The sequence below is a fragment of the Collinsella aerofaciens genome, assembly GCF_027679495.1.
Lineage (GTDB): Bacteria > Actinomycetota > Coriobacteriia > Coriobacteriales > Coriobacteriaceae > Collinsella > Collinsella aerofaciens_AK.
Window position 1 is genome coordinate 1 of record NZ_JAQEKC010000001.1, and the last position, 55705, is coordinate 55705.

Below are 55705 nucleotides of genomic sequence, written 5' to 3' on the forward strand. Positions count from 1 at the left end.
GCGGTCACGAGCGGGGGCTCCTGTCGTTTCCGTGCCCCTGGATTGGGTCATAGTGTCTGTCACGTCCAAAACATCGAGGTTAAGTGGCCTCCTGTTCGTGCGGAACTCGCGACAAACTTAATGCCCGGCCCGTCGGGGCCACACGGCACGTTGTAGAAGGCGGCTCGCTTTTCGGAATTGGGCTGATATTTCAAGATGTAAGACGCTCTTGGTCCTAATGGGCTTGGGGCGCCTTCGCGTTTCCTCAGCTCCGCACCCTTGCGGGTTCGAATCCCTCCGCTTGCCCACAAGAAAGCGCCCTGGGCCGTTATGGGCTCAGGGCGCTCAATTTTAATGGCTGGGCTGCGGAGACTTACGGCGAACACCTCCATGTACGCCCTGCCCTGCGGCTTCGCCGTCGTGGGGGAGTCACCGCGCCTCGCGCGCTAGGCCTTGTACAGCCCGCGCCTGATCGCCTCGGCCACCGCCACGTTCGTGTTAGTGCCGTGGTAGCCGTCGGCCCCGTCCGGGCCGCACGAGATGCCGTTGGCGATCAGCCAGCGCTGGTGCTGCACGATGGTGCCGGAGTTCATCTGGCGCGCCTGCACGCCGCAGAACTCGGGGTAGACCTTGCAGCCCACCTTCTTCTGCAGCGCCAGCACCATGTCCGAGCCGACGCCCTTGCCGGTCTTCGCCCACTCGATACCGCCGTCGGTCGCCCAGAAGTGGGTCTTGTTGGCGAGCCACTGGCCGGAGACCACGCCGTCCACGGTCGTGCCGAGCTGCTTCTGGATGGCGCGGGTGAACTTCGGGCCCCAGTATCTGGTGTCCCCCAGGTCGGTGTCGGTATTGTCGGCCACCTCCGTGTTCGAGCCGGATAGCGTCTTGCCGTCGTTCAGCCAGTACAGCGTGCCGTCCCACGGGTAGCTGTAGTACGGCTTGATGTTGCTCTCGCGCCCCGTCTGGTCGCCCTTGGTGCCGCTGATCGTGCCCTTCTCGCTGATGCTGAACTGCGCCAGCAGGTCGCCGCGGGCGGAGCCGTAGGGCGAGACGCACACGGCTGTGTGGCAGCGCTTGTTGACGTAGATGTCTCCGCGCTGCGCGGACTTGACGCCCATCTTGCGCCAGCCAAATAGTCCTGTTTTCAGAAGCTGCTCGACCATGTTGCCGGTGTAGCTGGCGCCGTACGTGTTGACGCCGACCGCGCGCAGGGCGGTGATCACCGCCGAGCTGCAGTCGCGGTCGCCGCCTGCGACGGTCACGGTGGTGCCGTCGGACAGCGTGACGGTCTCCGTGGTGCCGTCTCCCATGCGGGTGTACTGCGAGTATCCATGGCCGCTGCCGCCGTCATGGGTGACGAGGTGCTCCATGACCTGCGCGAACGCCTCACGCTGCGTGATGGCCATGGCTAGTCCCCCTTGACCTCGCCGAGCGCCAGGAGGGCGTCCAGCCACTTATCGGTCACGCCGACGGCCTTGAAGGAGGCGTAGGCCACCTGCACGCCTCCCACGCACGCGAAGATTGACGTAACCCACGCCGACGCGTCGGTCGGCATGCCGCCGGCCATGGCGGTGAGTGCGCCGCACAGCGCCGAGACGGCGATGGCGAGCCAGCGCGCCGTGTTGCCGCCCATGGCCTTGGATTTAATAGCCTGCACGATATAGGGCACGACCAGCACCGTGCACACCGTCAGGCCCGCCTGAATCTCTGTCATTCGATTGCTCCTATCTGTCTGATTCCTTGTCGTACAGCAGGTCGACGCGATCGCAGATGTGGTCCACCTTGGCGGCCATTCCCTGGCTGCGCGCCTGGCTGTGCGCGAGGTCCGAGTGCAGCACCTCGTTCGAGGCCACCACGGACTCCATCAGCGTCTTCATGGCCTCCATGAGGCTGTTGGACCTCTCCATCTGCGCCGCGATGCGGCCCTCCATTTGGGACCGTTCGCGGTCGCGCTGCGCCCGCTCGGCCACCTCCTCCTGCTTGCGCTCCTCGCGCTTCAGATCCAGGGCGCCCTTGCGCTCGTTCTGCTTCTTGTACTCGTCCAGAAACTGGCGGCCGAAGTAGAACGCTATGAGGCCGAGCAGGACGCCGCCGAGCCATTCCGGGCCGAACGGCGCGAACAGGCTCAGTACCTCCACGGCCTACTCCTCCTTGGACGCGATGATGGCGTCGCGCTCTCGCTTGGTGATCTTGCCGGCAGCCAGCAGCTGCTCCAGGCTCTCGTCGTTGTAGAAGCCCTTCAGGTACCACTTCTGCACGCGCTGCGCGAACTTGCTCAGCTTCATGGCCATCTACTCCACCTCCCCGGGTGCGGTCTCGTCCTCGTCGTCGATCGGCAGCTCCACGTCGGCGCAGGCGGCCACCAGCTCGGTCAGCGCCTCCTGGCGCTCGATGCGGCTGGCCAGGTTCTCCTGCTCGCGCGCGGCGGCCAGGTCGTCCGGGGCCTTCTTGATGTTCAGCATCGGCTACTCCTTCCATAGTCCCTTGTACCAGGCGTCGGAGCGCCTGATCAGCCCGAAGCTGTCACCCTTGGAAGCGTGGTCGCGCCAGCCCTGGTAGCTCCCGTCCACCTCGGAGCGGTACATCTTGCCCGTCTGCGCCAGCCGAGCCATGCGACGGATGCGGCGGCGCATGTCCTTGACGTTCGACGGCTTGACGAACATGAGGGCCTTCCCCGTGTCGGTCAGGTGGAAGTCGAAGCCCAGGAACTCGATGCCGTCGCGCAGCGGGTACACGCGCGACTTCTTGGGGTTCAGCTCGAAGCCTAGGGTATGCAGCGTGTCGCCGAAGGCCGCCATGGCGCGCTCGGCCTCCTCGCGGGTGGGCAGGATGGCCACGGCGTCGTCCATGTACCTGATGTAGTTCCTGATGCCCATGAGGTCCTTGGCCATGTGGTCCAGCGGGTCCAGCACGCTGATGCCGGCGATCTGTATCATCTGGCTGCCCGGGTTGTACCCGACCTCTCCCGGGTACTGGTTGCGCATGACGGCCCGGGCCATGGCCATGATCTCGGGCGGCAGCTTGCGTGAGAACGCGTCCTCGGCCACCTCGTGGCGCATGTTCGGGTAGTAGCCGGCCACGTCCATCTGGCACACCCAGCCGTTCGGACCGTGCCTGCGGTAGTGGCGCCGCATGAACCCCTTCAGCCTCTCGCGTGCGTAGTCGGTGCCCTTGTCCTCCTGGCAGGCGCAGTTGTCCTTGACGAAGCCGCGCACCATGCGGGGGTAGATGCTGTTGTCGTTGAGGCTGCGTTGGAACACGCGGTCGGCGAAGCCCACGCTCACGATGGTGCGGCGCTTCGGCCTCGTTATGTCGAACTCGCGCGTCTTGCCGCAGCGGAACGTGCCGTCCTGCAGCTTGCGGCTCATGGCCAGCGTGCGCTCGGACAGGTTGAGCATGTGGCTCGCCACGCTGTCCTTCCAGATCACCCCGCGCCGACACTTCCTGGCGCTCTCCCTCAAAGCGAGGAACCCGACGACGCCGTTAAGCTCGCCGGGTTCCAGTTGTGGTTGGGGTCCGGGGCGCACTGCAGCCGACCGCGTTCCAGCCGCGTCGGCGTCGCCCCGGCGTTGTTCGGCCCTCTCGGGCTCGGGGTCGCGGCTCCCCGCGCCGGTTTCGCCCCGCTCCGCGGCTGTGCCGCAGGCTTCGGTGGGGCTTGCGCCGGTTCGGTCGGGAGCGCAGCGATTACCGTTCTGTGCGTTGTTGTTGTTGACGTTGCCGGACGAGTTCACGATGAACGTGTTATTGCCGTTGTTGCGATTAGCGGAACGCGTCCAGACGTTCTGTTCAGCCGCGGCCCCAGCTATCACAGACGCCCGTATCTCTTGGCGTCGGATGCCCTCCATGCGTCGATCTCCTCGCGGAGGTCGACCGCCATGCCCGTCCAGTAGACGGCCCGGCGCTCTGTCAGGTGCATTACGTCCCATGCGAGGTCGATAAGGAACAGCAGCTCGCGGCAGCACGTCATGGCCATGTCCTGCAGGCGACGGCGCTCGGCGTACAGCTGCGCGTCCTGGCGCACCCGGATGTTGTTGGCGCACCAGATGAAGCGCGCTATGTCTATCGCCGCGGCCTTTATCTTGTCCGTGACTGCCGACTGCCCCGGCTTGAACACCTTCTCGTTGGCCGTGATCTTCAGCACGTACTCGACGAGGTCGCAGGCGTCCACGAACACCTTCAGCTTGCTCTTCTTCCTCAGTCTCCTGGGTACAGACAAGGCGGTCTCCTATCGGTAGCGGGGCGGGCGGTGGCCCGCCCCGGATTGTGGTTGATGATTAGATGGCGCGGGCGGGAGCGCAGCGATTACCGTTCTGTGCGTAGCCGCCGCTGACGCCGCCGGACGAGTACACGAAGAACGCGTTACTGCCGTCGTAGCGATAAGCGGAACGCGTCCAGACGCTCTGTGGGCTGGTCTTGCCGTTGATGGCGTAGGTGATCAGCTGCGGCCACGTCTGCCAAAGCGCCAGCGGCGTCGGGGACTGCGCGATGCGCGCCCAGTACTCCCAGGCCTCGCCCTCCTTGCCCTTCATGCCGGACTCGTTGAGCGCCAGGAAGTGCTCCTCCAGGCTCGGCAGGAACACGAGGTCGTAGGTGGTGTCCAGCACCGGCTCGTTGGCGGTACCCTCCTCGCAGTAGGGCACGCCGGTGACGACCTTCACGCGGCGCATGACGGCCAGCTCCTCGGCGGGGATGCCGTCCAGGAAGCCGTGCTTGCCGACGTACTCGGGCGGGCGGTCCCACTTGTTCTGGGGCTTCCACCAGTTCGTGCCCTTGCCGTTGAGGTACTGGCGCAGCGCGGACTGGCTCCAGCGGTTGTAGCCGTAGGCGCAGCGGTAGATGCTGTTCATGTTGCCGTCCGGCTTGGTGCCGATGGTTCCCAGGCTCGTGCCCTGCGCGCCCTCGCTCATGCCCACCGTCTCGATGGGGTCGGCGTCGGCGACGGTCTTGTAGGACTTGACCTGCCGCGTGCCCGGGTCGCGGTCCGGCGCGTACTCCATGCCGGCCAGCACGCCGCCCTTCGGCACGTCCTTGGCGAGCGTGAACTGGTAGGTCTTGCCCTTGACCACGTTGGTGCCCCACGAGGTGCCCATGGTCAGGTTGTAGGTGCCGGCCGCCAGCGCCTGCTCGCAGTACCAGAAGGCCTCCTTCTGGTCGAACTGCGTGCCGAACGGCAGCGTGTGGTGCCATTCGATGATGGTGCCGGGCAGCTTCTCGCCGTCCTGCAGCTCCAGCACCTCCGGGAAGTGGCACACGTCGTTAGGCACGTCGTAGGCGGTGCCGCCGTCCGGGTCGGTCCAACGGGAGGTGATCTGGTCGCCGATGCCGAGCACGTATGGCGCCAGGCCGTCGCGGCTCATGCGCGCCAGGCCGTCCCAGTCCGTCTTCAGCGCCGCCACCTTGTCGTGCGCCATCGCCTGCAGCGCGCCCGCGATGGCGCGGCCCGTGTCGTCGGTGATGACCGGGTACTCGACGATGCTGTCGTTCTCTGCCATGTCTAGCCCTTCTTCTTTACTCTCACGGCCACGCAAAGCTGGCCCTTGCTGTTGACGCACAGGCCGTTGGTGAGCGCCAGCACGTCGCGCTCCCACTCGGCCATCTTCTGGCTGTAGTTGCTGGCGCGCTCGGCCTCGGCCGTCACGCGCTCCGCCTCCTTCGCCACGCGCGCCTGCTCCTGCGCCGTCGCGGTCTCCGTGATGGCCGTGCAGGCGTTGATGGCGGCGGTGGCCTGGCGGGTGATCTCGTCGGCGTTGGCGGCCATCTCGGTCGACTGCTCGATGATGCGGTCCAGCATCGGCACGTAGGCGCCGGTGACGGCGTCGGTCAGGTCCACGTTGTCCAGCACCTCGATGCGCAGGCTGTTGGTGGAGCCCGTGAAGTCGCGGCCGACGATGCGGAAGTAGGCCATGGTCACGGAGCCGCGCACGGCCGCCACGGCGTCGGGGAAGCGGTAGGTGAACTGGCCGCCCTGCCCCTTGTCGACCACCTCCTCCATGATGGGGAAGCCGCCGGCGTTCTCAGCCATGAACGAGACGGTGCAGTCCGTGAGGTCCAGCGCCACGCCGTCGTCCATGATCTGGAACGTGCGCTGGAGGCTCCGCGAGTCGCCGCGGCGCGCCCTCAGCGCGATGACTGGCATGAACTGGGTGCTGGACTTCTGCAGGTCCAGCGTCAGAATCTCGCGCATGCCGTTCCTTTCTCTCTCTATCCGATAATCCCGAGCACGACGCAGCCCGCGGGCATGACCAGGACGAGCGCCGTGTCGCCGGCCTTCGGCGAGCACGACGCCAGCTTGCTGCACGGCGTCGGCTCGGTCGAGCCGCGCAGCCTCACGTTCACCGTGGGGCCGTCGACGGACAGCACCGGCGCGCGCGTGTGGTAGTCGGCGGCGGTCCTCTCGGGCCACAGCGCCGCGGCCAGCCGGTCCGCCAGCTCTCCGCTAGGCGTCATTCCTCCACACCACCTCTCCAGCAGTCGTCACCTTGAAGTCCGGGCGCAGCAGGCGCCGCATGGTGTGCGTGGTCTCGCCGCCCAGCCCGAACTCGACGTCCTTGGCGGTGATGCCGCCCAGCCGATCGACGCCGGCCTCGCGGTAGTCGAGCAGCCCGCACTCGCCGACGCGCGACGGGATGAACAGGCCGTGCACCTCCACGTAGTCGATGCGGGTGGAGTTGTCCAGCAGCCTCTTGCGCGCGGCGGCCTTCAGCGCCTCCAGCATCTTCTCGGGCGTGTCGCCGGACAGCTCGGTCACCTCGTCGTCCAGCTGGCGCTCGCGGCGGCGCGTGACGGTCGAGGCCGCGCTGCGCGGGTCGTCGTTGCGCGCCTCGGCGTACAGCCCCACGTTGTCGTCCTCGTACCACAGGCGCACCACGTTGGGCGTGTCGGCGCGGTTGTCCCTCACCGTTACGGAGGGGAAGAACACGCTGGTCTCGTCGTCTCGGAACGTCCACGACGGCGTGCGCTCCGTGGGCTCGACGTAGGGCTGCATCTGGACGGCGCCCCACGCGTCGGTGGTCGCGCTGCCGAAGTCGGCGGCGGACAGCAGCCAGTTGGCGATGCCCAGCCACTTCTCGTCGCGCTCGAACGTGTGCGCGCCGCTCAGCCTGTGGGACGACGGCGCGGCGTTGACGACGAGGCCGAGCGCGCGCAGGAAGCCGGCGGCGGTGTCCACGGTGGGCGTGCCGGCGGGCAGCGTGAGCGGGTAGCCGGGGCCGGTGGAGGCCGCCACGGTGAGCATGCCGGACAGGTCGGCGCTGCCGCTCACCAGCGAGCCGTCCAGGTCGGTCTCGCCCAGCTCCAAAAAGCCGGTCACCACGGGCCCCTCCCAGCTCTCGCCGGCGTCGTCGGTGAAGCCGTAGTACACGCGCACGGCGTCGTCCTCGTCGGGCACCGTGGAGCCCTTGTAGTCGATGGAGCCGGTGGCCTTCAGCTCCTTGAACTGGCTCTCGGAGGACTTGCCGCCGGTGATCTGGCCGTAGTCCTCCGCCTCCTCCATCCCCGGCCACTTGACGCGCCGGAACGTCCAGTGCTCGTGGTAGCGGTTGCCGTGCCACCTCATAGGTCCTCACCGTCCAGCCTCGTTACCTCCAGGCTCACGCTCCACTCGCGCTCCGCGTTGCCCAGCGACGGCGCCAGCTTGGCCGTGGCCATGAACGGGAAGACGAAGCCGTACAGCGTCTTCATCACCAGCCGCTCGCCGCTGCACACGGCGCGGTAGAACGCCAGCGCCTCCTCGCGGCTGTGCATCGTCACGGACGGCGTGTGCTTCTCGGTCACGCGGTCGGAGGACACGCCCACCGGGTAGCGCCTGCCGGCCAGGAGGAACGTGGCGAACTCCGGCTCGACGCTGATCTCGTCGGCGGGGTTGTACCTGCCGCGGGCGATGCCGCCGGACCAGTAGACGAACACGTGGCCCGAGTCGACGCGCCCCGGGAACCTCGTCTCGCGCACTGCGCCGGACGCGGCTATGCTGGCGGTCTCGTAGGCGTAGTCCGTGTTGAGCGGCGCGTACTCGTCCGTGAGCTCCGCGCCGTCGTGCAGGCCGTCGGCCAGCAGCGTGCGCACGCCGCCGACGTTGCGCCAGACGCTCGCCGACTCCATGGGCGCGGCGCCGTCCTCGACGCCCGCGTGCACCGTGATGGCCACGCGGCCGGTCGCCGGGTCCGGCACTGCGTCGACGATGGCGGGCGCCGGCAGGCTGTAGCGCACCGATACGGAGCGCTCGGCCGAGCCCTGCAGCGTCGAGGACGAGCGGGCGGTGGCCGCCAGGCGGTACGAGGCGCCGTCGGCCGGCAGCCACTCGGACGCCGGTATGTCGAACTCCAGCCCGGCGGCGAGGTCGCGGCTGTAGACGGAGGTGCCCGCAGCGTCGTAGACGTTGAGCGTGCCGGCGGCCATGGTGCCGCTCGGGTCGCTGTAGCGCACGCGGACGTGCACCGGCACGGTCTCGACCGTGAAGCCGTCGGCCGGCTCCTCGATTGACAGCGTCGGCACCTGGCGCACGTAGGTGGCCACGGCCGGCGACCACGGGCCGTAGTCGGCATGGGCGCCCCTGGTGCGCACCTGCACGGACAGGCGGGTGTTGACCGCGAACGAGTTGGCCAGCGTCGCGCTCGACGCCGCCCCTTCGACGTTGACGGTCGTCCAGGTCCTGCCGTCGGTGCTCCAGCGCCACTGGGCAGCCGTCTGCGCGGAGCCGTCGATGGGGTTGTGGCGCCACGTGACGGCGATGGAGGCCTGCGTCTTGGGGATGACCTGCGAGGAGGACGGCGAGGTGACGGTGGGCGCCGCCGGCGCGCAGATGGTCACGATGCCGCTACTGGCCGTCCAGGCGCTCCTCAGCCCGCCGCGGGCGTTGCGGACGCGGTAGTACCACGTGCCGCCGCCGGGGTCGTCCTCGAACGACGTCACGTGGCCCTCGACGGTGCGCACCGCCGTCCACCGCTCCATGTCCTGGCTGCGCTCTATCTCGGCGGACGTGGCCGTGTTCGCCGGGTTGTCGAACGTGCCGCGCACGCGGGTGTTCGAGACGCGCGCCATGCTGATCTTGCCGGGCGCGGCGGGCGTGTTGTAGACGGTCTCCGTGTACACCCAGTCGGACGCGCCGGCCGAGTTTCGGCTGCGGACGCGGTAGCGCCACGAGTGGTTGGCGCTCGTCGAGCGGTCGGGGCACCGCGTGCCGGCGGGCTCGACCGCGGCGAAGTCGGACCACGCGCCGCCGTCCATCTGGCGCTGCACGTCGTGGGCGAGGTACAGGTCGTCGTTGCCCGAGCCGTGCCTGAACGTGACGGCGTTCTCGGTATCGCTCAAGCGGGCCGCCTTGACGTCCGTGGGCGGTGCCGGCAGCGTGCAGACCTTGCCCGTGTAGGTGTGCGAGCCGGCGTTGCCCGCCGCGTTGTGCGGCAGCACGCGGAACTCGTACACGCGGTTCGGCTCGCACGCGTACTCGCACTCCGTGTCCCCGCCGCCGACGTCCTTGTGGAGGGTGAAGTCCCCGCCGTCCACCGAGACGTCGACGTAGATGCCGGCGTAGGGGCGCGTGGTGGTGTTGTTGTTCCTCCACTTGACCTTGATCTTGCCGCCGTCCAGCACGGCGCTGCACTGGCTCACCGCGTTGGGCGCCCACGTGGGGACGTCCGGGCTGTACCGGGCGGTCACGGACGAGTTGTAGTGGACGCCGGACCAGCTCAGGTAGGAGATGGTGGCCGTGATGACGGCCTGCTCCCCGTAGTTGACCCAGCCGTAGTCGACCCAGCCGGAATCGCCGTACCAGTTGGGGCCGTACAGCTGCACCTGGCCGCCCCAGTTGCGGTCGACGATGGTGCCGCCGAAGTTGCCGTCGTCCACGCGGATGCTGCGCTTGTACTGGACGTAGGCGCGCCCCTCCTCCTGCGCCGCGGTCCTGCACTCCACGTACGCCCGCATGTGCGCGCCGGGGCCGGCCTTGTCTCCGAAGTATCCCTTCGCCATGCTCTATCCTCTCGCTCTCGTCGGGTTCGCGCGCTTGGCGTCCAGCACGAGGTCCACGAAGTCCTCCAGCGTCGCCAGGTCGCGCAGCTGCTCCATGTTCAGCGTGACGTCGCCTATGTTGTAGACGGTCGTGCCGCCGGCCCCGGCATCCGCCCCGCGTGCCGCCAGGCGGCGGGCCACGGCGTCCGCGTACGGGTCCATCTCGCGGCCGGACAGCGGCACGACGGCCTCGGGGCCGGCCTCGCCGATGCCGACGACGCTGGCGCCCATGGCGATGGCGCCGGTGCGGTACCAGCTCACCGAGATGGACGGCACGCTCGGCGGCACGAGGCTGAAGTCTCCGCTGATGGAGAAGTGCGGCAGGTTGATGTGCGGGAACTGCAGGTGGAGCCCTGCGAAGAAGCCGCTGATGGCGCTGAGCGCGCCGGACACGGTGCTCTTCGCGCCGTTCATCGTGCTGTCGATAACGGACTTGATGCCGTTGAACGCGCCGCTGATGGCGCCGGAGACGGCGTTGCACACGCCGATGAACACGGCCTTCACGGCGTTCCAGGCGCCGGAGACGATGGACAGGATGCCCTGCATGACCCCGTTTATCGCAACCATCGTGCCCTGCATAATCGAGGTCACGCCCTGCTGCAGCATCGTGAAGTCGCCGGTGGTCACGGCGAGGATCACGCCCAGCGCGGTCTGGAAGATGCCGGAGATTATCTGCCATGCGCCCTGTATGACGGTGCTCACGGCGGCCATGACGTTGGTCACGGTGGCCAGTATCGTGGCCAGCACCTGCGCCACGGTGTCCATGATGGAGGTCAGGATGGGCACGACGGTCGAGACGATGACGGTCAGCACGGCGCCGATGACCGGGCCCAGCGTGTCCATGGCCACCTGCACGGTCGAGACGATCTGGTCGAGGAACGCCTGCACGTACGGCGCGAGGAACGCGCATATCTCCTGCACCTTGGAGCTGATGGCGTCCACGCCGGCCATCACGGCGGCGCGGAACGTCTCGGACGTGGTCCACGCGGCGTAGATGGCAGCGGCTATGGCGGCTATTGCGGCCACCACGGCGGCGGCCGGCGCCAGCGGGATGGCCAGCGCGCCGCCCAGCACGGCGAAGCCCTCGGAAATGGCGGGCAGCGCCGCCACGACGGAGCCGATCACCATCAGCAGCGGTCCCAGCGCGGCCACGAGCGCGAGCACCACGGCGATGCCGGTCTGCACGCCCGCGGGCAGCGAGGCGAACGCCTCGGCGACGTTGCCTATCACGCCGGCCACGGCGGTGATGGCGGGGGCCAGCGCGGTGCCGAACGCGATGGACGCGGACTCGATGGCGCCGCCCATGTTCTCCAACGCCCAGGACAGCTCGCCCTTCTGGGCGTTGGCCATGGTCTCGGCGGCGGTGGCGTCGTTGGTGGCGGCGATGTACTTGGCCAGCCCCTCGCTGCCGGACTGCATCAGGATGGCGGCGGCGCGCGAGGCGTCGGAGCCGAAGATGGTCTGCAGCGCGGCGTCTCGCTCGGCGTCGCTCAGGCCGCCCAGCTTGCCGGTCAGCTCGTCGGCGATGCCGGATATGTCCTTCATCTTGCCGTTGGAGTCCCGGATGTTCAGGCCGTAGGCGGCGATGGCCTCGGCGGCCTGGTCAGTGGGCGCGGCGAGGCGCTGCAGCATGGTCTTCAGGCTGGTGCCGGCGTCGGAGCCCTTCACGCCGTGGTCGGCGAACAGGGCGAGCGCCGCGGCCGTGTCCTCCAGGCTCCATCCAGCCAGCGACGCCTGGGCGCTGCACTGGCTCATGGCCTGCGTGAGGTCCGAGACGTCGGCGGAGGAGGCGTTGGCGGCACCGGCGAGCGCGTTGGCGATGCGGGTGGCGTCCCCGGCGCCCAGGCCGAAGCTGCCCATCATCTGCACCGTGGTGGCCGCGGCGTCGGCGAGGTTGAGCTGGCCGGCGGCGGCGAGGTCCATGGACGCCGCGAGCGCGCCGCCCTTGATCTGAGCCTCGGTCAGGCCGCCCTTGGCCAGCTCCACCATGGCCTGCGCGGACTCGGTGGCGCTGAACACGGTGTCGGCGCCCAGCTGCAGCGCGAGGTTGCGCAGGCCGTCCATGTCGGCGGATGCGCCGCCCAGCGCGCCCTGCACCTGGCTCATGGCGTCGTCGAAGCTGGCCGCCACGGAGGTGGCCGCGCCGCCTGCCGCCACGATGGGCACGGTGAGCCCCAGCGTCATGGAGCGCCCCAGATCGGTGATGCCCTCGCCGAGCGCCTTGGTTGCGGAGCCGCCCTTCTTCAGGCCCTCCCAGTTGAGCTTGCCGTCCTTGCCCTTGATCTCCTCCATGGAGACCTTGATCTTCTTCAGGCCGGAGACCACGCCCTGGTCGTCCAGGCGCGCGAGGACGGAGACGGCGTTGGATGCGCTACCCATCGGCCCTCACCGCCCGCTCCGCTGCGGCGAACTCGGCGGCGAAGGCGGACGCCATGGCGCCGTTGGCCGCGTCCATGCGGCCGGCCTCGGTGCGGTCGGCGTGCAGCGCGAAGTGCGCCGCGCGTGCGCGGAACGCCTCCACGTATTCCCTGTTGTTCTTGTTCTCCCTGGGGCACTTGGCCGTGCGGTAGTAGATCGCCTGCTGCAGCGGCGTCTCGCCGGACTCCATCAGGCCGGCCACGAGGTCGAGGAACGCGCCGTAGCTCATGCTGCCGGCCACGGCGTCCCAGTCGAGACCGTACGCCTGCAGCAGCGAGGCGCGGATGCGCCCGGCGTCCTCGTCCCAGTCGAACACGGGCTCCTCACGGCCGGCGGCGCCCCTCGTGCCGTACAGGTCCACGCCCATGGCGTCCCACAGCACGGCGTCCACCATGTCCCAGAAGCCCTCGCGCCCGGCCGTCTCGATGGCGGCGGGCAGGTCGGCGAACAGCATGGCGGGGAGCAGCTGCTGCTTGTCCTCCTCGCTCAGCTCGGTGTCGGCGAACAGCTCGTTCACCAGCATGGCGTTGAGGGCGGAGTCGCACACGTCGTACTCCGCCCCCTCGTATTCGTAAGTTGTGCAGAACCGTCCGTTAACGGTCCCGCTTCTCGTCGTCAGGCTTCTGCGCATCTGCCACCACGTCCTGTAGGTAGTGCGCTGCCTTGCTCTGCTTCACGTCGTTCAGGCGGTCGAAGATCGCCTGGCACACGGTGGCGAATACCTGGACCATGACGAGGTTGCACTGCGCCGGCTTCAGCTTCACGCCGTCGCCGCACGCCGTGAGGATGGCGTCGTAGGACTCCTCGCCGATGCTCTCGACGATGATGGGGCCGATGATGGCGGCCATGTCCTCGGACAGCTTGTTCAGCTTCTTGCGGTCGAACGTCTTCTCCTTCAGCGTGTCGAGCGCGAGCGCCTGCTGGCGCGCCTTGATGCACTTGGCCGCCAAAGCGTTGACGGTGCCATCAGTGCAGTCGATGGTGCACTCCACCGTCTCGTCGCCGACCTCGACCTCGAAGCGCTCGAACGACTTCCTTACCTTCAGTGTCTTCATGGTTGCGCTGCCTTCCCATCGTGCGCTGCGTTCAAAGAGAAAGGAGGCCGGGGCTGCAGCGCGTAGCCCCGGCCTCCTCGGCAGATGTTCCCCCGGCTGTCGCCCCGCGCTACGCGGTGACGGTCACCTCCACGACGGTGGAGACGGACGGCTTGGCCGCGCACTTGACGGCCAGGCGGGTCTTGCCGGCCTTGATGCCGGTCACGGTGCCGTCGGCGGCCACGCGGGCGATGCCGGTGTCCTCGATGGCGAACAGGCAGCGCGTGGACGCGCCCTCGGGCAGCACGGACGGCTTCACGGCGGTCGCGGACTTGTTGACGGCCACGGTCACCTCCTGCGCCACGTTGACGGACTCGGGCAGCAGGGTGCCGGCGGCGGGGGTCACGACGGTGGCCACGCCGGAGCGGGACAGCGAGCACTTGAAGCTCGTCTTCTCGTTGGCGGCGCCGTTGGGGCCGTTGGCCGCGATATCGAGGACGGTGCAGGGCGCCTCGATGCACTTGCCGGTCGGGTCGGTGACGCGGTAGGTCGTCTCGCGCTCGGCGCCGATGCCGTCCTCGATGGAGGCCACGTAGTCCTGGAACGGGTCGCCGATCAGGCGGTGGCCCTCGACGCTGTACTTGGCGCTCACGCCGGTGACGTCGGTCTTGGTGTTGCCGCCGCCGTTGTAGTAGGCGTCCTCGCTCGTGCTCTCGCTGTTGTCCTTGCCGATGTTGGAGATGCCGGGTCCGACCCATGCCCAGTGGCGCTTGTCGCCGTCCGGGGTGGTGTCGACCTCGACCACGTGCTGGTAGTTCAGCGCGAAACCGATATCCATCTTCTAAAACTCCTTGATCTCGATGTGCGCGGTGGCCTCGACCACCCACACGTTGCGGCCGCTCTCGTCCCACTGGACCGGGCGCGGCTTCACTGTCTCGATGCGTATCATGCGGTAGCTGCCGTTGGCGCTGTCGAGCGGCACGGTCCGCAGCGTGCGCTCCGCCAGGAGCGCGTCCGCCATGGCGTCCAGCTCGACGCGGCGCGCGAAGAACAGGCTCAGGCGCACGGCCGTGTCGAAGGCGAGGTCGAAGTACCCGTCCTCGCTGCCGGGCACGCCGGTGCGGATGGCGCAGAACTCGGCGTGGCGCCGGGTGTCGGGCAGGTAGGTGAACACGTCGCGGACGCCGGCCGCCTCCAGGCGGCCCTTCACCACGTCCACGAGGTCCAGCGTGCCGTTCTCTTCCATGTGCGTGCCTCCTAGTAGTCCATGTACAGGCGCCGCGCGAACTCGCGCAGGTCGTCGCCGTCCTCGCGCTGGCACTTCTCGTCCCAGTGGTCGGTCGTCGCCGGGTCGGTGTGGTTCATCGGCTCGTAGTACTGCCGCGCCGCGTAGGGCGTGTTCCACGTGAGGATGCCCGCGCCGTAGTCGGAGTTGACCGGCTCGCTGGAGCGCAGCGGGGTCTCCAGCACCGGCACGTACTTGCGCATGGTGAACGCGCAGCGGCGCGCGTACAGCACCTGGCGCCTCTTGCACTCCGCCGGCGCGGTCGCCAGGTCGATGCCGGCGGTGATGACGTCCACGGCGATGCTCACTTCAGCTCGACCTCCCAGTGGTGCACGTGGCCGCGCTCGTCGACGTAGCGGGTGCACGACGCGACGCAGCACTCGGTGGCGCCGTCGACGGAGACGAGGCTGCCGGCCGGCAGCTCCATGGCCCCCGCCGTGTTCACGGCGTCGATGAACAGCAGGCCGGTCGTGGCGTCCTGCAGCTGGTAGTCCGTGGCGCGCACGGACGCCCTCTGCTCGTAGCGAACGCCCAGCAGGAGCCTCTTGTCGGAGAAGCCCTGGCGGCCGTCCACCTCCTCGGGCACGCGCACCTCGGCGCGGCTGGGCAGCAGGCGCTTGGGTATGGGCACCATGCAGATCACCCCAGACCCTGGTACAGGAGGCCGGAGCCGGACAGCGCGCGGCGCACCGCCCGGTCCATCGCGGCGTCGTAGCCGCCGCCCTGCCCCTGCTCGATGGTGAGCGAGCCCAGGCGGACGGAGCCGGACGCCTCGATGCCGCCGGAGAAGCCGTACGCCGCGTCGACGTCCAGCGCCGCGCAGACGGCGGCCTTGTACGCCTCCACCTGCACCTCGCCCTCCGGCTCGTTGAAGCCGATCACCTCGCGCACGGCGGCCACGGCGGCGCCCAGGTGCGGGCGCACGTCGTCCCACGTGTTCGCGCCGTGGTAGTTGGCGCTCTCGACCTCCGGCAGCATGGCTACTCCGCCTCCGCTGCCTTGGCCGCGGCCCTCTTGCGCGGCTTGCGGGCCGGCTTCTCGGCCGGCTCCTCGGGCTCCGCCGCCGGCTCGGGCTCCGGCTCGGGTACCTGCTCCTGGCTGGCCTCCGCCGGCTTCTCGGCCGGCTCCTCGGGGAAGGTCAGCCCCACGATGGTGGCCATTAGGCGGTCACCGCGACGTGGGCGTAGATAAGGCCCTTCTTCTTCAGGTACACGATCAGGTCGTGGTACAGGCGGTACTGCCACTTGTGGGCGTCGTCGTCCTGGTTCACGTCGGGGGAGAAGTAGCGCAGCTTCTCGTGCTTGGAGATGGCGGCGGCGGCCTCGGGGGCCATGACGATGAAGTTCAGCGCCTTGCCGTCCTCGGCCTTCTCGTAGCCGCCCTTCTCCTCGCCGGAGGTGGTGCCGTCCAGCAGCTTGATGGCGGAGTAGAAGCGGTCGCCGGCCACGCCGATCATCTTCATCTCGTCGTAGGTGCCGAAGTTGCTGTTCGGGGACTCGCCGGCGGACAGCTGGTACTTGTTGGACAGGCGCAGCAGCTTCTTGGTGGCGGCGGAGTGGTAGAACAGGCACTGGGACAGCTTTACGCCGTGGTCCTCCATGCACTGCTCGGCCTCCAGCACGGCGGCCACGGTCTCGTCGGCGCCGGACAGGTCCTTCTTGACGGTGGTGCCGGCGTTCTGGGTGAGCTTGGCGAAGCGGATGGCGTCCACCTCGGGCACCACCTTGGTGCGGGCGAACTCGCCCATGGCGTTGGCGGAGACGATCTTGGCGCGCTCGTCGTCGTCGAGCACGTCGATGTTGAACTCGCGGTCGCGCTCGTACTGCAGCTGGTAGGGCTGCCAGGTGACGGAGATGCCGCCCTTGGTGAAGCCCTGGCCGCGCTTGTGGGTGGCCAGGCCGTCCATGTCGAGGCTGGCGATCTCGATCTTGCCGTTGCCGCTCATCTCGCCCAGCAGGTCCTGGTTCATGTTCAGGTCGCCGGTGACGGTCTCCTGCGCGATGACCTTGTCCAGTCGGGTGGTGAACTTGTCGATGCAGTTGGCTAGGTTGTTGGTTGCAGCCATGTGCTGCTCCTCTCTACTTCTTCAGGCCGAAGGCGCGGTCGAGCGCCGCGTCGTCGTCCTTGGCCGCGCCCACGGGCTTCAGCCCCGTGGAGCCGGTCTTCTTTGCTTCCTCGAACAGGTACGGGCAGGCTTCCTTCAGCTTGTCCACGTCGCCCTCGTAGTCGTCCAGCAGCGCCTTGGCCGCCTTGACGTTCTTGCACCCGGCGATCTCCAGGCGGTAGGCCGCCTTCTCGCTCGCCATGGACGCCTTCATCTCGTCGAGCTTCTTCTGCAGCTCCTCGCGCCCCTCCTTGGTCTTGGCCGCCTCGTCGAGCTGTGCGCGCAGCTTCTCGATCTCGTCGTCCTTGGCCTTCAGGTCGCGCTCGTACTTGTGGCGGTTGACGGTCGCGCCGCCATCGCCGCCCTGCGGCTCCGTGGTGCCGCCTGCCGGCTCGTTCGCCGGCGCCTGGGGCTGCTGTGCCTGGGTGCCGTCGCCGGCACCCCCTGCGGGCTGCTGGCCCTCCTGCGGGTCGGTCTGCTGCCCCTGCGGTTGCTGTGCTCCCATGTCCGTACCAGTCCTTTCCGGTGTTTGGTTGCCGCGCTTCTCTGCGCGCTTCGGTACTTGCAGCTGTTGCCGCCGCTGCCGCGCCGCACCCCGTTGCCGCCGGGTGCCCGCGCAGCTTGGATGGTCGGGCACGTGTCGCCCGCCAAAAGGAAGGGCCGCCCCTGCGGACGGCCCTCGCCTCGTTCTGTTCGGTTGTGTGTGTTTGGCTATGCCAGCGCGACCTCGCGCGCCTGCTCCATCTCGGCCTCGGCCGCCGTCGGCGCCTGCCCGGTCAGGATGGACGGTATCGACGGCATGGGGTAGCTTGCCGCGCCGCTCGCCTTGTCGATGGCGATGGGCGAGCAGCCGGGAACGACGTCGGCCACGGAGTCTCCAACGGAGAAGAACCAGTGCACGCCGCCGTCGAACGCGGCGGTGAGCCGCTGGCCGTCCGAAATGGCGGCCTGCGCCAGCTTCTTGGCTTCCTTCAGCTCCATATCGTCACCCCTTCCTGCTCGTGCAGCACAGCTCTATCGTGTCGGACGGGTCGAGCCCGTCGATTCTCGATGCCATTGTACCGCCCGGCTTCGCCAGTTTGAAGTACCCAGATACGTCGGCCCTGCCGCTCTGCGGGTCCATGTACCTGATCTCGCCGCCGATGTTCTCGGCAGCGAACACGTGCGCGCCGCCGCCGCGCTTCTTCGGCCATATCACGTATACCTCGGCACGGGCTCCGTCGCCCCAGCTCTTCAGCAGCTTGTCGCATCCGCTCTTGCCGCCGCAGCGCTTCCACTCCTGCCCGTCGAACACCTTGGACCACTTCCCGTTCATGGGGTCGGTGTCCTTCGGCATGCCGTTCTCGTCGACGATTCGGGGCTTGGCCACTACGTCGAAGCCGCGGCGGCGCATCTCGTACGACGGGACGCACCGCTGGCAGTTCAGCGTCCACTTCGGGTCCCTCGATGTGAAACCCGGGTTCACCGCCGCCAGGTCGGCCTCGCGGCCGTGCTCCCCTGCGATCTTGAGGAATTGCCTGCGACCGTCCTTCACGGGCGTGACGCCCGGCATGGCGGCGTTGAACATACGGCGCTGCTCGCCGGCCGTGAGCGTCGAGAAGTCGGACGCCTTCATGCCCTGCAGCTTCATCTCCTCGGCCACGGCCCTGGCCACGGCGGTACGGCTGGCGCCGGCCCTCGCCATCGCCTCCCGGGCCGCCTTCCCGTCCATCAGCTGCGCCAGCGTGCGGCCGCTCGACTTGACCCATGCGCCGCCGGGCATGTCCCCGGCCCACTCGCGCGCCGGGTGGCGGTGCAGCACCGGGTGCCCGGTCAGGCTCTTGGCGTTGGACTCCTTCACCAGCCGGCGCATGGCCTCCTGCCTGCGTGTCAGCAGGTCCTGTGCCCTCACGACCTCGACGCGCGCGGCGTTGGTGGGGGAGACGTCGTAGCACTTGCGCGCGCCTGCCAGCTCGCGCTTGGCCTCCCGGATGGCGCGCTCCCCGGCGCGCTGCCTCTGCTCCAGTTTGTAGACCTCCTCGCCCGGCAGGCCGCTGGCGTGCTTGGGGTCGCGCTCGTAGGCGCGCGGCGCGCCCGGCAGGTACGGGCCGAACGAGTGGCGGCAGTTGGCGCCCAGTAGGCCGTCCACCGAGCCGTAGCCCGTGGCGGCCTCCAGCCCCTCGTACGAGCGGCCGTCGATGCTCACGGCGCCGCGCCAGCCGTACACCTGCCCCTGCCACGCGGCGTGGCTCGGGCGCGCGTTGGGGTGGCTCGAAACCTCGACCAGCTGCACGCCGTACTCGTCCATGGCCCTCGCGGTCATGCGGGCGCCGTCCTGGGCGATCTGGGTGCGCACGTGGCGGCGCACGGCCACGTCCACGCGGTTGCGCACGGTGAGGTTGCCGGCGGCGTCGCGGTACTGCACCACGCTCACGCCGTCGCGCTCCAGCCTGCGCACGGCGCGGTGCAACGCCTGCTCGGCCGTTGAGGCGCCGGAGTTCACCCGGGCGATGGCCTCGGTGGAGGCGGACAGGAACGCGTCCAGGGCGCCCTGCTCCATGTGCAGGTTGTCGCGCTGCAGGATGGCGGCGAGCCCTCGCACGGTGGCGTCCATCTGGCGCGGCCACGCCCTCTCCGTGCCGGGCCTGCCCAGGCGCTCCATGTCGTCGGCGTCGGACGCCCTCATGAACTTCTCGACGGTGGCGCGCAGCTCGGCGTCCACCTCGCCGGCGTGGCGCTCGATGATGCGGCGCAACTCGTCGGCGTGGGTCTGGCCCAGCAGCGCCGCGGCCGTCACGCTCCTGGAGGTCACGCCGGCGCCGGACAGCATGAGGTCCACCAGGTAGTTCAGCATGTCGGCCTCTATGCCGCGGTACACGCGCGCCAGCGCCTCGCCGGCCTCCTCCAGCGCCTCCGGGGACAGCATCAGAAGCCCTCGTCGAGCAGCTGGGCGGAGGGCACGGCCGCGGCCGCCTCCTCCTTGCTGAAGCCGTGCCAGTCGATCAGGTAGCGCTGCTTCAGCTCCGGGACGCCCAGCGCGGCTATCTCGGCCAGCGCCATGTTCTTCTCGGTCTGGGTGTCGGCGATCACGGAGTCGTCGAACTGGACCTTGACGGCGCCGAAGTCCTCCTCGACGGCCGCGCCGCAGTGGATGCGGGCGCAGTTGAGCAGGCTGGTCACCACGCGCTGGACGGCGCCGCGCAGCACGTTCTCGTGCTTGCGCACGTTGCGCATGAGCGCGGAGTTGTCGGCCGCCACCTCGGTGGCCGTCTTCAGGCCGCCGGACTTGTCCAGCGCGAAGTACTGCTGGCCGAAGCCGCACAGGTCGCCCAGCTCCGCGAGCGCCATGTCGAAGGCGGAGCGCAGCGGCTCCACGCGTATCTCGGGGCTGTAGATGCTGATCAGGTTCTTGGTCGGGTCCTGGCCGGCGAGGCGCCGGAACAGGCGGCCCTCGATGCGCGGCGAGGGTATGACCTTGCCGTTCTCGCTGCGCACGTCGACCATGCTCTCGTCCACGAACACCTTGGCGGCGGTCAGCTCGACCTCCTGGAACATGGAGTCGTAGGCGAGGTCCACGGCCTTGATGGCGTCGAGCGCGTCGGCGAACACGGACTGGCCGAACGGTGACAGGTCCACCACGGTGTTCTCCAGCGCGGGGCGGATGATGCCGAACGTGGGGCAGTCTTGCAGCGTGTCGAAGTCGGCGATGACGCCGGCGGCCTCCGCGTCCTGCTCCTCGCCCTCGCTGAACAGGTAGGTGCTGATGTGGTAGGTGCCGGTCACCGGGTCCGGCGCGTGCACCTGCAGCTGGTCGACGCGCTTGCCGGCGACGGCGGCGCGGGTGACGAACGCGCACGCGCTCACGCCCTCCTCGTCCCATGACAGCGGGCGCACCATGCGGGCGTCGTAGCGGCGTACCTTCAGCTCGGCGCCCTCGTCGCGCACGTCCAGCCACAGCGCCCACGCGGCGGTGCCCAGCGCGAACGCCTTCTCCACGACCATCTGGCCGGTGGGCCAGAAGTTGGCGCGGTCCAGCCAGTCCTGCAGCCATTTGTTCGCCCCGTCGGCCTCCACGCTCACCTGCGTGTCGTCGGTGATCAGCAGGCTGGCCCACTCGAACGCCACGCGCTTGGCGGGACGGATGCTCATGCGGTTGCGGGTGCGGCGGCGCCCCTGCAGGTCGGTGTAGCCGTCCCGGTACCAGTCGTCCTTGCCGCTGTACCAGTCGAACCACGACTGGATGTAGGTGTCCATCGAGGTGTCGACGGCGTACCCCAGCTCCTTCAGCTTCTTGGTCACGTGCGCCGGCACGCTGAACTCGTCCACTGCCATGCCCTATGCCACCTTCCTGTATCCGCGCGCCCTGCGCGCCTCGTCCATCGTTGCGTAGCGGGTAGCGTCCACCCAGTGGTCGTTCCCGTCGGGTATCTCGTTGAGCACCTCGCCGTCCGGCGTCTGCGCGTACTCCAGCGCGCGCACCTCCGCGGCCAGCCTCGGGCAGCGCTCCGGGTCGATGACCCATTCGGACAGCGACTGCAGGAAGCGGTACGAGGCCATGCGGCCCGGCTTGCCCTTGCCCGCCGCCCTGGCGTTGACGCCGTGGTCGCGCTGCACGGCGATGGCCGTGGGGTCGGCGTCGTCGGACAGCACCGGCAGGTGGTGGTAGGCCGGGCGCCCGTCGCCGCCGTCCCACGTGAGCAGCGCCTTGACGCGCTCGGCCTGCCCGTCGGGCGGCAGCTTGTTGGCGCCGTCCTCGCAGAAGGTGAGCAGCGCGCGGCCGCCGGGGCGCCACTCGCTGCCCGTGACGGCCCACGGGTCGGGGTACCAGCCGAAGTCCTGGCCGAAGCGCAGGCGCTCGAACTGCGCCACCTCGTCGTCCGTGATTGCGCGGAACACCACGTTGTCGAACACCTCGGTGCCGATGCCCACCGGCTCGCCCAGGTACTCGTGGCGGTACGCGCGCTCGTCGGCCGCCTTCAGGCTCTCGGCGTCCTCGATGAACTGCCCGCCCAGCCACTCCGGCGGCACGTCCAGGTAGGTCGAGCGGAACACCGGCAGGCCCGCGGCCTCGCGGCGCTCCATCTCGGCGTTGACCCAGCAGCGCGCCGAGCGCGGCGGGTTGAACGAGTACAGGCGCACGCAGCCCTCGCCGCCGCGCGTGAGGGACTGCGTCACCTTGCGTATCTCGGCCATGCCGGCGAACTGGTCGGCCTCCTCGAACCACGCGCAGCCCACGTAGCCGAACGGCACCTTTATCGACTTGATCTTGTTGGCGTTGTCGCAGCCGCGGAAGATGATCTTCTGCCCGGTCGAGCGCCTGGTGATGCGCAGCGTGGACTCGGGCATGTCGTACCCGTCCTCCAGCCCCAGCGCGCGGATGGCCCACACCACCTGGGCGTAGGCCGCGTCGCGCAGGTCCGCCTTGCGCTTCATGAGCACGACGGCGTGCTGGTCGGGGTGTGACTCGATGTAGCTCACGACCTCCAGCGAGCAGAACGAGGACTTGGTGGAGCCTCGGCCGCCGGCCAGCCATATATCGCCGCGGTGGCCGCCGGCGATCATGCGGTGCGGCTCCAGGAACGGCGGGGCCAGCAGCAGCGCGAAGTCGCGGCAGAACGCCGCGCCCTCCTCGGGCGCCTCGTCGGGCAGCCACTCCATGAGGCGGTCGGAGGCGTCGGCCAGCGCCTTGACGGCGGGCGCCATCTCCTTGTCCGCCAGCGAGTGCCGCTCCACGGCCTCGCGGCCCTTGCGCAGCAGCAGCCCCTGGGCGTCGATGATCTCGGCGCGCGTGACGGTGGCGGCGCGGGCGGCGGCCTCCTGCAGGGCCCTGAGCCTTGCCGATACCTTGCCGGTGGCCTCCAGGCGGCACGCCGCGCTGTCCACGGCGCTGTCCTTCCACTTCGCGGAGCCGGGGTATGCGGCGCGGTAGGCCGCGCGCTGCGTGGCCCCCTTCGCCCTCTCGCGGGCGTACGCCTCCTGCGCGGGCGTGAGTATGTCGGTCCTGTTGCTTCCCATGGGCGGCAGTGTCGGGCACGTGTCGCCAAAAGCGAAGGGGCCGCCCCGAAGGACGGCCCCGTGGAGGAGACCCGCCGGGCCCAGCCCGCCCGGCGTGCCCACAGTATCCGGTTGTTGTCGCCTGTCACCCCGCCAGCGCCGCGGCGAGCGCCATGCACCCGCGCAGCACCATGAGGTCGATGGCGAGCGCCGCCAGCAGCACCAGCAGGCAGCCCCTATTCGGCCCCTCGTCCACCGCGCACCCCCTTGGTCGCATGCCACTCGAAGTCGCCGAACGCGTGCCCGCACCAGCGGCACTCGTCGCCGGCCCTCGGCAGCCTGTGCCACACCGTGCGCGTCCCGCACTTCGGGCAGCGCACCTCGATGCTTGGCCTGCGCTTGGGCCCCTCGGCCTTTCCGTCCATCACTCGTCCTCCTCGATCTCGTCTATCCACAGCGCGCACTCCTCGGCCGCCCTCGCCGCCAGCGTCCGCGCCAGCGAGTCAGGCAGCCCGCGCAGCAGCTCCAGCAGGTTCTCGGCGGCCAGCGCGCAGCCGGCGGCCCCGCCGCCCAGCAGCTCGACCTCGCCGCCGTCCGGCGCGATGGCCTGCACCCTCACGTCCCGCGGCATGTTCCAGTCGGCGAAGCCGTCGGAGACGATGAGGTGCATGCAGTCCCCCGGCCGCAGGCGGTCCCGCCCCAGCGGGCAGGGCTGCCGCGCCTCGTGGAACGCGTACCACCCCTCGTGGACGCGCCCGCCGGCGTCCGTGTACCGCACCCGCGGCACCTGCGGCAGCGGGGAGGTCGCCGGCAGGTCGGTGTCCATGATCGTGATGCCCACCTCACTCGCCGCCCTTCTGCTTCTCGCCGGCCGCGAACCACCCGTGCAGCGAGCGGATGCACGCCGGGCACAGCTCGCGCATGGAGCCGTCCACCCTCACGCTGTCGCGGAGCAACGTCCTGGCGTACCTCAGCGGCTCCATGGCCGTGGGCTTCCCGCAGCGCCCGCACTCGTACTCGATCGTCCTCACTGCCCGCTCGCCTCCTCGTTGCGCTCCGCGTCTGCCGGTTCGAGGGCGCGCAGCCACTCCTCCAGCCCCATGACCGCTGCGCCGCACGTGTTCGCCACGGCCGCGGCGAAGGCGGCCGCAGCGTCGGAGAGCCACCCGTCGAGCATGCACACGCCGTCATAGCGCGGGGTGCCGTCGGGGAACTCGTCGGCCAGGTCGCGCACCATCTGCCTGAGTATGCCGGCGTTCACGCGCCCGCGCCACGGGAGGCTGCGGAACTCGATGCCGTCGAACTCGATGCTGTCGGCGTCTCGCCCGGCGTCCGCCGTCCTCTGCAGGTACTGGCGCACCTCCCAGTACATGTCCGGGTCGGTCCAGACCGGCCCCACTATCGCCACGCCGCGGATGTCGACGGCGCCGCGCCCCGGTACGTCCACCTTCATCGCCCGGTCACCTCCACGGCCTCCTCGCGGCAGTTCCCGCCGGCGGCGAACCACTCCTTGAAGCCCTCGGCGCACTCCGGGCACAGGTGCCTGCGGCTGCCCACCTTCCAGATGCCGCGGTACGGCCTGTGCACGTACATCCTCGCGTCCATCTCCACGTACCGCCCGCAGCGGTCGCACTCGTAGACCTTCATCTCTCGTTCCTCTCGTTCGTTCGTTCTTATTTCGTCTGGTTGCATGGATGGCGGGGCGTAGCCTCGCGCACGAGTGCGGGCGCGGCTTCAGCCCGCACGCACGGCCCCGCCACCATCCAACTAGCTGGTTTTGCTTGTGTGGATACACTTATCTCTTTAGAGATAGTCCATACATACACACAACGGCCTACCAGCCGGTCATGGCCGCCTCCATCTCGGGGTCGCGGAGGATGCCCGGCTGCTTGCCCTTGCCGCCCTCGCAGGTGATCGTGCACCACTCGTTGGCCGAAGCCTTGACCCATGACTGCACTGTGGCCTTGGTCACCTGCCTGCCGTCGACCTCGGGCATGCGCTCCACCACGTTGGCCACGGTGGCGTCCACGCCGTCCTCGGCGCAGGCGGCCATGCCCTCGCGCAGCGCGGCCAGCTTGGCCTCCTGCTTGCGGGCGTCGTTCCTGGCCTTGCGCTCGCGGCCCTGGGCGCGGTAGTCCGCGCGGCCCAGCTCCTCGCCCTCGGGGCTGGCGTCGGCGAGCGCTCCGGTGGCGTCGATGCGGTGCATGGGGTAGTCGAACAGCAGGTTCACCGGCTCGAAGCGCGGGAACTCGCGCAGGGTCCCCTCGACGCGCCACGCCGTCATGGCGCGGGCCGCCCGCCGCGCGGCCACCACGCCGTCCAGGAACGCGCCGGCCCACTCCGGCCGGGCCGCCTCGACGCGCGAGCGGCACGCCGAGACCATCGCGTCCCCGCCCGCGGCCCGGGCGTCGTCGGGCACGGAGGCGCGCCAGTCGCCGAGCGCGGCGGCGTTGGCGTCCATCCACGCCTCGCACCAGCCGCCCACGCGCCGCGCCTCCAGCTGGGCGCGCAGCTCGTCGGAGACGTGCAGCTCCAGCATGTCGAGCAGCGCGTCGGGGTCGCGGGCGAACACGCCCGAGCCGGATGCGCGGTCCATGGAGCGCTTGCCGCCCTGCGCGCCCTTGGAGTGGTGGTGGCAGTAGATGACGGCGCACCCCAGGCTGTCGGCCACGCGGTCGAACTGGTTGCAGAAGGCGGCCATCTGGTCCGCCGAGTTCTCGTCGCCGGTGATCACCTTGTAGATGGGGTCGATGATGACGGCGATGGGGCGCTCCTTGGCCGCGCGGCGTATGAGCGCCGGCGCCAGCTGGTCCATGGGCTTGGAGCGGCCGCGCAGGTTCCAGATGCACACGTTCTCCAGGTTGCGCGGCTCGGCGCCCATGGCGGCGTAGACGTCGCGGAAGCGGTGGAGGCAGGATGCGCGGTCCAGCTCCAGGTTCACGTACATGACGCGGCCCTGGGCGCACCTCCACCCGAACCACGGCAGGCCCTCGGCCAGCGACACGGTGAGGCCGATCAGGGCGAAGGACTTGCCCGCCTTGGACGGCCCGGCCAGCAGCATCTTGTGCCCCTGGCGCAGCACGCCCTCGATCAGCGGCGGCGCGAGCTCGGGCGGGTCGTCCCACGTGGCGGCCAGCGTCTCGGGGTCGGGCAGGTCGTCGCTCTGCTCCTCCAGCCACTCGCGCCACTCCTTCCAGCTCGCCCTGCCCATGGAGCCCGCCACCATCCACTGCCTGCGGCCGGCGCGCATGGCGCCGGGCATGCGGGACAGGCGGGACGGGTTCTTGTTCTGGGTGTCGAGCTTCAGGCCGTTGTCCGCGCACGTGCGGTACAGGAAGTCGACGCGGCGGCGGTACTCGTCGTAGTCGCGGGCGTCGACGCGCACGATGGCGTGCACGGACTTGTTGCCGCTGTGGACCACGGCGGCGATGGGCAGCTCCAGGGCGCGCATGACGGCCATCTGGCGGCCCGGCGCCATCTCGTCGGACTCCACGAGCGCGTAGCGGAACTCCGCCACGTTGTCGTTGCGCACGCCCTGCCCGTCGAGCGGGTTGAAGCGAATCCACGCGCCGCTCTCCGGGTTGGGCGCGCCGATGGAGCTGGCGAGGTCGTCGCCGTACTTGGCCACGCTCTCGATCAGCTCGCCGGCGGTGCGGGTGTAGATGCCCTTGCCCGCCGGCGTCCACCGGCCGTCGCGCTCGAACGCCTCGGTGACGTAGCCCACCACGTCCTCGGGGTCGAACAGCGCCGACAGGTAGCGCGTGAGCTGCTCGCCGGGGTGCCACGCGTCGCCCTCGGGCTCGCGCAGCTCGTCGGACTCCAGCCACGTGGGGTCCACGACGACGTTGGCCGGCTTGGCCGCCGGCGCCGCCTGCGGGCGGGTCGTGCGCCAGTCGCGGGCGCCGGGCCGGTCGGGGCCGTCCCACGGGTCGGCCTCGCGCACGTCCCAGTCGAGCGCCACGTCGTCGGAGGCGGGCGGCTCGTAGCCGGCCTCCATGGCCATGTGCACGAGCGTGCCGCCGTTCACGCGGCCGTCGCCGCCGGCGCGGAAGGTGCGGTACTTGCGCTCGCACTCGCCGGCGTGGTAGCGGGCGGGGTCGCGGGCGCTCCACGCGTCCCAGACCTCCCACGGCACGCCCTCGGCCGCCAGCGCCATGCCGACGTCCACCCACCCGCGGTAGTCCAGCCCCGCGGGGTCCACGGCGTCCAGCAGCCCCTGCAGGTCGTCCTCCAGCAGGCTGCCGCCGCCGTATCCGTAGTCGTCCATCTCTTACACCCCGTTCCTCGGGTCGTAGGTCGCCGGGTCGACGCCGCGCGGGACGCCGCGCCAGCCCTGCGCCGCTATGCGGCCGATCATGTTGCTGGCCGCCTCGAACGGCCACGTGCCCACGGCGCGGAAGCCGTAGGACTCCAGCCGCCGTATCTGCTTGGGGGTCGCCAGCCCCTCGCGGCGGCGCTGCGCCAGGCGGTCCAGCAGCAGGCTGGCCTTGCCCCGGCACTCCACGGCGTCCGGGAAGATGCCGTAGCGCTCCAGCGCCGCCAGCTGCTTCTCGGTCGGCGGCTCCAGCTCGGCGGGGAACGCGGGCTCCCAGCCGGCCAGGTCCTCCGAGCGGATGCTCATGGCGAACTGCACCGGGTCCACCAGCGCGCGCTTGCGCTTGCGCATGGACGCCAGCTGCTCGGCCAGCGCCTCCTCGCGCTGCCGCACGACGTCCTCGGACGCCTGCCGCTCCACGGCGTCCAGGTCGACCGGCCCGCCGGCGGTCTCGGCGATCTGGGTCATGCGCTCGGCCACCTCGGGCGACCTGGCCACGATGTGCGCCGGTCGGCACAGGTCGTGGCGCTCGGTCATCCACAGGAAGTCGAGCACCAGCAGGTCGGTCTTGCCGGTGGCCGGGCTCAGGCGGGTGCCGCGGCCCACCATCTGCACGTACAGGCTGCGCACCTTGGTGGCCCGCAGCACCACCACGCAGTCCACGCTGGGGCAGTCCCAGCCCTCGGTGAGCAGCATCGAGTTGCACAGCACCGAGCCGGGGCCGGCGGCGTCGAAGCGCGCCAGCGTCTCGGCGCGGTCGGTGCTGTCGCCGTTCACCTCCATGGCGTCGAAGCCGCGCTCCGCGAGCGCCGCCGCGAACTTCTTGGATGTGGCCACGAGCGGCAGGAAGGCCACGGTCTTGCGGCCCATGCAGCCGGCCGCGGCCATCTCGTCGGCGATGCGCCCCAGGTACGGGTCCAGCGCCGTGCCCAGGTCGCCGGCCGCGAAGTCGCCGGAGGAGACCCTGACGCCGGCCAGGTCGATGGCCACCGGCACGGTCTCGGCGCGGATGGGGCACAGGTACCCCTCGCGGATGGCGGTCGGCAGCGTGTACTCGTAGGCCACGCTCTCGAAGTACTGGCCCAGGTCGCGCTTGTCCCCGCGGTCGGCGGTCGCGGTCACGCCCAGGACCTTGGCGCCGGGGAAGTGCCCCAGCACCTGCTGGTAGGAGTCGGACAGCGCGTGGTGCGCCTCGTCGACCACGATGGCGTCGAAGTGGTCGGGGGCGAAGCGCGCCAGGCGCTTGGGCCTCATGAGGGTCTGCACGCTGCCGACGGTCACGCGGTACCAGCTGCCCGCGCTCGTCTCCTCGGCGCGCTCGACCGAGCAGCCCAGCCCGGTGGCGGCGCGCAGCTTGTCGGCGGCCTGCTGCAGCAGCTCGCCGCGGTGGGCGAGGATCAGGACGCGGCCGCCCGCGTCCACGACGTCCTTGGCCACGGTGCAGAAGACCACGGTCTTGCCGCACCCCGTGGGGAGGACCAGGAGCGTGCGCGCCCGGCCCCCCTCCCACTCGCGCTCGATGGCCTCGCGCGCGGCCTGCTGGTAGGGTCTCAGCTCCACGGGTGCCGCCTCCCTACTGGATGCCCCAGGCGCCGGGGGCAGCCTGCTGCTGGAAGGCAGGCGGCTGGACGCCCTGTGAGGCCGCCTGCGGGGCCGGTGCGCCCGGTGCGGGCGAGTACTGCGGCGCGGGCGCGAACGCGCCGTTCTGGGGCGCCTGGGACGCCTGCGGGGCGTATCCGGGGGCCTGCTGCTGCGGCGCCGGGGCGGCCTGCGCGGCGGCGGCCCTGCAGGCGGCGTCGTAGGACTCCCACGCCTCCTGCTGCTCCTCGGGCTTCACGAACCACTCGACGTCGTTTGTCTGGCGCTCCTGGCCGTCGCGCCCGGTGTAGGAGCGCACCTTCAGCTTGACCCAGCCGGTCGAGCCCTCGATGCCGCCCCAGTCGATGATCACCTTGCCGGCCTCGTTGCGGCCGCGCCCCACCGACTCCATGAAGCGCGAGACCTTCCACAGCTGGTTGCGCGTGATGTACAGGCGCTGCTGCACCGTCGTGTCGCGGCCGTCGGCGCCGGTCACGGACAGCGTGAGCTTGGCCATGGGGCACTGCGGCATCTTCTGCGAGCCCTGGTAGCGCTCGCGCTCCATCCTCTCGACGCGGAAGGGGTAGAAGCCCTCGGGCAGCAGCGTCCATCCGCCGTGGCTACCGTCGTCCGGGTCCGCCTCGCACACGTCCCAGTCGAGCGCCACGTCCTGCATCTCTGCCATCTCTCAATCCTTTCTCTTCTTCGCCGCCATCGGCGGCTCTCTGCTAGTTGAAGGGCACGTCCTCGGCGGCGCGGTACTCGGCCACCTTGGCCTTTACCTGCTCCCACTGCGGGACGATCAGGCCGGCGACGTAGTCGGCCGGGTAGTTGGCCAGCGGCGTGTCGGGCGTGAAGTGGCCCTGCAGCACCGCGAAGCCGCGCACCTCGTCGGGCGTGACGCCGTCGCGCTCCATGAGCTGGACGGCCGGAGCCCAGAACGCGGGCAGCCCCTCCGTGCCGGGGATGCTCGCCGGGGCGTCGCCCGCGGGTGCCGCCTGCGGTGCCGGGGCGGGCTGGGGTGCCGGCGCGGGTGCCGGTGCCGTGACTGGCGCGGGCGCCGTGGCGGGCGTCTGCTGGGGCTGCTGCGCGGCCGGCTGCGCGGGCGCCATGGGGGAGGGCACGTGCGGCGCGATGGCCTCGTAGCCCAGCGGCACCTCGTCGGGAAGCCCCCAGCGGTTCTTGGCGTCCCAGGCGGCGTGGTGCGTCGTGAAGATGGTGCGCTTGGCGCCGCGCGCCTTGCCCTTGGCGCTGAAGCCCTCGCCGACCATCTCGACGACGGTCTTGTAGTTGACGAACAGCAGCGCGTCCGCCCACTCCTTCAGCAGGCCGGCGTCCTTCTTGTACATCTTCATGGTCCAGCGGTCGTAGCTCGCCGCCTCGTCGGGCTGGTCGAACTTGCTCACCGTGGCGTGTGCGGTCACCACCACGTTCATGCCGGCGTCGCGCACGTCGGTGAGCAGGTCGAGCAGGCGGCCGAACTCCTCCAGCGCGTACTGCCAGCACTTGCCGTAGTTGAGCGCCTCCATGCTCTGCCACTTGTTCTTGGCGCACAGCTCGGCGCACAGCAGGCGCTCGGCCCAGTCGGCCGTGTCCAGCACCAGCGTGCCGCACGGGCGCTCCGCGGCCACGGCGCGCACGAGGTCCTTCAGCGCCGTCCAGCTCTGCGGCGCCTGGGTGCGGGCCACGTCGTAGCCCTCGGTGCCGCCCTCGGTGTCGATGAACAGCGGGTCGGGGAACTGCGCGGCCAGCGTGGTCTTGCCGATACCCTCGACGCCATAGATGACCACCTTCTGCGGGTGGACGGTAGCCCCCCGCGTGATCTGGATGCTTCCCATTACCTGATCTCCCATCCGGCCGGCGTTGCGGGCGCGGGCGCCTCGGCCTCCACATCGCCGCCGGGCTCGCCGAGCTGCCCGCGGCCGTCCTCAATCACCAGGCTGCACTCGCCGCCGGTGGACACGCGCGTGCCGATGACCTGCAGGCCCTCGGACTCCGCCCACGCGCCGAACTCGGCCAGCGTCTGCAGGTCCATCTGCTCCAGCTTGTCGACCAGCACGAAGCCGCACTCCGGCTTCAGGCGGCGCACGATGGCCGTGGCCACCTTCAGCTGCTCGCTGCCGCTCATGCAGTCCCACGGCTGGCCGCCGTAGGTCAGGCGCGCCTCCTCGTCGACGGACAGGCCCGGCAGCGGCAGGTCGGCGCCGCGCAGCAGGTCCGTGCGCTCGGCGCGGATGCGGCCCATCTCGGCGTCCAGGTCGTCGTACTGGGACTTCAGCTCGTCGGCCTCGGCCATGGCGCGGGCGCGGCGGGCGTTGGTGCGCACCTTCTCGTTCACGGCGTCGGCCGCGGCCAGCTGCGCCTGCAGCTCGTCGGTGGACTCGTCGCGCAGCTGCGCGGCGTCCTTGCTCGCCGTCGCGGCGTCCGTGGCGAGCCGCTGCACCTCGGCGGCCTTGGCCTCGATGGCCGCGGCCAGCTGCGACTCCTGCTGCCTCAGCGCCGCCATCTGCTGGCGCGCCGCGGCCAGCTGGCCGTTGATGTGCTCTGCCTCGTTGCGCTTGCGCTGGTTCTCGCCGTTGCGGGCGAGGATGGCGGACTGCGCGGCGATCAGCTCGGCGGCGTCGACCTCCTCGGCCGGTGCGTCCGGCCAGAACTGCATCTCCTCGGCGCTCGCGCGCTTCTGGCGCTCCATCACGCCGACGTCGTGGCGCTGGTTGTAGACGCTGCTCGCCTTGGCGTCCAGCTCGGCGAGGCGGTCGCCCACGCCCAGGATGGACAGCAGCGTCTCGGCCTTGTCCTTGTCGCTCGACTCCATGAAGCGCGGCAGGTCGAGCGCCAGGCGGTCCACCAGCGAGCTAAGCAGCGCCTGGCCGGACTTGCGGCCGGAAGGGTCGGTCACCTTCAGCGAGCCGTTCTTGCCGCGGCGCTCCACCACGATGCCGTTGTCCAGCACCACGCGCAGCGCCGGGGCGCTCGCCGCGCCCTCGCGGGCCGCGTTGGACGGGCGCAGCTTGTCGCCGCCCAGCGCCCAGCCGATGGCGTCGAGCAGGCTGGTCTTGCCCTGCCCGTTGCGCCCGCCGATGACGGTCAGCCCCTCGGCGCGCGGCTCCAGGTAGACCGCCTTCACCCTCTTGACGTTCTCGGCCTCGACCGATGCGATCTTGACCATCTCTACTTCTCCTCCTCGTTCTCGTTTTTGTTCTCGTTCTCGCGCACGGCCTCCAGCCACGCCTTGGCCTCGGCCACCAGCTGCATCTGGCCCGCGCCCATGCGCCAGCCGTCCTCGACGGCCGCGGCCACGGCCTCCAGCCACGCGGCGACGGCGACGGGCGCCTGCACGGTGCCGCCGGGCTGGCCGCCGGCCACGCACATCCATACGCCGCCGCCCGGGACCGCGTCGCCGAGCCAGTCGTGGAGCGCGTAGGCCCCGCACATGCCGGTGATCCGGCCGTCCGGGCGCGTGCCGTCGTAGCCCGCCGCGTCGAGGGCCTCGGACGCCTCCGTGTAGGCCGACCACCTGTTGGCGGGGTCGCCCAGGAACGCCGCGGCGGCCTTGGCCATGGCGTGCTCCGGGTAGTCGCCCTCCAGCAGGCGCTCGGCGAGGTGCGCGAACATGGAACCGGCCGCCTCGCGGCACGCCGTATCCATGCGGTCGGCGTCCTCGCGCAGCCTCGCCGCGGCCGCCTTCTCCTCGGTGTCGGCGGGAACGTAGCGGTAGGCGTACGGCACGGCCACCGTCGGCAGCACCAGCACCCACGCGGCCCCCTCCGGGTCGTCGGCGGCCTTGGCCACGAACGCCTCGGGGTTGTCGGCGCGGCAGTCGTAGGCGTAGCCGGCCGTGTCGAAGGACTTCTGGCCGTGCAGCTCGACGCCCAGGCGCTCGGCGGCCTCGTCGAAGGCGGCCACTATGCGCTCGCTCTCGACCTCGCGGCGGCACTCCCTGGCCACGCGCACCCATTCGCTCTCGCTCGCGTTCGCCACGCGGACCGCGCGCTGGCCGGTGAACTCGGCCACGGCCAGCAGGTGGTCCAGGCTCATGGTCTCGGCCTCGGCGCCGATCTCGGACGCCACGCGGCGCACGCGGGCCATGCCCTTCTTGCGCACGGCGCGCTCGACCTTCTCGGGCTCCACGCCCAGCAGCAGGCAGCGCTGCGCGCCGCGGCTGCGCTCGGCGTCGTCCAGCGGCTTCTTGTCGTCGGTGGCCAGCATCGCCAGCGCGGCGTCGGCGTCGCCCCAGTCCTCGCACACCACGGCGTCGAACTCGGCCGTGCCGGCCTTGCGCATGGCGCGCCAGCGGCGCTCGCCGTCGACGATGCGGTACACGCCGCCGTCCTGCACGAGCAGCGGCGGGGTCATGGGCTCGCCGGGGTGCGCCGGGTTCAGGCCGAAGCTGGCGGCCAGCGCGTCGAGGTCGCCGAAGTCGCGGCGGGGGTTGCCCTCGCTCGGGTAGACGTCCTCGGTCTTTACTCTCTTCAGTTGCATGTTTCCTACTCCTCCTAGCTGGGAAAATGCGTTTGTGTCATTGATTTGAGATTTTTTTAATCATGCGTTCGAGGCGTCGGCGCCTCGCCTTCAGCAGCCTGGTGAGCGTCCTCACCTCCCACCGCTCCAGCGCCTCGCGGTAGGCGTCGCGCGCCCTCGCGGCGCGGTAGGGCGTCATGCCCTCGGTGCGGGGCGGCGCGGGCCTCGGGTCCGGTGCGCTCTGCAGCCTCGTCTCGGTGGACGCGTACACGGCGCGGTCGGCCGGCCCCAGGCGCTCCATGGCCTCGGCCGTCTCGGACTCCGCGCGGGCCACCAGCGCCCTCAGCTCGCACGGGCGGCAGGTGCCGCTCGCCCTCAGCTCCGTGCGGGCCATCCCGCACGCCGGGCACGTCTCGGAGCACCTCGGCTCCCAGTGGCGCAGGCTCACGCCCATGCGGGACGCCTTCTGGCGCACGGCCTCGTTGGACCTCCTCAGCGCCCTGGCCACCTCGCGCCTCGGCATGGTGCCGGCGATCTCGGCCAGCCTGCGCTCCTCGGAGGCGGTCCAGGGGCGGCACCGCTCACCCCTCCTCATTCGGCGCGCCCTCGCCGGTGTGCAGGTAGTACCAGCCGTGCGCGAAGGCGCTGCGCTCGTGCTCGTTGGTCACGAGCCCCTGCCCCAGGTGGAACTGCCGGCGGTTCATCAGCCAGTCGACGGCCCACGCGGCGTTGCCGCGCGTCTTGGGGTTGAGCACCTGCCTGCTGGTCTGCAGCACGACCTCCTCGCCGGCCTCGTGCAGGTGGCCCAGCAGCTGGCCGCACAGCCACGGCGTCTGGTGCGAGCCCTTTGTGCCGGAGAAGCGCCCGTGGTAGGGGACGAAGCCCTCCATCACGACCGGCCCGTGCTCGTGGGTCTCCAGGAACCTCCGCAGCAGCGTCCAGATCTCCTCGCAGCGCGCGTCCAGCAGGTCGTTGTCCGCGCCGCAGCCCTGCTTGAAGGCGAACGTGCGCGAGTCGAGCACGCGGCGCCGCGTCATGTGGACCACGCCCGTGTGGAGCGACCCGGGGTCGATGGCCACGATTGCCTCGGCGGCCTCTACTCCTCCGCCCATTCCGCCACACCTCCCTGGTAGTCGGAGACGGCGGCGGAGTGGCCGCGCTCGTACGCCCGGTCCGTGCCGTCCGCGCGGCCCTCGCCGTAGCCGGCCGCCGTGCCCTGCGTGTAGCCGAGCTGCCATGCCTGCCCAACGGCGAGCGCCACGAGCAGGGCCACGGCGAGCGCCGTGCGCACCGTGCGCCAGAACTCGGCGCGCCTGTGCGATACTTGCGGGTACCCGCTCACGCGGGCCTCTTCAGGGGACTGGGCGCGCTGTGCTTGGCGGCTTCCGCGCGCTCGGCCCTCCACCTCTCGTACTCCCGCCGGACCTCCGGCAGGGCGAACGCGGACCTTGCGGCAGTCAGCGCCGCCCGACGCTCCGCGGCTGTGGCGCCCATATACGATCACCTCCGCCATTACTCCTCCTCTTCCAGCAGCTGCTCCATGGTCACGCCCAGGACCTCGGCCAGCTTCCTCAGCTTGGGCACGCTGGCCAGAGTGCGGCCGCGCTCCCAGTTGCTCACCTGCGTCACGCTCGACGCGCCCACGGCCACCGCCAGCTGCATCTGGGTCATGCCCAGCTCCTCGCGGCGCTCCTTCATCAGCTTCCCGTTCATCTACTCCTCCTTCTCCTTGTCGTCGTCCCACTCGGGTGCGCGCACGATGGTCTCGAAGTCCGTGGCCCAGCCGACGCCGCGAACGGTGAAGCGGATGCCGGCGCAGGCGTAGTACGTCTTGCCGCCCATCTCGAAGGGCTGGCACATGTCGGACTCCATGAGCTTCATGGCGAACATGTCGAAACCCCACTTCGCGTTGATGCGCGAGGCGATGGAGCCGTGCGTCTCCTCCATGCACCCGTTCTCGCCCGGCGCGAAGGTGATCATCTCCGGCGTCATGGCCTCGTAGCTCGGGCTGTACTTTGCGTCCATTGCTTCTCCTCTCATAAGGGGTTAGTGACAGGTGACTATTTACCTGTCGTTGACGATTAGAAGATAACCAGTAATAGGTTGGTAGTCAATAGGTAATTTTGTTTTTATAATCAGTAACAGGTAAGCGATTGCCTATTGGAGGTGACTTGGATGCTCTTCGAGCTAAAAGCGATCAGGAAGAAGTCGGGGCTGTCACAGGAGGCTGCAGCAAAACAGCTGGGTGTTCCCCTGAACACCTATAGAAACTGGGAGCAGCTGAAGACGATGCCGCGCGACCGCGGCGATATTCCGAGGCTCGCCCGGTTCTTCGGCGTGACGGTCGAGGACCTGTTCGGCGAGGACTTCGTGGTGCCCGGCACGCTGAACGATATGTACGAGACGCCGAAGGCCGAGAAGCCGCAGTACCGCGTGATAGACAAGCGCCTGGAGGCCATCGAGGGCGCCTACGAGGCGATGAACGAGAACGGCCGGCACGTGCTGCACAGCGTGGCCACGTCGCTGGCGCGCGACCCGGCCAACGCCGGCGGGGAGTAGTTCCGCAGTATTCGATTGATATGTGAGGGGAGGCGCCCGGCCATGGCCACGGCGGCGATCTACGCCCGCTACAGCTCGGCGGGCCAGCGCGAGGAGTCCATCGAGGACCAGGTGAGGGTGTGCCGCGCGGCCATCGAGGCGGCCGGGGACGCCGTGGGGCACGTCTACGAGGACCGCGCCACGACCGGCACGACCACGGACCGCCGCGCCGGGTTCATGCGCATGGTGGCCGACGCCCAGAGGGGGCTGTTCTCGGCCGTGTACGTGTACAAGCTCGACCGCTTCGCGCGCAACCGCTACGACGCGGCCGTGTACCGCCGCCGCCTGAAGCAGGCCGGCGTGCGGCTCGTGAGCGCCACGGAGCGCACCGGGGACGGCCCGGACGGCATCCTGCTGGAGTCGATGCTGGAGGGGCTGGCGGAGTACTACAGCGCGAACCTCTCCGAGAACGTGCGGCGCGGGCTGGCGGGCAACGCCATGAAGTGCCGCCACAACGGCATCCGGGTGTTCGGCTACGACCACGGGCCGGACGGGCGCTACGTGGTCAACGAGGGCGAGGCTGCGGCGGTGCGCCGGGTGTTCGCCATGTACCAGCAGGGCGCCTCGTTCGCCGAGATCATAGCCGTGCTGCCGGCCGTGCGCTCGAAGGGCGGCGGCCCGCTCACGGTGCAGATGGTGGGCAAGATGCTGCGAAACGACAAGTACGCCGGCGTCTACCGCTACGGCGACACGGTGGTGGAGGGCGGCATGCCCGCGATCATCCCGCGCGAGGAGTTCGACGCCGTGCAGCGGCGCCTGGCGCTGCGCACGAGAAGGAGGAGGTCCACGGTGGACTACCTGCTGTCCGGGAAGCTGTTCGACGCGGAGGGCCACCGCTACCAGTCCAGCAGCGGCCACGGGAAGTCGGGCAGGAAGTACACGTACTACCGCTGCCCGGCGACCGGCCACCAGGTGCGCCGCGACGCGCTGGAGGCGGAGGTTGCCCGCATGGTGGCGGACGCCCTCGCCGCAGACGACGGCGCCGTGGAGGGCATCGTGGCCGACGTCATGGCCGAGCAGGAGGCGGCGCTGGCCGACGACCTCGCCGCCGTGCGCGCCATGGAGAGGCGGCTGGAGCAGAACGCCCGCGAGCAGTCGCGCATGGTTGACCTCGCCGCGAAGACCGGCGCCGTGGACGCCGTGGCCGAGAAGCTGAACGCGCTGGCGGACGAGCGGGCGGCGCTGGAGGCCGAGATCGCCGACGCGCGGGCCGGCATGGGGGCGCTCGACGCCGAGCAGGTGGAGTTCTGGGTGCGGCGCGTCATGGGGCGCTCCGACCCGCTGGAGGCCGTGCGGCTGTTCGTGCGCCGCGTGGTGGTGGACCGCGCCGCCGGCACGCTCACCGCGGAGTTCACGTTCGATAAGAAGGAACCCCCGCCGGACGGTCCCGGCAGGGGTTCGCGTAAGTATCTGGGGGCTGGGACGGAGGGATTCGAACCCCCAACAGCCGGCACCAAAAACCGGAGTTCTACCGTTGAACTACGTCCCAATGTGTGGTGTTGCCCAAAAACAACTCGTTTAGTTTACCTAATCTGCGAGGGCATCGCAAACGCCGTCGAGCAGGCGTACGGCGAGTGTCTGCGCGTCGCTGGCCGTGAAGGTGCCGTTGTAGCGCGTCATGCCCGTGAGCTCAATGCGAATGCGTGCCGGCTTCTGCTGCGCGGCGACATTGGCAGTGCGGATGCGCTGGGCCAGGTTGTGGCACTCGGCGAGGGCGATCGTGGCGCGCGGCGCTGCATCTGCGGGCAGCTCATCGCTTGCGATCTCGAGCACTAGGTCAACGTCGGTTGGGACCTCGGAGTCGCAGAGCATCATGCCGCTGTTGTCGGTCGTTGCCGTGGCGATATTCCACATGCGCGACGCAACGCTGCGTGCGATGGGGTCCTCGCCGATAACGGCAATCTGGAAGCGCTCGAGCACGTTGGCGGCGCGAGCAAAACCGATACGGGACTCGGCTTCGGTGACCGAGGGCTTGCCCTCCCACACATGGTGCAGGCGGTTGATGTAGGCGTAGGTGTCCTGGAAGGCCATGCCGTCGGCAAACAGGCCGACATTTTCCTGGAACTGCTGCAGGGCGGCCTCGGTATGCGGACCAAAGTAGCCGTCGTCTTCGCCACAGGCAAAGCCCAAAACGTTGAGAGCGCGCTGCAGGGCCTGCACATCGGCGCCATGGAAATTGGGCATGCGCAGATAGAGAGTGCGGTCGCCCAGCTTATACGAAGCGTCTACAAGGGCGCTCCAGCAGGGGATATCGACGGCATGACCGGCAGCAAGGCCGCTGTCGAGCCTGAAGGTGCTGACGGCCTGCTCAGTGGTGGCTCCAAAGTACTTGTCGGTGACTTCGGCGGCATCAATCGTGTAGCCGAGCTGTAGGAGACGAGACTGCACGTCTTCGACGGCTGCTCCTTGCATGCCCGTTGTAATAGGTTCCATGAACGAACCCCTTTCGGCGTACCATTCGTACTATTTGAGCGTCTGTCGGATAGACAACGCAAAGGGATGCATAAACATGCACTCAACAGTGTAGCAAGTTGTGCCTAAATACGCTGCTGACAGGTTTTATAACCCCCGTTAGTTAAGGCGCTCCACAAAGAAATCTGCCATGGAGAGGAACAGCTCGCGTGCGTGCGGATCAAGCTCAACGTTCTCGATGGCCGCTTTGGCCTTAGCGGTCAGGTCGAGCGCGTAAGTGTGGGCGTAATCGATGGAGCCGGTCTCCTGGAAGATCTCCACGGCGCGTGCGAGCTGCGCGGGATCATCGGTGCCCGAGGAAAGAATCGCCTCGACCTCGTCGTGGTGGCGCTCATCAGAGAGGGCGTGTACGGCGACAAGCGTGCGCTTGCCCTCGGTGATGTCGGTGCGGAAGTCCTTGTTGGCGGCTTCCTTAGTGCCGACAAGGTTGAGCAGGTCGTCCTGAATCTGAAAGGCGAGGCCTGTGTGTAGGCCAAAGGCGCGCAGCGCTTCGATTTGCTCATCGCTGCCGCCGCCGATAATGGCTCCGGCGGCAAGCGGCGTGGCTCCGCTGTAAAACGCGGTCTTGTGCGTCGCCATGTCCAGGTAGTCATCAACCGAGATATCAAAGCGCCCGTCACGGACCCAACCCAGGTCGAGCGCTTGACCCTCGATGGTGCGGACGATCATCTCGGTAAGCTCGTGGAGCACGCGCAGCTTCACGTCGGACTCCAGCGTGGGGTCGTCGAGAACCGTCTTGGTGACCATGGTGAGCGCCAAGTCGCCGCAATTGATGGCAAGGCCCGTGCCCTCGGTAAGGTGCATGCAGGGCTTGCCTCGACGAAGCTGTCCGTTGTCGGCGATGTCGTCGTGGATCAGCGCGCCCGACTGGAAATGCTCGATGGCTGCCGCGGCGCTGCGGGCGCTCTCAAAGCTACCGCCCACTGCGGTTGCGGCGAGCATACAGATAAGCGGGCGGTGGCGCTTGCCGGCGTTGGCCGTAAAAGCCGAGAGCGGCGCATACAGGTAGCGCTCGATATCGGCAGAGGTCGCCTGTCCGTCAAAGAACGTGGCCAGATAGTCGTTAATCTGGTCAAAGTGCTGGGCTAAAAAGCTGGTAAACGGACTGGACACGGGTTCTCGCATTCTTTCTGAGGTTGCGTTGATGCAATATGCAGACAACATATTGCCACATTAGGGCGTTTGGCGCGGCAGTTTTGGCGATTTGGGACAACGGGCGTGCGTTTGATGGAGCGCGCCTAAATCAGCCCAAAATGCTCGAGCGCCGCAACGACACCGTCGTGATCGACGGTGTCGGTCACGTAATCGGCCTTATCCTTGAGATAGTCCGGCGCATTGCCCATGGCGATACCGACATCGACGGCGTTCATCAGCGAGACGTCATTGCTGGCGTCGCCAATGCCGTATACGGTTCCGTGGTGGGGGTCGAGGGCGTCGAGTACAGACTGGATGCCCCCGCGCTTCGTGCATTCGCGGGGCGAGATTTCGGTTACCTCGAGTTCGAGCTCGTTAAAGCACAGCAGCGGCTCAAGTGCCTTATCTTGAGCGATGTGGTTGGCGAGCGATGTAGACATCAAGATCTTGTAGACACTGTAATGTTGCAGCTGCGTGACTGCGTCGCCCAGGGTGCGCGCGTATCCGGGGGCATCGGGGGCATCGGCACTCATGCGCACGACGCCGTTGAGGCCCTCAAAGCGGATGACCTCGCCCGATTGCTCAAGATAGGGGGCAAGATGCTGCAGCATGCTGGGCGTCATCGACAGATCGCGAATTGCGTGTCCGTTGATCTCGGCGTAACCGCCCGCAAGACAGACGATGCCGGTCCAGGGCAGCTCAAGAAGTTTGGGGTGGATGCAGCTGAGGGTACGTCCCGTGCAGATAAAGGCCATGTTGCCGTTGGCGACAAACTCGCGGATTGCCTGCGAAACCGCCTCGTTGGGATAGGGGGAGAGGTCCCGCTCGTCTTCGGGAAGGTCTTGGGCGAGCCTGGGGTCTTGCCAGGCGAGCGTTCCGTCGATATCGAAGAAGCAGATATCGCCGCGCTTATGGGCTGCGCTGGCGGCAGGGGAGGCCGAGGTGGTGGGCACAAATTCCGGCTCGAGGCCCATGATCTGGTCAAAATGCTCTTTAACGCGGGGAACGGAGATGCCGATGACCACCTGGGCGGTCTTGCCCGTAATGATGAGGCCCTTGGCGCCCACCGCGACAAACGACGCGTTATCTGCAACGATGGAAGGGTCTGCGACCTCGACGCGCAGGCGCGTGGCGCAGTTGGTTGCGCCCACGATATTGCCAACGCCACCTAAAAGCTGAATTACCCGCTCAGCGAGGACGTGATCTTGATCGGATCGACTATCGACCTCGTCATTGGGGGATTGCTCTTTGGCAAAGTCGCTTCCCGTTAAACAATCGATTGCCGCGCGATTGGCAACATGATCCTCGCGGCCCGGTGTTTTAAGGTCATAGACCAAGATGAGTGCTCGAAAACTAACAAAAAAGATGAGGCTAAAGGCAAGGCCGATACCGAGCGCCAAAAGATAGGCACCGGCATGCGTGCGCATGAGCGGAATAAAGTTGAAGGCTGCCATCTCCATGAGGCCGCCCGAGAAGATGCCGACGATGCCAAAGAGATTCATGGTTGTGGCAAGGCAAGACGATAAGACGGCGTAGAGCAAAAAGAGCCCGGGGTGGGTGAACATAAAGAGAAACTCGAGTGGCTCGGTAACGCCGCAAACCACCGAGGCGATGATGGCGGGAGCAAGGATGACCCTGAGGCCGGCGCGGCGCTCGGGTTTTGCGGTGGAGTAGAACGCGGCTGCGATGGCGGGAAGGCCAAAGAGCTTGACCCAGCCGGTGGCGGTAAAACCGGCCCACGGCGCAAGTTCATTAAGGGGGCGCGTGCTATGGGAGAGGATGGGGAGCAAACTGCTCCACGTGGCGTAGATGCCGTCGTTAATGACCAGGTTGTCGTAGTAGATCGGCATGTAGAGCAGGTGGTGCAGGCCAAAGGGCTCGAGTGCTCGTTCTAAAAAGACAAAGATGCCCACGCCAAAGGGACCGACGCCTGCAAGTGCGTGACGCAGCGTATCAGTTACATCGTATACGTAGGGCACGATGGCGGCCGAGATAGCGGCAAGGGCAAACACGGCAAAAAAGCTGATGAGGTAGACCAGCGAGGAGCCCGAGAAGGTGCCGAGCCAATCGGGAATTTTGGCATCGTAGAAGCGGTCATGGATGGCGACGACGGTTGCCGATACCGCCAGCGGGCCGATAATGCCGGTGTCGAGCGTCTTGATGCCGTCGATGACGGTGATACCGCTGGCGGAGGTCAAAGATGACGGGTACTCAAGTCCAAGGTTGTCTCCGCTCAGCTTAATGATCTCGCTCAAAAAGAAGCAGTAGGCAAAATAGGCGACGAGAGCCTCGAGGCAGCAACGAGCCGGTTGTTTTTGGGCAAGACCGATGGGCAGCGCTACGGCAAAAAGGAGCGGGAGGCGTTTAAAGACCGTCCACGAGCCGCGCTGGATGATAGCCCAGAAAACGTACCAAGGGGTTCCGTATACGGCGAGATCGCCGACGATGTCCGCAGTCGTTGCGAGAGCGGAGACGCCGACCATGAGGCCTGATATAGAAAACAGCATGGCGGGCGCGAACATTGCCCCGCCAAAGCGTTGGATTTTTTGCAGCATGTTCTGCCTTCCGAATATCGAGGCGCGTTGCGCGTGGGGAAACGTTTAAACAATGGATTCATTGTAGAGGACCAGACGATTGTCGTACCGGCAGTTTTGAGCGAAACCGATTTGGGCATGACAGAAACCGTCAACGGTTAAATCCTGTCGCTTTACCGATATTCGGTTTAAACAACTTTAAGAAATGCTATCGTGCCTAGCCGGAAATGAATAATGTAGAGGTGAAACAATGCCAAAAGCGATATACGAAGGAATCTACCGAGAAATACGCTCGCGCATCATTAATGGGACCTATGCGTTTCAGGAGATGCTGCCAACCGAAGCCGAGCTGACCGCGGAGTTCGGATGCACTCGCAATACCGTCCGTCGCGCCTTGGGTATGCTGGCCGACGGGATGTTTGTGCAGCCCATACACGGCAAGGGCGTGCGCGTTATTTGGCTTAAGGGCGAAACCGACATGTTGGGCGCACTCGAAGAGGTTGAGTCGTTTGGCGAGTTTGCAAAGCGCAACAATGCCGTTGCATCGACGGACGTTAAGTCTTTCGAACATCTGGTTTGCACCGAGCAACTCTCTCGTCACCTGGGCTTTAAGGTGGGCGAGGAGTTGATTCGCGTAGTGCGTGTCCGAAGCCTCAACGGCAACGCGCGCCAAGTGGACCATGGCTATTTTTTGGCGTCGATCGCCAAGGGCCTGACTCCCGAGATCGCGGCAGATTCTATTTACGGCTATCTGGAGCACAAGCGCGGTGTCAAAGTGATGGCGAGCCGTCGTACGGTGAGTGTCGAGCTCGCCAACGATGAGGACTGTAGCTATCTTGACCTCGGCAAATACAACTGCGTTGCCGTCATGGAGAGTCAGTCGTACACCTCGGATGGCATCTTGTTTGAGGTGACGCACACTCGCACACACCCCGAGATCTTCCATTACCGCGTCAATTCCAAGCGATAGCCGGCTAGCTCGCAGCCTGACGAGACTCATGGCCTCAAAGAGAAAACGCCCGGTCAAACCGACGGTACATCGGCTTGACCGGGCGTTTTCTCTGCATTCGATAACTAATAATTGTTTATACAAAACTTGTCAAGTATCAAGTTGAAATTACCGTTCACTGAAGTTTTTCTACCGCTCTAGTAATACTTGTTCAAACAATTAGCCAAATAGCGTATCGTTCAAATCAGCAAAAGGGGCAAAGTCCCCGAGCCAATCTCCGAAGGCGGCGGCAAAGGGTGCCGCCACGGTGTGAAAGGGTGGATTGTAATGAAGAACGAAATGAGCAGAAGGCAGTTCCTGGGCTTTGCTGGTTCCGCGGCTGCGGTTCTTGGTCTGGGTCTCGTGGGCTGCGGTGGTTCTGCCGGCTCCGGCTCCTCTGCTTCTGGTGACGCTGCCGAGGTCTACTTCCTCCAATTCAAGCCCGAGGTCGACAAGGAGTGGAAGGAGATCGCCAAGGCCTATAAGAAGGAGAAGGGCGTCGAGGTCAAGATCGTGACCGCTGCCTCCAACACCTACGAGGAGAAGCTCAAGTCCGAGATGTCCAAGAGCTCCGCTCCGACCCTGTTCCAGGTCAACGGCCCCACCGGCCTTAAGAACTGGAAGGATTACTGCGCCGACCTGTCCGATACCAAGCTCCGCGGTGAGCTCATTGACGACTCCCTGGCTCTGCAGTCCGATGGCAAGGATCTGGGTATCGACTGGGTCCAGGAGAGCTACGGCATCATCTACAACAAGCAGCTGCTCGAGAAGGCTGGCTACAAGGCCGAGGACATCAACTCCTTCGACAAGCTGAAGGCTTGTGCCGACGACATCCAGGCCCGCAAGGACGAGCTTGGCATTGAGGGTGCCTTCACTTCTGCTGGCATGGATGACTCCTCCAGCTGGCGCTACACCACCCACCTCGCCAACCTCCCGCTCTACTACGAGTTCGAGAAGGAGCACAACCAGGAGGACGACGAGATCAAGGGCGAGTATCTCGACAACTTCAAGCAGATTTTCGACCTGTACATCACCGACTCCACCTGCGATCCTTCGCAGCTTGCCTCCAAGACCGGCGACGACGCCACCAACGAGTTCGCAACCGGCAAGGCCGTCTTCTATCAGAACGGTTCTTGGGCCTACGCTGACCTCACCAAGGCCGGCATGACCGACGATCAGATTGGCATGATGCCCATCTACATTGGTGTCGACGGCGAGGAGAACCAGGGCCTGTGCTCCGGCGGCGAGAACTACTGGTGCGTCAGCTCCCAGGCTTCCGAGGATGCCCAGAAGGCAACCGAGGACTTCATGTATTGGTGCGTTACTTCTGACACCGCCACCAGCATCATCGCTGACAAGATGGGTCTGACTGCCCCGTTCAAGAGCGCTAAGGAGACCACCAACGTCTTCTCGCAGCAGGCCGTTGCCATGGCCAAGGACGGCAAGAAGACCGTCGCTTGGGACTTCGTCTACATCCCCTCTGAGGAGTGGAAGAAGAACCTCAAGCAGGCTCTGATTGCCTATGCTGCCGACAACAGCAAGTGGGACGGCGTCAAGAACGCCTTCGTCGATGGCTGGAAGACCGAGAAGGCTGCTTCCGAGTAAGCAGTTGCTGCCCAAGCTATCTGATTAGCGACAGGGGGCGGGCAGACGTTGGTTTGCCCGCCCCCTGCATATTGAAAGGACCCTTCTATGGGCAAAGCACTCAAGCGCTGGTGGCCGCTCTTTATGCTGCCCACGTGTCTGGCGTTTATGATCGGGTTCGTGATCCCCTTTATCCAGGGTTTCTATCTCTCGTTCTGCCAGTTTATTACCATCAACAACACGCACTTTGTCGGTATCGAGAACTACGTGCGCGCACTGTCCGATCCGCAGTTTGCCACGTCGTTCTTCTTTACCGTGGCGTTTGCCTTCCTGTCGACGGTGCTCATCAACGTGATCGCCCTGGCCATTGCGCAGGCGCTCACCCGCAAGGCGCTCAAAGGCACCAACATCTTCCGTACGATCTTCTTTATGCCTAACCTGATCGGCGGCATCGTGCTGGGCTACATTTGGCAGATTCTGATCAACTGCCTGCTCTCCAACGTGGGCGCCCAGCTCATCGCTCTTAACTCTGCTGCTGGCTTCTGGGGCCTTATCATCCTGACCCTGTGGCAGCAGGTCGGCTACATGATGATCATCTACATCGCTGGTCTGCAGTCCATTCCGTCCGACTACATCGAGGCCGCCAAGGTCGACGGCGCTACGGCATGGCAGACGTTTTGGAAGGTTAAGATCCCTAACCTGATGCCGACCATCACCATCTGCCTGTTCCTGTCCATCACCAACGGCTTTAAGCTGTTCGACCAGAACCTCGCCCTTACCGGCGGCGCCCCCGCGCACTCCACCGAGATGCTCGCCCTGAACATCTACAACACGTTCTATTCGCGTGCCGGTATCGCATGGCAGGGCATTGGTCAGGCCAAGGCGGTTATCTTCTGCATCCTGGTCGTGGCCATCTCCATGATCCAGCTTAAGGCCACGAGGTCCAAGGAGGTGCAGCAGTAATGAAACGCGATAAGGTTATCAACCGCGCGCTCTCGATTTTCTTTACGATCCTGTCGCTCGCGTGGATCTACCCCGTGTTCATGATTGCGCTTAATTCTTTTAAGAAAGCGACCGCAATCAGCACCACCACGGCATTCGATCTGCTCACGCCCGAGACGTTCAACGGCCTCGCAAACTACATGCACGCCCTTAACGAGCAGGGCTTTGCCTCGGCATTTATGTACTCGCTCATCATCACGGTCACGTCGGTCGTGCTGATCTTGGTGTGCTGCTCCATGTGCGCTTGGTACGTGGTTCGTGTCAACAACAAGATCTCGAACTTCTTCTATTACCTGTTCGTGTTCTCGATGGTCGTGCCGTTCCAGATGCTCATGTTCACGCTGTCCAATTTGGCGGACCGCATCGGCTTCAACACGCCGTTCAACATCTGCTTTATCTACCTCGGCTTTGGCGCGGGCCTGGCGGTCTTTATGTTCGCCGGCTTTGTAAAGAACATCCCGCTCGAGATCGAGGAGGCGGCCATGATTGATGGCTGCAACCCGGTCCAGGTGTTCTTTAAGATCGTCCTTCCCATCATGAAGCCCACCTATCTTTCGGTCGGCATCCTCGAGACCATGTGGGTCTGGAACGACTATCTGCTGCCCTACCTTACGCTCGACTCCACCAAGTACAAGACCATTCCTATCTTGATCCAGTACTTCCGCGGCGGCTACGGCCACGTCGAGCTCGGCCCCATGATGGCCTGCATCATGATGGTCGTTATCCCCATCGTTATCATGTACATCCTCTGTCAGAAGTACATCATCGACGGCGTGGTGGCAGGTGCCGTCAAGGGCTGATGCCGTAACTGTTTTGCAAGTTTCTGCGGCGCCCCTCAGCGCGGCGCCGCATATCGAAAGGTAGAGACATGGCCGAGATCGTTCTCAAACATGTTCAGAAGGTGTATCCCAACAACGAGTCAAAAAAGAAGGGCTTCTTTGGCAAAAAGAAGAAGACCGAGGAGAAGAAGCACAACCTCAAGGTTACCGAGGACGGTGTGCTCGCTGTAGAGGACTTCAACCTCACCGTTCACGACCAGGAGTTCGTCGTCCTCGTTGGCCCCTCTGGCTGCGGTAAGTCCACGACGATGCGCATGGTCGCCGGCCTGGAGGACATTACCTCGGGCGATGTGCTCATCGACGGCAAGCGTGTCAACGACGTGGCGCCCAAGGACCGCGACATCGCCATGGTGTTCCAGAGCTACGCTCTGTACCCCAATATGACGGTGTACGAGAACATGGCATTTACGCTCGAGCTCAAGAAGGTTCCCAAGGACGAGATCGACCGCAAGGTTCGCTCTGCTGCCGAGATTCTGGGCATTACCGAGTACCTCGACCGTAAGCCCAAGGCGCTCTCCGGCGGCCAGCGCCAGCGTGTCGCTATCGGCCGCGCCATCGTGCGTGACCCCAAGGTCTTCCTGATGGACGAGCCGCTGTCCAACCTGGACGCCAAGCTTCGTAACCAGATGCGTGCCGAGCTCATTAAGCTGCGCCACGAGATCAAGGGCACGTTCATTTATGTTACTCACGACCAGACCGAGGCTATGACCCTCGGTGACCGTATCGTGGTCATGAAGGACGGCGTCGTCCAGCAGATCGCCACGCCGCAGGAGGTCTTCAACCATCCCGCGAACATCTTCGTCGCCGGCTTCATCGGCGTGCCGCAGATGAACTTCTTCGATGCCCAGCTGGTGCGCTCGGGCAACGGCTTTACCGTCAAGACCGAGGATATGAACGTGGCGCTCGCCCCCGAGACTTGCGCTCAGCTTGCCCTCAACTGGGACGGCGGCGACGTGAAGGAGATTACGGCCGGCGTGCGTCCCGAGCAGATCCTGCTTGCCGACAAGGGCGAGGAGGGCGCGCTCCAGGGTACCGTCGAGGTGACCGAGCTCATGGGCTCGACCGAGCATGTCCACGTGACCGCTCCCGACGGCCAGTTTGTCCTGATTATCCCCGTCGTCGACCTCGAGGCCAAGGGCGCGCTCAAGGCTGGCGACACCATCTGGTTCAAGTTCGAGAAGAACGCGACCCACCTCTTCGATAAGGTCTCTGGCAAGAACCTTATCTAGGCCCGGTGCATCCAGGCCCTCCCTTTGGGCGACTGCGGTATTGCCATCCTTTTGCCGCGGTCACATATAAGGCTCCCTTCCCGTCCACTGGGCGAGAGGGGAGCCTTTCTTTGTGCCGGGCTGTCTATCTGTCAGTTTGTCTTGATCTGTAACAGGAGGAGGGCCAAATTGGGCCTAGATGTTACAGATTTAGACAGCGTCGAGCTGCCTGTCCTTTCATCTCGATCTGTAACACGAAGGACTGATTTCGGCAGTTACCTGTTACAGATTGAGATTGTTTTAGCCGCCTTGCCCGTCTGTCTCATTCTGTAACAGGTAGACCCGATTCCGGCGGTTATCTGTTACAGATTGAGATAGTTCATCGGGACAATTTCGTTTGTCTCGATCTGTAACAGGTAGACTCAATTTTGACGGCTAGATGTTACAGACCGAGATTTTATGGTCGAGGCAGGCCATGGGCCGGCGTATGGGCACAAAAAACGGAGCCGCGTTGCCGCGACTCCGTTTTCAAGAGGATGGGTAAGGGAAGCGAATTAGCTCAGGTGCCAGATCTCGTCGTTGTACTGGGAGATCGTGCGGTCGGACGAGAAGGTGCCGGCGTTGGCGATGTTGATCAGCGCCTTGCGCATCCAAGCGCCCTGGTCCTCGTAGTCGGCTAGCACGCGCTCCTTGGTCTGGATGTACTCCTCAATGTCGAGCAGGGCCATAAACCAGTCCTTGCCCTTAATGTCGTCGTGCAGGCGCTGCAGGCGCTCGGCGTTGCCGGTCGCCATAAAGGCCGGGTTGGTGATGAAGTCCACCAGCAGTTTAATGCCGGGCTTGCAGTAGAGCGCACCGGCGTTGTAGGTGCCGTCGGCGTAGAGCTGCTCGACTTGTTTGGACGAGGCACCAAAGGTATAGATGTTCTCGTCGCCCACGAGCTCGGCAATCTCCACGTTGGCGCCGTCGAGTGTGCACAGGGTCAGGGCGCCGTTGAGCATGAACTTCATGTTAGAGGTGCCGCTCGCCTCCTTGGAGGCCAGGCTGATCTGCTCGGAGATGTCGGCAGCGGGAATCACGCGCTCGGCGGCGGTGACGTTGTAGTTCTCGATCATGACGACCTGCAGGTAGGGAGCCACGTCGGGGTCGTTGGCGATCCACTGGGAAAGCGTCAGGATGAGGTGGATGATGTCCTGAGCGATGGTATAGGCAGGCGCTGCCTTGCCGCCAAAGATGATGGTGACGGGGTGCTTAGGTCTGTTACCGTTCTTGATGTCGAGGTACTTCCAGATGATGTAGAGCGCGAGCATCTGCTGGCGCTTGTACTCGTGGATACGCTTGACCTGAACATCGATGATGGCGTTGGAGGGGATCGTCACGCCCTGTTCGAGCGCCATAAACTCGCGCATGATGGTTTTGGCTTTGGCCTTGGTGGCGGCCAAGCGCTCAAGAATGCTCTTATCGTCGGCGAAGTCGGCGAGCTTGCTCAGGTTGCCGGTGCTGCGCCAATCGGTACCGATTACATCGTCGAGCAGGCTGGCAAGCGCGGGGTTGGCTCCCTGGATCCAGCGGCGGAAGGTGATGCCGTTGGTCTTATTGGAGAACTTCTCGGGGTAGATCTCGTAGAACGGATGAAGCTCGGTGTCCTCCAGGATCTTGGTGTGGAGTGCGGCGACGCCGTTGATGGAGAAGCCAAAGTGGATGTCCATGTGGGCCATGTGGACGGTGTCGTATTCGTCGATGATGGCGACGCGCGGGTCGTCGTGCTCGGCCTTTGCGACCTTATCGAGCTTGACGATAATATCGGCGATGGCAGGGGAGACCTTCTGCAGGCTGGTGAGCGGCCACTTCTCGAGCGCCTCGGCAAGAATCGTGTGGTTAGTGTAGGCGACCATGGAGCGTACGATGGTCACGGCCTCGTCAAACTCGATGTCGTGCTCGGTGGTGAGCAAGCGAATGAGCTCGGGGATGACCATGGTGGGGTGCGTGTCGTTAATCTGGACCACGGCGTAGTCGGCCAGATCGTGCAGGTTGCTGCCGCGCTCGATGGCCTCGTCGATCAGGAGCTGGGCGGCGTTGCTCACCATGAAGTATTCCTGGTAGATGCGAAGCAGACGGCCCTGCTCGTCAGAATCGTCGGGGTAGAGGAACAGGGTGAGGTTCTTGGCGATCTCGGTCTTGTCGAAGTCGATGGAGCTGCCGGGTACCAGGCCGTTGTCGACGCTTGCCAGGTCGAACAGGCGCAAACGATTCTTGGCGGGCTGGCCGTAGCCGGGCACGTCGATGTTGACGAGCTTGGAGGTAACGGCAAAGTCGCCGAACTCAACAGTGTAGGAGTGGTCGTCATCGATCAGGATATCCTGCTCGCCGAGCCACTCGTCGGGGACGGCCTTCTGCTGATTGTCGACAAAGCGCTGACGGAACAGGCCGTAGTGGTAGTTGAGGCCCACGCCGTCGCCGGTCAGGCCCAGCGTGGCGATGGAATCCAGGAAGCACGCGGCCAGGCGGCCCAGACCGCCGTTACCGAGCGACGGCTCGACCTCAAACTCCTCAATCTTATTGAGGTCGTGGCCCGCGGCGGTGAGCTGGTCCTTAACCTCGTCATAGATGCCGAGGTCGATCATGTTGTTGATGAGCAGCTTGCCGATCAAGAATTCGGCGGAGATGTAATAGAGCTTTTTCTTGCCATTGTTGAGCGGGCAGGCGGCTGAGCGCTCCTGCACGAGCTTAACGAGCAGTTTGTAAATGCGACGGTCATCGAGCTGCTCGAGCGAGATGCCAAAAGACTGCTCGGCGAGTTCTGCGAGATCGATACGGGGCATGTTTCCTCCTGTAATGGGTTGATTACATGTCTGCAATTCATAAGAATCCCGCGCGAGGGGATTGGGGTGGCCTCGCGCGGGAAAAGCGGTCGCGTCCGCACGGTGGGGTGGGGTCGGACGCGGTGGCTCCTATTGGGGAAGCTCGATTTCGGCTTCCGACGGGATGCGGAAGTAGGTCTCAGTCCAGTCGGTAAGCTTGTGCTCGAGCTCGCGGGTGATGGCGCCATCGAGCATACGCCAGGTCCAGTTGCCGCCTAGGGTGGCAGGGGTGTTGATGCGCGCCTCATTGCCCAGGTTAAGCAGGTCCTGCATGGTGTAGATGCACGTGTCGCTCACGCTGGCGGCGATGGTGCGGTTGAGTGCATCTGCCATGGGTTCGCCGGCCTGCTGATGGGTGTACAGGGCTGCCTGCTCGCGCTGACGGGGGGTGGCCGTTCCCTCAAACCAACCGCGCGCCGTCTCGTTGTCGTGGGTGCCCACATAGGCGACGGTGTTGGCGATGTAGTTATGCGGCAGGTAGTACGAGTTGGTGCCCTCAAAGGCAAACTGCAGGATCTTCATGCCGGGGAAGCCCGAGTTGTCGCGCATGTCGATGACGCCGGGGGTGAGGAAGCCCAGGTCCTCGGCGATGATGGGCAGCGTGCCGAGCTTTTCCTCGAGCGTCTTGAAGAACTTGAGGCCGGGGCCCTGCGTCCACGAACCGTAGGACGAATCGGGCGAGGAGAACGGCACCTCCCAATAGGCCTCGAAGCCGCGGAAGTGATCCAGGCGGATGACGTCGTACATGTCGAGGGCGGCGCGAATGCGGCCCTCCCACCAGGAGAAGCCATCGGACTCCATAGCGTCCCAGTCGTAGATGGGGTTGCCCCAGTACTGGCCGGTGGCCGAGAACTGGTCGGGCGGCGTGCCGGCGACGCTCACGGGATTGCCGGCGGCGTCGATCTTAAAGAGCTCAGGCGTCGCCCACATCTCGACGGAGTCACGCGAGACATAGATGGGCAGGTCGCCGATGATGAGAATGTCGCGCTCGTTGGCATAGGCCTTGAGGCGGTTCCACTGGCGATCGAAGAAGTACTGCGTCATCTGGTGGTAGAGCATACGCGCCGGATGGTCGGCGCAGACCTTGGCGGAAGCCTCGCCGCGGGTACGGAGCTCCGCGGGCCACTCCCAAAACGCCTTGAGACCGCACTCCTCTTTGACGGTCATAAACTCACAGTAGGGGATGAGCCAGTCCTCGTTGGCCTGGATAAAGTCATCGAAATCGGCCGGCTTGTCGGCAGCAAAGCGCTCAGCGGCTCGGTCGAGAATCTGACGGCGGCCGCCAAAGATAGCACCGTAGTCGACATTGCTGGGGTCGGATCCCAGATACACGCCATCGATATCGCGCTGCTCCAGATACCCTGCCTCGATAAGCTCGGCAAAGTCGATAAAGTTGGGGTTGCCTGCGCGGGCCGAGAACGACTGATAGGGCGAATCGCCATAGCTGGTCGTCGTAAGGGGCAGAATCTGCCAGTAATGTTGTTTGCACGAGGCGAGAAAATCGACGAAGTCGTAGGCATTCCAACCAAAGCCACCGATTCCGTATGGTCCGGGCAGAGATGAGACGGGCATGAGGACGCCGCTTGCACGCTCCATGAATGCGCTCACCAACCTTCTTGTTGTGGGGTCGGCCTGCCGATGGGTGTGCAGTCCGCCTCCGATGTTCTGATTCGATACGCTTATTGTAAAACATGTTGTTTAAACATGTACAGGCAAGATAAAAAAGTTGGTCGATTTTCGGCGAATGGTTACATGCCATGAAAAAGCCCCGACCTCACAACGTGAGATCGGGGCAAGAGCGGTATGTAGGTTTTTGCTACTCGGCGTCGGCGAAGCCGTTGGGGTTGTGGCTCTGCCAGTTCCAGCTATCGCGGCACATGTCCGCGATGTCGTATTGGGCCTTCCAGCCCATCATGCGCTCGGCCTTGGAGGCATCGCACCAGTTGGCAGCGATGTCGCCGGCGCGGCGCTCGCGGATCACGTAGGGCAGCTCCTTGCCACAAGCCTTGGAGAAGGCGGCGACGACCTCGAGTACCGAGGTGCCGGTGCCGGTGCCCAAGTTAAAGATCTCGACGCCGGTCTTGCCGTTCATCCAGTTAAGGGCGGCAACGTGACCAGAGGCCAGATCGCACACGTGGATGTAGTCGCGCACGCCGGTGCCGTCGGGGGTGGGGTAGTCGTTGCCAAAGACCTGAACGGCCTCGAGCTTGCCCACGGCGACCTGGGCGACATAGGGCACCAAGTTGTTGGGGATGCCCTTGGGGTCCTCGCCGATCAGGCCCGACGGATGAGCGCCAATGGGGTTGAAGTAACGGAGCAGCACGACGTCCCACTCGGGGTCGGCGGTGTGGACGTCCATAAGGATCTGCTCGATCATCCACTTGGTCCAACCATAGGGGTTGGTCGCGGGCTTCTTAGGATCCTCCTCGGTGACGGGCGGGTTGTTCGGGTCGCCGTAGACGGTCGAGGAGCTCGAGAAGATGATGGACTTGCAGCCATGGCTGCGCATGACGTCGATGAGCACCAGGGTGTTCTCGATGTTGTTGTGGTAGTACTCGACGGGCTTGCTCACCGACTCGCCGACGGCCTTAAAACCGGCGAAGTGGATGACGCGGTCGATCTGATGGGTATCGAAGATCTTGTTCATTGCATCGCGGTCGAGCACGTTGGCCTCGTAGAAGGTGAGGTTCTTGGCGGCCTCGTCGCCCACGATGGTCTTGACGCGGTCGACGGCGACGGCGCTGGAGTTGGAGAGATCATCGACGATGACGACCTGGTAGCCACCCTCGAGCAGCTGAACGACGGTGTGCGAGCCGATAAAGCCGGCGCCACCGGTAACGAGGACGCAGGTGTCTTTGGGGTCGAGTGCTTTGGACATGTAGTCTCCTATCGAATCAGGAACACTTCTTCAGGGGAGTATAGCGCAGGCAGGGACGCCCAAATCGTGCGCTGTAGGAAAAGCAGAGGATTGTGCTAACGTACTCATAGAAGAGCTTGCGTACGCATAACCTGATCTTTGACATTTGCTTACGAGCCGCTGACCTTGTAGTTTCCTGCCGTTCGTGGAAATCGTTGGGACGCGCCATATGTACGCTAATATGTATGAGTTGAGCGACATATAAATAAGCATGTAACGGAGTACATATGTCACCAAACAGCGATTCTATCCTTTCCCAGGAGCTCTCGCGCCGCACTGCCCTCAAGGCCCTGTTCGGCGCCGCTTCTGCGGCAGTTCTTTTTGGCCTGCCCGCTCGCGCCCATGCGGCGGAGGCTTCCAAAGAAACCACCGATAAACTGAATGCCGCCCAGGCCCAGCTCGACGAGGTTCAGGCCCAGCTCGACAGCATCGCAAATGAGTATGCGGCGCTGGCCAACAAGAATGCCCAGACCCTCAACGACATCGAGAATGTCCAGGGCAAGATTGACGACACGCAGGCCCAGATCGATGAAAAGAAGGCCGAGCTCAAGAAGAAGCGCAACGACCTTTCCGATCGCGTGGCCGCCAGCTACAAGTCCGGCGGCACGAACATCCTGTCGCTGCTGCTGGCCTCTGGCTCGTTTGAGGAACTCGTCGCCAACGCGCATTACGTTGAGAAGATCAACAAGAGCGACCGCGACGCCATCGAGGACATTCAGACCATCCAGGAAGAGCTCGATGCGCAAAAGACCGAGCTCGAGTCGCAGAAGGCCGACTTAGAGAAGCTCAAGGACCAGCAGACTGCCCAGATGCAGGACATGCAGGCCAAGCAGCAAGAAGTCCAGACCGTGCTGAACGGTCTTTCCGACGACGTCAAGGAGCTCATGGCTCAGCGCGATTCCGAGATCCTCGCTGCCGCCCAGGCTGAGGAGGCCGCTAGGAAGGCTGCCGCTGCCGCGGCTGCCGCGAACAAGAACAATTCCTACTCGGGTGGTTCGAGCTCGGGTGGTGGATCGTACGCGCCCGGAACTCCGCAGCAGAATGCCGGCTCGGGCAAGCAGCAGGCTGTCGTCAACGCGTGCTACTCCACGCCTTCGCCGGGTCAGAACTGGTGCGCGGCGTGGGTCACCAATGTCTTCCGTAACGCCGGCGTTGGCTACTTTGGCGGCAATGCGTGCGACATGTTTAACGCATGGTGCTATAGCTCCGACCGCTCGGCGCTGCAGGTGGGCATGATCGTGGCCGATTCCTCGCACAGCGGCACGGGTGCTCCGGGCCTTATCTACGGTCATGTGGGTATCTACGTTGGCGGCGGCATCGTTATGAGCAACGAGGGTGCCATTACGTCTAAGTCGCTTGATTCGTTTATTAGCTTCTATGGCACTGGCTCTGGCGTGCGTTGGGGCTGGCTCGGCGGCGTGGCGCTGTCGTAAAGCCGACGGGGCCGCGTGCCCGCCCGCAATATATTTGATTGCCTGCTCGGGCAGTCCTGCGCAAGACGAAGGCCACATTAAGTGGCCTTCTTTGCGTGCGGAACTCGCGATCAATCAAATATATTGCGGGCGGGCACGCGGCCCTCTTGGGTTCGGGGCGCGGCACACCGGACTGGTTGTCTGAATTAAAGAAAGTGAAGGCCCCTTTCGGGGCCTTCTTTTTATAAAAATTCGCCTACTCGGTGGACTTCGGGTTCTAGGTCTACGTCGAACTGCTCTTTGACTTTGGCTTGGATGTCGCGGATGAGTTCGTCGACGTCGGCGGCGGTGGCGTGGTCGGCGTTGACGATGAAGCCGCAGTGCTTCTCGCTCACCTGCGCGCCGCCAACGGCGTGTCCGCGCAGTCCGGCATCCATGATGAGCTTGCCGGCAAAGTGGCCCTCGGGGCGCTTGAAGGTGGAGCCGGCACTCGGCATGTCGAGCGGCTGCTTGTCCTCGCGGCGCTGGCGGTAGTCGTCCATGTCGGCCTTGATCATCGCGGCGTTGCCCGGGGCGAGATTGAAAGTGGCCGAAAGCACGATAAAGCCGTCGTCGGCGATGCGGCTCTTGCGATAGCCCAGGTTGAGTTCGTCGGCATCGAATTCGATGATGTTGCCGCTGCCGCGGGTGCCGTCGTCGAGCTGGCGAGCGGGTTTGTAGACGCGCACGGACTCTAGCACATCGGCCATGCAGGCACCGTAGGCACCGGCGTTCATGTAGCAGGCGCCGCCGACCGATCCGGGGATGCCCGAGATGGGCTCCATGCCGGTGAGGCCGGCCTCGGCTGCCGCCGCGGCGACATCGGAAAGCAAGGCGCCGGCTGCCGCCGTGACGTGCGTGCCGTCGACCGTAATGTCGGAGAGGCCTTCGCCCAGCGCCACGACGACGCCGCGGATGCCCTTGTCGCCGACAAGCAGGTCGGAGCCGTTGCCCACGATGGTAAG

57 protein-coding genes, 1 tRNA gene and 1 pseudogene (1 of these 59 cut by a window edge) are annotated in these 55705 nt (G+C 66.3%); 8 read left to right on the top strand and 51 right to left on the bottom strand.

Annotation, left to right across the window (positions count from 1 at the left end; all coding sequences use genetic code 11):
- Positions 1-425: 425 nt before the first annotated feature.
- The 43 genes from PGW49_RS00005 to PGW49_RS00215 form a co-directional block, all read right to left on the bottom strand.
- Positions 426-1385: an endolysin-like domain-containing protein gene (locus PGW49_RS00005; protein ID WP_270224853.1), complete on the bottom strand. Its 960-nt coding sequence runs from the start codon at positions 1383-1385 to the stop codon at positions 426-428.
- Between the two features lie 2 nt (positions 1386-1387).
- Positions 1388-1693: a hypothetical protein gene (locus PGW49_RS00010; protein ID WP_195193167.1), complete on the bottom strand. Its 306-nt coding sequence runs from the start codon at positions 1691-1693 to the stop codon at positions 1388-1390.
- A gap of 10 nt (positions 1694-1703) precedes the next feature.
- Complete coding sequence (locus PGW49_RS00015; protein WP_195193166.1) at positions 1704-2117, bottom strand: hypothetical protein; 414 nt, start codon at positions 2115-2117, stop codon at positions 1704-1706.
- A 3-nt stretch (positions 2118-2120) separates the two neighbouring features.
- Positions 2121-2264, bottom strand: a complete 144-nt coding sequence (locus tag PGW49_RS00020; RefSeq protein WP_270224854.1) for a hypothetical protein — start codon at positions 2262-2264, stop codon at positions 2121-2123.
- Between the two features lie 6 nt (positions 2265-2270).
- On the bottom strand, positions 2271-2441 hold the full coding sequence (locus PGW49_RS00025; protein WP_270224856.1) for a hypothetical protein: 171 nt from the start codon (positions 2439-2441) through the stop codon (positions 2271-2273).
- Positions 2442-2444: 3 nt separating this feature from the next.
- Complete coding sequence (locus PGW49_RS00030) at positions 2445-3389, bottom strand: RNA-directed DNA polymerase (protein ID WP_270224857.1); 945 nt, start codon at positions 3387-3389, stop codon at positions 2445-2447.
- A 395-nt stretch (positions 3390-3784) separates the two neighbouring features.
- Positions 3785-4147, bottom strand: a complete 363-nt coding sequence (locus tag PGW49_RS00035; RefSeq protein ID WP_270224859.1) for a four helix bundle protein — start codon at positions 4145-4147, stop codon at positions 3785-3787.
- A gap of 106 nt (positions 4148-4253) precedes the next feature.
- Positions 4254-5471, bottom strand: coding sequence for a DUF6273 domain-containing protein (locus PGW49_RS00040; protein WP_270224861.1), 1218 nt, complete (start codon positions 5469-5471; stop codon positions 4254-4256).
- A 2-nt stretch (positions 5472-5473) separates the two neighbouring features.
- A complete protein-coding gene (locus PGW49_RS00045; protein WP_270224863.1) occupies positions 5474-6163 on the bottom strand; it encodes a BppU family phage baseplate upper protein in 690 nt (229 codons plus the stop codon).
- Positions 6164-6180: 17 nt separating this feature from the next.
- Positions 6181-6426: a hypothetical protein gene (locus PGW49_RS00050; RefSeq protein WP_270224864.1), complete on the bottom strand. Its 246-nt coding sequence runs from the start codon at positions 6424-6426 to the stop codon at positions 6181-6183.
- A complete protein-coding gene (locus PGW49_RS00055) occupies positions 6416-7534 on the bottom strand; it encodes a hypothetical protein (protein ID WP_270224865.1) in 1119 nt (372 codons plus the stop codon). Before PGW49_RS00055 ends, PGW49_RS00050 begins: the two co-directional genes overlap by 11 nt.
- The gene (locus tag PGW49_RS00060; protein ID WP_270224866.1) at positions 7531-9945 is read right to left on the bottom strand and encodes a fibronectin type III domain-containing protein; all 2415 of its coding nucleotides are present in this window, start codon (positions 9943-9945) and stop codon (positions 7531-7533) included. Before PGW49_RS00060 ends, PGW49_RS00055 begins: the two co-directional genes overlap by 4 nt.
- A gap of 3 nt (positions 9946-9948) precedes the next feature.
- Positions 9949-12363 (bottom strand): phage tail tape measure protein, encoded by a 2415-nt coding sequence (locus PGW49_RS00065; protein ID WP_270224868.1) that lies wholly within the window; start codon positions 12361-12363, stop codon positions 9949-9951.
- Positions 12356-13033, bottom strand: coding sequence for a Gp15 family bacteriophage protein (locus PGW49_RS00070; RefSeq protein ID WP_270224870.1), 678 nt, complete (start codon positions 13031-13033; stop codon positions 12356-12358). Before PGW49_RS00070 ends, PGW49_RS00065 begins: the two co-directional genes overlap by 8 nt.
- Positions 12996-13457 (bottom strand): hypothetical protein, encoded by a 462-nt coding sequence (locus tag PGW49_RS00075; protein WP_270224872.1) that lies wholly within the window; start codon positions 13455-13457, stop codon positions 12996-12998. Before PGW49_RS00075 ends, PGW49_RS00070 begins: the two co-directional genes overlap by 38 nt.
- Before the next feature lie 109 nt (positions 13458-13566).
- On the bottom strand, positions 13567-14274 hold the full coding sequence (locus PGW49_RS00080) for a phage tail tube protein (RefSeq protein ID WP_270224873.1): 708 nt from the start codon (positions 14272-14274) through the stop codon (positions 13567-13569).
- Positions 14275-14277: 3 nt separating this feature from the next.
- Complete coding sequence (locus tag PGW49_RS00085) at positions 14278-14682, bottom strand: phage tail terminator protein (RefSeq protein WP_270224875.1); 405 nt, start codon at positions 14680-14682, stop codon at positions 14278-14280.
- An 11-nt stretch (positions 14683-14693) separates the two neighbouring features.
- Positions 14694-15017 (bottom strand): minor capsid protein, encoded by a 324-nt coding sequence (locus PGW49_RS00090; RefSeq protein WP_270224876.1) that lies wholly within the window; start codon positions 15015-15017, stop codon positions 14694-14696.
- 8 nt (positions 15018-15025) lie between these two features.
- On the bottom strand, positions 15026-15355 hold the full coding sequence (locus tag PGW49_RS00095) for a putative minor capsid protein (protein ID WP_270224877.1): 330 nt from the start codon (positions 15353-15355) through the stop codon (positions 15026-15028).
- Between the two features lie 5 nt (positions 15356-15360).
- Positions 15361-15699, bottom strand: a complete 339-nt coding sequence (locus PGW49_RS00100; protein WP_270224879.1) for a hypothetical protein — start codon at positions 15697-15699, stop codon at positions 15361-15363.
- Positions 15700-15701: 2 nt separating this feature from the next.
- Positions 15702-15881 carry a hypothetical protein gene (locus tag PGW49_RS00105; RefSeq protein ID WP_270224881.1) on the bottom strand — a complete coding sequence of 60 codons (180 nt, stop codon included), beginning with the start codon at positions 15879-15881 and terminating at the stop codon, positions 15702-15704.
- Complete coding sequence (locus tag PGW49_RS00110) at positions 15881-16786, bottom strand: hypothetical protein (protein WP_270224882.1); 906 nt, start codon at positions 16784-16786, stop codon at positions 15881-15883. Before PGW49_RS00110 ends, PGW49_RS00105 begins: the two co-directional genes overlap by 1 nt.
- A gap of 13 nt (positions 16787-16799) precedes the next feature.
- Positions 16800-17330 carry a hypothetical protein gene (locus PGW49_RS00115; RefSeq protein WP_270224884.1) on the bottom strand — a complete coding sequence of 177 codons (531 nt, stop codon included), beginning with the start codon at positions 17328-17330 and terminating at the stop codon, positions 16800-16802.
- 206 nt (positions 17331-17536) lie between these two features.
- Positions 17537-17806 carry a hypothetical protein gene (locus PGW49_RS00120; RefSeq protein ID WP_270224885.1) on the bottom strand — a complete coding sequence of 90 codons (270 nt, stop codon included), beginning with the start codon at positions 17804-17806 and terminating at the stop codon, positions 17537-17539.
- Positions 17807-17810: 4 nt separating this feature from the next.
- Positions 17811-19730 carry a phage minor capsid protein gene (locus PGW49_RS00125; protein WP_270224886.1) on the bottom strand — a complete coding sequence of 640 codons (1920 nt, stop codon included), beginning with the start codon at positions 19728-19730 and terminating at the stop codon, positions 17811-17813.
- The gene (locus PGW49_RS00130) at positions 19730-21136 is read right to left on the bottom strand and encodes a phage portal protein (protein ID WP_270224888.1); all 1407 of its coding nucleotides are present in this window, start codon (positions 21134-21136) and stop codon (positions 19730-19732) included. The genes PGW49_RS00125 and PGW49_RS00130 overlap by 1 nt, the downstream gene beginning before the upstream one ends.
- A 3-nt stretch (positions 21137-21139) precedes the next feature.
- The gene (locus PGW49_RS00135; RefSeq protein WP_270224890.1) at positions 21140-22687 is read right to left on the bottom strand and encodes a PBSX family phage terminase large subunit; all 1548 of its coding nucleotides are present in this window, start codon (positions 22685-22687) and stop codon (positions 21140-21142) included.
- 256 nt (positions 22688-22943) lie between these two features.
- Complete coding sequence (locus PGW49_RS00140) at positions 22944-23075, bottom strand: hypothetical protein (protein ID WP_270224892.1); 132 nt, start codon at positions 23073-23075, stop codon at positions 22944-22946.
- A 147-nt stretch (positions 23076-23222) separates the two neighbouring features.
- On the bottom strand, positions 23223-23639 hold the full coding sequence (locus PGW49_RS00145; protein ID WP_270224893.1) for a hypothetical protein: 417 nt from the start codon (positions 23637-23639) through the stop codon (positions 23223-23225).
- Between the two features lies 1 nt (position 23640).
- The gene (locus PGW49_RS00150) at positions 23641-23829 is read right to left on the bottom strand and encodes a hypothetical protein (RefSeq protein ID WP_270224894.1); all 189 of its coding nucleotides are present in this window, start codon (positions 23827-23829) and stop codon (positions 23641-23643) included.
- Complete coding sequence (locus tag PGW49_RS00155; protein WP_270224895.1) at positions 23826-24251, bottom strand: hypothetical protein; 426 nt, start codon at positions 24249-24251, stop codon at positions 23826-23828. Before PGW49_RS00155 ends, PGW49_RS00150 begins: the two co-directional genes overlap by 4 nt.
- Positions 24248-24445, bottom strand: coding sequence for a hypothetical protein (locus PGW49_RS00160; RefSeq protein ID WP_270224896.1), 198 nt, complete (start codon positions 24443-24445; stop codon positions 24248-24250). Before PGW49_RS00160 ends, PGW49_RS00155 begins: the two co-directional genes overlap by 4 nt.
- Positions 24446-24632: 187 nt before the next feature.
- On the bottom strand, positions 24633-27065 hold the full coding sequence (locus tag PGW49_RS00165) for an AAA family ATPase (RefSeq protein WP_270224897.1): 2433 nt from the start codon (positions 27063-27065) through the stop codon (positions 24633-24635).
- A gap of 3 nt (positions 27066-27068) precedes the next feature.
- On the bottom strand, positions 27069-28673 hold the full coding sequence (locus PGW49_RS00170; protein WP_270224898.1) for a DEAD/DEAH box helicase: 1605 nt from the start codon (positions 28671-28673) through the stop codon (positions 27069-27071).
- Positions 28674-28686: 13 nt separating this feature from the next.
- Positions 28687-29376: a hypothetical protein gene (locus PGW49_RS00175; protein WP_270224899.1), complete on the bottom strand. Its 690-nt coding sequence runs from the start codon at positions 29374-29376 to the stop codon at positions 28687-28689.
- A gap of 43 nt (positions 29377-29419) precedes the next feature.
- A complete protein-coding gene (locus PGW49_RS00180) occupies positions 29420-30529 on the bottom strand; it encodes an ATP-binding protein (protein ID WP_270224901.1) in 1110 nt (369 codons plus the stop codon).
- Positions 30529-31860: an AAA family ATPase gene (locus PGW49_RS00185; protein WP_270224902.1), complete on the bottom strand. Its 1332-nt coding sequence runs from the start codon at positions 31858-31860 to the stop codon at positions 30529-30531. Before PGW49_RS00185 ends, PGW49_RS00180 begins: the two co-directional genes overlap by 1 nt.
- A gap of 2 nt (positions 31861-31862) precedes the next feature.
- Positions 31863-33173 carry a ParB/RepB/Spo0J family partition protein gene (locus PGW49_RS00190; RefSeq protein WP_270224904.1) on the bottom strand — a complete coding sequence of 437 codons (1311 nt, stop codon included), beginning with the start codon at positions 33171-33173 and terminating at the stop codon, positions 31863-31865.
- Positions 33174-33210: 37 nt separating this feature from the next.
- Entirely contained in the window at positions 33211-33660 is a 450-nt protein-coding gene (locus PGW49_RS00195; protein ID WP_270224905.1) for a hypothetical protein, read from the bottom strand.
- A gap of 73 nt (positions 33661-33733) precedes the next feature.
- Entirely contained in the window at positions 33734-34264 is a 531-nt protein-coding gene (locus PGW49_RS00200) for a hypothetical protein (protein ID WP_270224906.1), read from the bottom strand.
- The gene (locus PGW49_RS00205) at positions 34249-34494 is read right to left on the bottom strand and encodes a hypothetical protein (RefSeq protein ID WP_270224907.1); all 246 of its coding nucleotides are present in this window, start codon (positions 34492-34494) and stop codon (positions 34249-34251) included. The genes PGW49_RS00200 and PGW49_RS00205 overlap by 16 nt, the downstream gene beginning before the upstream one ends.
- 170 nt (positions 34495-34664) lie before the next feature.
- Entirely contained in the window at positions 34665-34865 is a 201-nt protein-coding gene (locus tag PGW49_RS00210; protein ID WP_270224908.1) for a helix-turn-helix domain-containing protein, read from the bottom strand.
- Positions 34866-35177: a hypothetical protein gene (locus tag PGW49_RS00215; RefSeq protein WP_270224910.1), complete on the bottom strand. Its 312-nt coding sequence runs from the start codon at positions 35175-35177 to the stop codon at positions 34866-34868.
- Positions 35178-35327: 150 nt separating this feature from the next.
- Here PGW49_RS00215 and PGW49_RS00220 point away from each other — a divergent pair, with 150 nt between their 5' ends.
- On the top strand, positions 35328-35711 hold the full coding sequence (locus PGW49_RS00220; RefSeq protein ID WP_270224911.1) for a helix-turn-helix transcriptional regulator: 384 nt from the start codon (positions 35328-35330) through the stop codon (positions 35709-35711).
- A gap of 42 nt (positions 35712-35753) precedes the next feature.
- Positions 35754-36500: pseudogene (locus tag PGW49_RS10435) on the top strand (recombinase family protein); the annotation flags it as partial.
- Between the two features lie 667 nt (positions 36501-37167).
- On the opposite strand, the gene PGW49_RS00225 reads toward PGW49_RS10435, so the two are convergent.
- The 4 genes from PGW49_RS00225 to PGW49_RS00240 all read right to left on the bottom strand — a co-directional run bounded on the left by PGW49_RS00225 (position 37168) and on the right by PGW49_RS00240 (position 41911).
- Positions 37168-37239: transfer RNA gene (locus tag PGW49_RS00225), tRNA-Gln, on the bottom strand.
- Between the two features lie 38 nt (positions 37240-37277).
- A complete protein-coding gene (locus PGW49_RS00230) occupies positions 37278-38183 on the bottom strand; it encodes a peptidoglycan-binding domain-containing protein (RefSeq protein ID WP_022094145.1) in 906 nt (301 codons plus the stop codon).
- A gap of 138 nt (positions 38184-38321) precedes the next feature.
- Positions 38322-39335 carry a polyprenyl synthetase family protein gene (locus tag PGW49_RS00235; protein WP_260699342.1) on the bottom strand — a complete coding sequence of 338 codons (1014 nt, stop codon included), beginning with the start codon at positions 39333-39335 and terminating at the stop codon, positions 38322-38324.
- A 125-nt stretch (positions 39336-39460) separates the two neighbouring features.
- Positions 39461-41911, bottom strand: coding sequence for a PTS transporter subunit EIIC (locus tag PGW49_RS00240; RefSeq protein ID WP_055285614.1), 2451 nt, complete (start codon positions 41909-41911; stop codon positions 39461-39463).
- Positions 41912-42140: 229 nt separating this feature from the next.
- On the opposite strand from PGW49_RS00240, the gene PGW49_RS00245 reads away from it, so the two are divergent.
- The 5 genes from PGW49_RS00245 to PGW49_RS00265 all read left to right on the top strand — a co-directional run bounded on the left by PGW49_RS00245 (position 42141) and on the right by PGW49_RS00265 (position 47532).
- Positions 42141-42860: a GntR family transcriptional regulator gene (locus PGW49_RS00245; RefSeq protein WP_035137765.1), complete on the top strand. Its 720-nt coding sequence runs from the start codon at positions 42141-42143 to the stop codon at positions 42858-42860.
- Positions 42861-43166: 306 nt separating this feature from the next.
- Positions 43167-44483: an ABC transporter substrate-binding protein gene (locus tag PGW49_RS00250; RefSeq protein WP_195544790.1), complete on the top strand. Its 1317-nt coding sequence runs from the start codon at positions 43167-43169 to the stop codon at positions 44481-44483.
- Positions 44484-44570: 87 nt separating this feature from the next.
- The gene (locus PGW49_RS00255; RefSeq protein WP_055285610.1) at positions 44571-45425 is read left to right on the top strand and encodes a carbohydrate ABC transporter permease; all 855 of its coding nucleotides are present in this window, start codon (positions 44571-44573) and stop codon (positions 45423-45425) included.
- Positions 45425-46264 (top strand): carbohydrate ABC transporter permease, encoded by an 840-nt coding sequence (locus PGW49_RS00260; RefSeq protein WP_022095055.1) that lies wholly within the window; start codon positions 45425-45427, stop codon positions 46262-46264. Before PGW49_RS00255 ends, PGW49_RS00260 begins: the two co-directional genes overlap by 1 nt.
- A 68-nt stretch (positions 46265-46332) precedes the next feature.
- Entirely contained in the window at positions 46333-47532 is a 1200-nt protein-coding gene (locus PGW49_RS00265; RefSeq protein ID WP_035137764.1) for an ABC transporter ATP-binding protein, read from the top strand.
- A gap of 533 nt (positions 47533-48065) precedes the next feature.
- On the opposite strand, the gene glgP is transcribed toward PGW49_RS00265, so the two are convergent.
- The 3 genes from glgP to galE form a co-directional block, all read right to left on the bottom strand.
- Entirely contained in the window at positions 48066-50333 is a 2268-nt protein-coding gene (gene glgP, locus PGW49_RS00270; RefSeq protein ID WP_270224921.1) for a glycogen/starch/alpha-glucan family phosphorylase, read from the bottom strand.
- Between the two features lie 129 nt (positions 50334-50462).
- The gene (malQ, locus tag PGW49_RS00275) at positions 50463-51980 is read right to left on the bottom strand and encodes a 4-alpha-glucanotransferase (protein ID WP_254668660.1); all 1518 of its coding nucleotides are present in this window, start codon (positions 51978-51980) and stop codon (positions 50463-50465) included.
- Between the two features lie 208 nt (positions 51981-52188).
- A complete protein-coding gene (galE, locus tag PGW49_RS00280) occupies positions 52189-53250 on the bottom strand; it encodes a UDP-glucose 4-epimerase GalE (protein ID WP_138113445.1) in 1062 nt (353 codons plus the stop codon).
- 266 nt (positions 53251-53516) lie between these two features.
- On the opposite strand from galE, the gene PGW49_RS00285 reads away from it, so the two are divergent.
- The gene (locus PGW49_RS00285; RefSeq protein ID WP_138113443.1) at positions 53517-54722 is read left to right on the top strand and encodes a coiled-coil domain-containing protein; all 1206 of its coding nucleotides are present in this window, start codon (positions 53517-53519) and stop codon (positions 54720-54722) included.
- Between the two features lie 221 nt (positions 54723-54943).
- Here PGW49_RS00285 and murB read toward each other — a convergent pair whose 3' ends face one another.
- On the bottom strand, positions 54944-55705 hold the 3' portion of the coding sequence (gene murB / locus PGW49_RS00290) for a UDP-N-acetylmuramate dehydrogenase (RefSeq protein WP_138113441.1). 201 nt of this gene lie beyond the right edge of the window; only the last 762 of its 963 coding nucleotides appear in the window; the start codon falls outside the window, past its right edge; the stop codon is at positions 54944-54946.

Excerpts from the sequence above, each read along its gene's own strand:
- PGW49_RS00005 (WP_270224853.1), bottom strand. The coding sequence starts at position 1,385 with ATGGCCATCACGCAGCGTGAGGCGTTCGCGCAGGTCATGGAGCACCTC.
- PGW49_RS00010 (WP_195193167.1), bottom strand. The coding sequence starts at position 1,693 with ATGACAGAGATTCAGGCGGGCCTGACGGTGTGCACGGTGCTGGTCGTG.
- PGW49_RS00020 (WP_270224854.1), bottom strand. The coding sequence starts at position 2,264 with ATGAAGCTGAGCAAGTTCGCGCAGCGCGTGCAGAAGTGGTACCTGAAG.
- PGW49_RS00025 (WP_270224856.1), bottom strand. The coding sequence starts at position 2,441 with ATGCTGAACATCAAGAAGGCCCCGGACGACCTGGCCGCCGCGCGCGAG.
- PGW49_RS00040 (WP_270224861.1), bottom strand. The coding sequence starts at position 5,471 with ATGGCAGAGAACGACAGCATCGTCGAGTACCCGGTCATCACCGACGAC.
- PGW49_RS00045 (WP_270224863.1), bottom strand. The coding sequence starts at position 6,163 with ATGCGCGAGATTCTGACGCTGGACCTGCAGAAGTCCAGCACCCAGTTC.
- PGW49_RS00050 (WP_270224864.1), bottom strand. The coding sequence starts at position 6,426 with ATGACGCCTAGCGGAGAGCTGGCGGACCGGCTGGCCGCGGCGCTGTGG.
- PGW49_RS00055 (WP_270224865.1), bottom strand. The coding sequence starts at position 7,534 with ATGAGGTGGCACGGCAACCGCTACCACGAGCACTGGACGTTCCGGCGC.
- PGW49_RS00060 (WP_270224866.1), bottom strand. The coding sequence starts at position 9,945 with ATGGCGAAGGGATACTTCGGAGACAAGGCCGGCCCCGGCGCGCACATG.
- PGW49_RS00065 (WP_270224868.1), bottom strand. The coding sequence starts at position 12,363 with ATGGGTAGCGCATCCAACGCCGTCTCCGTCCTCGCGCGCCTGGACGAC.
- PGW49_RS00070 (WP_270224870.1), bottom strand. The coding sequence starts at position 13,033 with ATGCGCAGAAGCCTGACGACGAGAAGCGGGACCGTTAACGGACGGTTC.
- PGW49_RS00075 (WP_270224872.1), bottom strand. The coding sequence starts at position 13,457 with ATGAAGACACTGAAGGTAAGGAAGTCGTTCGAGCGCTTCGAGGTCGAG.
- PGW49_RS00080 (WP_270224873.1), bottom strand. The coding sequence starts at position 14,274 with ATGGATATCGGTTTCGCGCTGAACTACCAGCACGTGGTCGAGGTCGAC.
- PGW49_RS00085 (WP_270224875.1), bottom strand. The coding sequence starts at position 14,682 with ATGGAAGAGAACGGCACGCTGGACCTCGTGGACGTGGTGAAGGGCCGC.
- PGW49_RS00095 (WP_270224877.1), bottom strand. The coding sequence starts at position 15,355 with ATGGTGCCCATACCCAAGCGCCTGCTGCCCAGCCGCGCCGAGGTGCGC.
- PGW49_RS00100 (WP_270224879.1), bottom strand. The coding sequence starts at position 15,699 with ATGCTGCCGGAGGTCGAGAGCGCCAACTACCACGGCGCGAACACGTGG.
- PGW49_RS00105 (WP_270224881.1), bottom strand. The coding sequence starts at position 15,881 with ATGGCCACCATCGTGGGGCTGACCTTCCCCGAGGAGCCGGCCGAGAAG.
- PGW49_RS00110 (WP_270224882.1), bottom strand. The coding sequence starts at position 16,786 with ATGGCTGCAACCAACAACCTAGCCAACTGCATCGACAAGTTCACCACC.
- PGW49_RS00115 (WP_270224884.1), bottom strand. The coding sequence starts at position 17,330 with ATGGGAGCACAGCAACCGCAGGGGCAGCAGACCGACCCGCAGGAGGGC.
- PGW49_RS00120 (WP_270224885.1), bottom strand. The coding sequence starts at position 17,806 with ATGGAGCTGAAGGAAGCCAAGAAGCTGGCGCAGGCCGCCATTTCGGAC.
- PGW49_RS00125 (WP_270224886.1), bottom strand. The coding sequence starts at position 19,730 with ATGCTGTCCCCGGAGGCGCTGGAGGAGGCCGGCGAGGCGCTGGCGCGC.
- PGW49_RS00130 (WP_270224888.1), bottom strand. The coding sequence starts at position 21,136 with ATGGCAGTGGACGAGTTCAGCGTGCCGGCGCACGTGACCAAGAAGCTG.
- PGW49_RS00140 (WP_270224892.1), bottom strand. The coding sequence starts at position 23,075 with ATGCGACCAAGGGGGTGCGCGGTGGACGAGGGGCCGAATAGGGGCTGC.
- PGW49_RS00155 (WP_270224895.1), bottom strand. The coding sequence starts at position 24,251 with ATGAAGGTGGACGTACCGGGGCGCGGCGCCGTCGACATCCGCGGCGTG.
- PGW49_RS00160 (WP_270224896.1), bottom strand. The coding sequence starts at position 24,445 with ATGAAGGTCTACGAGTGCGACCGCTGCGGGCGGTACGTGGAGATGGAC.
- PGW49_RS00165 (WP_270224897.1), bottom strand. The coding sequence starts at position 27,065 with ATGGACGACTACGGATACGGCGGCGGCAGCCTGCTGGAGGACGACCTG.
- PGW49_RS00175 (WP_270224899.1), bottom strand. The coding sequence starts at position 29,376 with ATGGCAGAGATGCAGGACGTGGCGCTCGACTGGGACGTGTGCGAGGCG.
- PGW49_RS00180 (WP_270224901.1), bottom strand. The coding sequence starts at position 30,529 with ATGGGAAGCATCCAGATCACGCGGGGGGCTACCGTCCACCCGCAGAAG.
- PGW49_RS00185 (WP_270224902.1), bottom strand. The coding sequence starts at position 31,860 with ATGGTCAAGATCGCATCGGTCGAGGCCGAGAACGTCAAGAGGGTGAAG.
- PGW49_RS00190 (WP_270224904.1), bottom strand. The coding sequence starts at position 33,173 with ATGCAACTGAAGAGAGTAAAGACCGAGGACGTCTACCCGAGCGAGGGC.
- PGW49_RS00200 (WP_270224906.1), bottom strand. The coding sequence starts at position 34,264 with ATGGGCGGAGGAGTAGAGGCCGCCGAGGCAATCGTGGCCATCGACCCC.
- PGW49_RS00210 (WP_270224908.1), bottom strand. The coding sequence starts at position 34,865 with ATGAACGGGAAGCTGATGAAGGAGCGCCGCGAGGAGCTGGGCATGACC.
- PGW49_RS00215 (WP_270224910.1), bottom strand. The coding sequence starts at position 35,177 with ATGGACGCAAAGTACAGCCCGAGCTACGAGGCCATGACGCCGGAGATG.
- PGW49_RS00220 (WP_270224911.1), top strand. The coding sequence starts at position 35,328 with ATGCTCTTCGAGCTAAAAGCGATCAGGAAGAAGTCGGGGCTGTCACAG.
- PGW49_RS00230 (WP_022094145.1), bottom strand. The coding sequence starts at position 38,183 with ATGGAACCTATTACAACGGGCATGCAAGGAGCAGCCGTCGAAGACGTG.
- PGW49_RS00240 (WP_055285614.1), bottom strand. The coding sequence starts at position 41,911 with ATGCTGCAAAAAATCCAACGCTTTGGCGGGGCAATGTTCGCGCCCGCC.
- PGW49_RS00245 (WP_035137765.1), top strand. The coding sequence starts at position 42,141 with ATGCCAAAAGCGATATACGAAGGAATCTACCGAGAAATACGCTCGCGC.
- PGW49_RS00250 (WP_195544790.1), top strand. The coding sequence starts at position 43,167 with ATGAAGAACGAAATGAGCAGAAGGCAGTTCCTGGGCTTTGCTGGTTCC.
- PGW49_RS00255 (WP_055285610.1), top strand. The coding sequence starts at position 44,571 with ATGGGCAAAGCACTCAAGCGCTGGTGGCCGCTCTTTATGCTGCCCACG.
- PGW49_RS00260 (WP_022095055.1), top strand. The coding sequence starts at position 45,425 with ATGAAACGCGATAAGGTTATCAACCGCGCGCTCTCGATTTTCTTTACG.
- PGW49_RS00265 (WP_035137764.1), top strand. The coding sequence starts at position 46,333 with ATGGCCGAGATCGTTCTCAAACATGTTCAGAAGGTGTATCCCAACAAC.
- glgP (WP_270224921.1), bottom strand. The coding sequence starts at position 50,333 with ATGCCCCGTATCGATCTCGCAGAACTCGCCGAGCAGTCTTTTGGCATC.
- galE (WP_138113445.1), bottom strand. The coding sequence starts at position 53,250 with ATGTCCAAAGCACTCGACCCCAAAGACACCTGCGTCCTCGTTACCGGT.
- PGW49_RS00285 (WP_138113443.1), top strand. The coding sequence starts at position 53,517 with ATGTCACCAAACAGCGATTCTATCCTTTCCCAGGAGCTCTCGCGCCGC.